Genomic DNA, 56,275 nt, shown 5'->3' on the forward strand with positions numbered 1-56,275 from the left:
TACGAGAAGTTCGACGGCGTGGACCCGAAGACGAAGAAGAACTACCGCGAGGACATCATCCTTGGCCGGGATTTGGTGGCCGAGCCGTCCTCCGACGTCCTCAACAACATCAGCTTCTACGCAGGCTTCTCGTTCCTCTTCTGATTTCGCCATGAAGGCACGACTCGCCATGAAACGACTGCTCCACATCCTCGTCGTCCTGGCGCCGTTCGCGGTGGCCGCCCAGCAGGACTCGGGTGGCTACAACCGCGCGCTGGCCGCCTTCAATGCCGGTGACTTCGACACCGCCGCGCCGCTCTTCTTCCAGGCCTCGGAGTCCGGTGGTGACGCGGACACGAAGGGCAAGGCGGAGTTCTTCCTCGCGCAGTCGCTGGCGAAGAAGGGCCTGCCCGTCTCGGCCTTCATCTCCTACGCGGCCATCGTCAACGCCGGGCCCTCGCACCCCTCGTACCTCAAGGCGGTGGAGGGGCTGGTGGACATGCAGCAGCAGTTGGACGAGCAGAACCTCATCCCCAGCATCCTCAACCAGGCGTACTCGGAGGAGGTGCGGGACAAGTGGGTGACGCTGCCGAAGGAAGTGCTCGCCCGCATCAACTACCTGGTGGGCACGGTGAGCCAGCGCCGCATGCGCTTCGAGGAGGCGCGCTCGCTGCTGGAGGCGGTGCCGAAGGACAGCCGCGTCTACGCGAAGGCTCGCTACCTGCTGGGCGTGGTGCTCGCGGACCCGCGCTTCCCGGGCCGTCCCGGTGAGGGCGAGGCGCTGGACAAGGAGGCGCTGGCCGCCTTCAACGCCTCGCTGTCGTCGAAGGAACCGCAGGTGGAGCTGAAGGCGACGCAGCACCTGGCCCTCATCGGCCTGGGCCGGCTGCACTACCGCCGTGGCGAGTACGCCGACGCCACCGTCGCCTACGAGAAGGTGCCGCGCTACACGCGCTATTGGGACCAGTCCCTCTTCGAGAACGGCTTCGCGCGCTTCCAGAACGAGGACTTCGGTGGTGCGCTCGGCAGCCTCCAGGCGCTGCATGCGCCGCAGTTCGCCGGGGCCTTCCAGCCGGAGTCGTGGATCCTCAAGTCGACCGTCTATTACTACTCGTGCCTCTACGACGAGGTGAAGACGACGCTGGCGGCCTTTGACGAGCTTTATGGCCCCATGGCCAAACAGCTGGAGCCCTTCACCGCCGAGGACGGCGACCTGGTGCAGGCCTACAACCTGGTGGCCGCGGAGAACCGCCGGCTGCCGCGTCCGGTGTACCTGTGGCTGCGCAACAACGAGCGCATCCGCGAGGTGATGCGCGTGCTGGCGAAGCTGGATGAGGAGAAGCGGGACTTGAGCGGTGGCCCGTGGCGCGGCACGCCCCTGGCGACGCAGACGGTGGCCTCACTGGAGGACGTGCGCGGCACGCTGCTCCAGGTGGGCGGCACGCTGGCGCGCAGCCGCATTCGCGAGGCGGCGGACAACCTGCGGACCTTCTCCGACCAGGCCGAAATCATCCGCGTGCAGACGGCGCTGGACGAGAAGGACTTGCTGCAGGCGGGCGTGGACCAGAAGGCGCTGCTCACGCGCCAGTCGCTGTACCGCCCGAAGATGCCGGGCGCGGCGTGGAACTACTGGAAGTTCCAGGGCGAGTTCTGGATCGACGAGATTGGCTACTACCAGTACACGCTGAAGCGTGGCTGCCCGGCGAAGACAGCCGAGCAACAACAGCCGTGACGCCATGGGCCACGGTTGCCCAGACATCGTCCACGAGGGGACCTCCTTGGCGCACATCAGGTGCCGGGGTGGTCCCCTTCGGCGTTGTTGGTGCGCTGCATGCCATCGCAAGAGGCGTTCCACGCCACTTCTCATTCGTGGAGTGCGCGTCTACTTTCGTTCGTCCCTCGTGCCCGGGCGAACGGCTGCTCGGTGGTCGGGGCGGCTTCACAGTCGGGAGCTCGCATGAAGGTGGTGCTTCGTTTCGGTGCGCTGGCGGTGGGCGTGGCGCTCGCTACTGGCGGCGGGGTGGGAGAGGCGGCGGAAGCGCCAGCGCGCAAGGCGATGAAGAAGCCCGCGGCGTCGTCGGCGTCGAAGACGTCCGGTGCGGCGGGCGCGGCGAAGAAGGGCGCCCAGGCGAAGAAGGCGGAGGAGAAGGCGGCGCCACCGCCGGGTGTCGCGCCGGAGGACGTGCGGCGCGGTCCGGCGCGCGTGAAGCCCGCCACCGCCAAGTTCGCCGACATTCCTCGCATCGCGGACTCGCGCAAGAACGCGCTGGCGGACAAGAAGCGCGACGAGGCGATTGAAGCCTTCAAGCGCCTCATCCCCAAGCTCCAGGACGGCAATCAGCAGAAGGCGGAGATGCTCTACCGCCTGTCGGAGCTGTACTGGGAGAAGTCCAAGTACCTCTACCAGTTGGAGATGGACCGCTTCCTCGCGGAGGAGAAGAAGTTCGACGCGGCCCAGGCGCGGGGCGAGAAGCTGGAGGCCCCCAAGCAGGACCATCGCGAGAGCGAGCGCTACCGCACGGAGACGATGGGCATCTACGAGGACATCCTCCGGGGATACCCGCAGTACCCGCAGCGCGACGAGGTCCTCTTCTCCATGGGCTACAACCTCTACGAGCTGGGCCGGCGTGACGACGCCGTGGCCCGCTACGAGGAGCTCATCAAGGACTTCCCTCGCTCGCAGTTCGTGCCGGACGCGTACATCCAGCTCGGCAATCACTACTTCGAGTCGAACAAGCTCATCCCCGCCAAGGCCAACTACGAGAAGGCCCGCGACTCCGGGGTGCCGAAGATCTACGGCTACGCCGTCTACAAGCTGTCCTGGTGCGACTACAACACCGGCGACTACGACGCGGGCCTGAAGAAGCTGCACGAAGTCGTGGACTACGCCGCGAAGCAGCCGGAGCTGGGGGACCTGCGCACCGAGGCGCTCAATGACCTGACGGTCTTCTACGTCCAGTTGGATCAGCCCAAGCAGGCCATCTCGTACTTCCGCGAGAAGGCGCCGGCGAAGCGCCAGGGCCGGCTCATCGCCAAGACGGCCGCGGGCCTGGTGGACGCGGGTCACTTCGACAGCGCCATCCTGCTCTACCGCACGCTCATCGACGACGAACCCATGGGCGTCAGCGCGCCCGAGTACCAGCAGGCCGTCGTCCGCGCCTTCGAGGGTCTGCGCCAGCGGCAGCAGGTCCGCAAGGAGATGAAGCGGATGGTGGACCTCTACAGCCCGGGGGGCGAGTGGTGGAAGTCCAACGAGGGCAAGGCCCCCGTGCTGCGCAACGCCTTCAACGTCACGGAAGAGGCGATGCGGGTGATGGTGACGGAGTACCACCAGGAGGCGCAGAAGACGCGCCAGGTGGAGACGTACCGGCTCGCGCGCGACATCTACAAGCAGTACGTGGAGGCGTTCGCCTCCAGCTCCAACCCGGAGTACGTGGCGGACTCCGCCTTCAACCTCCGCTTCTTCTACGCGGAAATCCTCTGGGCGCTCGAGGAGTGGCAGGCCGCCGCGGCCGAGTACGACGCGGTGGTGGCGTTCAAGATTCCGGACCGCGACTCCGCGCGAGAGGTCTCCAGCGAGAGCTACCGCAAGAGCGCCGCGTTCAACGCCATCCTCGCCTACGACAAGCTGGTCAAAATCGAGCGCGGTCAGCTCGCGAAGAGCGACCTCAAGGACGGCCAGAAGGTCGACGAGAAGAAGGACAAGGGCGACGTCGCGCGGCAGAAGATCGTCAAGCGCGACGCGAAGGAGAAGGAAGAGGAGTCCCTGACGAAGTTCGAGGAGCGGCTGGTCTCCGCGTGCGACACGTACGTGAAGCTCTACCCGGACACGCAGGACGAAATCGACCTGCGCTACCAGGCGGCCGTCATCCTCTATGACCGCAGCCACTTCGTGGACGCGGCGCGGCGCTTCGGCGAAATCATCGAGAAGTTCCCCGAGGAGCGTCGCTCGCGTGACGCCGCGGACCTCACCATGTACGTGCTGGAGAGCCGCCAGGAGTGGCTGGAGCTCGCCACGCTGTCGCGCAAGTTCCTCGACAACAAGAAGCTGGCCAAGCCCGGCTCCGACTTCGCGCTTCGCGTGGGCCGCGTGGTGGAGGGCAGCCACTACAAGTGGGTGGACGAGGTCGTCTACAAGCAGGAGAAGAACCCGAAGAAGGCCGCCGAGGAGTTCCTCAAGTTCGTGAAGGAGTTCCCCAGGTCGGAGAACGCCGACCGCGCGCTCGTCTACGCCATGTCCATTGCCCAGGAGGCCGGCGAGCTGGACCGGGGCATCGAGGCGGGTGAGCGCGTCCTGGCCGAGTACCCGCGCAGCCCCTTCGAGCTGAAGGCGCGCTACACGCTGGCGGGCCTCTACGAGAAGGTCGCCGACTACCGCAAGGCGGCGACGCTGGCCGAGTCCTTCGTGGCCCAGTACGACGCCGCGCTCAAGGCCGGCGAGGCCGACGGGAAGAAGGCGAAGGACGCTCGCGCGAAGACGACGGCGAAGAAGAGCGACACGCCGGGGGGCGAGGAGGATGCGGACTCGCGCCGCTCGCAGAAGGCCGCCGAGCGCAAGGCGCTGGTGGCCGAGGCGGGGGCCTGGGTGGCGGATGCCCAGTTCAACGCGGGCGTATGGTGGGAGGGCGCCGGCGAGGCCCAGAAGGCCGTGGCCGCCTACAACGCCTACGTGACGCGCTTCCGTGAGCGCAAGGACGTGCCGCAGGTGGCCTACTCGGCCGCGCTCGTCTGGGAGAAGGAGCGCAAGTGGAGCGAGGCGGCCCGTGCGTTCGCCTCCTTCGCGGACGGCTACGGACGGGACTCGCGTGCGACGCCCGCGCAGCTCTACCTGGCGCGCTACCACGAACTGCTCGCCTGGCAGCAGCTCAAGAACGCGCGCGAGCAGGAGCGCGTGCAGGCGGAGTTGGTGCGCGCGTACGGTCGGCTGCCCGAGGCGGTGCGCAAGGAGGACGCGCCGCTCAACGCGTACGCCCACGCGCGCTTCCTGGCGCTGGAGCCCACGTGGAAGCGCTACTCGGACATCCGCTTCACGCGGGTGAGCACCATCCGCAGGGACCTGGCCGCCAAGCAGCGCGAAATCCAGCGCATCGAAAAGGAGTACCTCGCGGTGCTCTCCACGGGCTCGGGCGAGTGGGGCATCGCCTCGCTGACGCGCATCGGCCTGGCCTACGCGGACTTCGCTCGCAACATCATGGACTCGCCGGACCCGACGGGGCTCGATGAGGACCAGCTCGGCATGTACCGCGCGGAGCTGGAGAACCTCGCGCTGCCCCTGGAGGACAAGGCCAACGAGGCGCTGGAGAAGGCGCTGGAGAAGTCCTACGAGCTGGGGCTCTACGGCCCCTGGACGCTGGCCGCGCAGGACCAGGTGAACCGCTTCCACCCGGGCGCCTATGCGCAGGTGAGGCAGGTGGGCTACCGCAGCAGCGACACGCTCGCGACGGCCGACCTCGCGAAGGAGCCCGGAGGAGCCGCGGGTGCCACCGCCACGCCGGCGCCGCCCCCGGACTCGAACGCCCCCACGGCTCCCGCCGAGCCGAAGGACGGCGCTCCGAAGCCGCCAGCCTCCGAGGACAGAACGCAGGCACCCACGGCCGCGGTGCAGGAGGTGCGGCCATGACTCGCGACACGTCGAAGACTTCCACGGGAATGATGCCGATGAAATGGTTCCGCTCGCTCGTCGTCGGCTCGCTGGCCTTCACTGCCGGGTGCGCTTCGGGTCCTCAGCAGAAGCCCTCCGCGCTGCCGACGAAGCAGGCGCCCTCCGCGCCGGCCTCCTCGACGACGCCCTCCCAGCTCGCGCGGCCGGAGGCGAAGGAGGCCAGCGCCTCCGACCACTTCACCCAGGCCCTCCAGGCCTATGAGGCCGGAGACCTGGACGCTGCCCGTCAGGGCTTCGAGAAGGTGCTGGCGAAGTCGCCGCAGAGCCTCAACTCGCAGTTCAACCTGGGCGTCATCGCCGAGCGCCAGGGCCGCGTGGACGACGCGCGCAACGCCTACGAGAAGGTGCTCCTGCTGGAGCCGGCGCACACGCCCTCGGTGGTCAACCTGGCCAGCGTCTACCGCAAGCAGGAGCGGGGGGATGATGCGATTGCCCTCTTCGAGAAGGCGCTGAAGGCACCCGGTCACGCGCACGACGCGGCGCTGCTCAACGGCCTCTCCGCGACCTACCGACAGCTGGGCAAGCTGGACCAGTCCGAGCTCACCGCGCGCCGCGTGCTGGAGCGCAACAAGGACCACCCGGACGCGTACAAGAACCTGGCGTACGTGGCCTACGCTCGCGAGAAGTACCGGCTCGCGGAGCTGCTCGTGGGCACCGCGCGCAAGCACGCGGAGAAGGACCCGTCCCTCTACAACCTGCTGGGCATGGTCTACCTGAAGCTCGACGAGCGGCCGCGCGCGCTCGCGCAGTTCCAGAAGGCCGTGTCGCTCGACGAGAGGTACGCCCCGGGCCACCTCAACCTCGGTGCCCTGGCGCTCAGCTACCGCGACTACGCGGGCGCCGAGCGGGCCTTCACCCGCGCGCTCGAACTGGAGCCGGACTCCACGGAGGCGCGCCTGTCGCTGGCCTGGGCGCTGGATGGACAGAAGGGGCGCGACTCGAAGAAGGGCATCGCGGCGGGCGAGGCGTTCGAGAAGGTGCTCGCCAATCGCGCGGACCTGCCCGAGGCCGTGTGCGGCGCGGGCTGGGCCTTCGCCTCGGACCGCACGGGCTGGGAGCGCGCCGTGGCCTTCCTGGACCGCTGCAAGTCACTGGAGTCCACCACTGAACAAGAGCGGCAGATGATCACCGCCAAGGTCCAGGGCCTCCAGAACATGCTCAAGGCCCCACCGCCGGAGGCCGCCACCGCCGGCGCGGAAGGCGAGAAGAAGGACGAAGCCACCGGTGGCGCGGGCTCCATGCTGAACCAGCTCCCGCAGGACGCGAACGCGCCCACGGAGGCCACGCCTCCCCCCGCGGAAGGCGCCGGGGCAGTCGAAGGGGCGACGACGCCCGAGGCAACCGAGAGCGCTCCAGCGGAGGCCGCGCAGCCGAGCGGTGAGGGCACGGGCACGTCTGCTCCCGCACCAGTGCCGGCGCCCCAGGGTGCGAGCGCTCCGCCCACGAAGTAGGACGGCAGGGATGACAGGGTCTGGGGGAAGTTTTTTCCATCCTCCAGGCCCCCACGTGGAAGGCGGCGAGCGAGTTCCATAGGATTCAGGGACTTGGATTTGGATCGCCCCGTGCAAGGACTCGCGGGTACCTCTTCGAGAACCCGCTGTCACACCCGAGGAAGCAACAGGAGGGCTGGGTATGAGGCGTCTGGCATCGACGGTGACGGTGGTGGGGCTGCTGTTCAGTGCGCCAGTGGCGATGGCGCAGGAGCAGGGTCAATCGAAGGACACGGTGAAGATCGTCCAGGAGGAGGACCGCACGGTCTTCCGGAAGAAGACGGTGATCGATTTCACCGATGTCGCGGTGGAGGGCGAGCTGACGAAGCCGGAAGGCTCGTACGTGCTCCACCGCAAGAAGACGGACTTCCAGAGTCTCATCAAGGTCCGGGAGAACTTCGACCCGGAGCTTCAGAAGTCCGTCGACAACCTCTAGCGGCGGCGGTCAGGCGTTTTCGGGAGCGGAAGGGAAGAAGGAAGAATCCTCATGGCGGCGGCGAAGAACAACGGCTTGACCCTTCGAATCACGGGGCCTGATGGCTCCACGGTGGAAACCGTGTCGGAGGCGGAGAGCGTTATCGTGGGGTCGGGCGCCCAAGCGGCGGTGAAGATTCAGGATCCGCGGGTCTCCAATCTCCATGTGATGCTCAAGGTAGACAAGGACGGCTCGGTCACGGCCATCGACCTCGGGAGCGAGGGCGGCACGGAGGTGAGTGGCCAGAAGCTGGTCATCCCCACGGCGCTCAAACCCGGGGACGTGCTTCGCGTGGGCGGCACGCGGGTGGAGGTCCTCTTCGGAGGCGACCCACCCGAGCGCCAGGCTCCCGCGGGAGCCAAGGTGTCCGGACCGCGCTTCCAGGGCTCGGTGACGCAGCGGGCGCCGACACCGGTGCCCATGGCGATACCGCAGGTGGTGACACCGCCCTCGGCGGGAGCAGGCCAGACGCGCGGAGGGTTCGTCTTCACGAGCCCTCGCTCGGAGCCTGCCCAGTCCGTGGGTGGACTGCGCACCGAGCGGGTGGCACCTCCCGCGGTGAATCGCGTGGGGCCTCCACCTCCGCCTCCAGCGGCCCGGGTGGAACGGCCTGCTCCGGTGCCACCCGTCGCCGCGGCGCCCAGGCGCGCGGTGCTTCCCCACCTGCAGGAGCAGCTCCCGCTCGAGGCGATGCCCACGGCCCGGGAAAAGGTACTCCAGGTGTCGATGCTGTGGGGCGACACGCTGTTGCAGGTACAACACTTCAAAGACGGCGTCCCCGTCACCATCGGCGAAGGGAAGAAGAACTTCTTCAACGTCTATGTGCCCTCGGTGGGCAAGCGGTACGAGCTGGCGGTGAGCCGGGGGGACGTGCTGGAAGTGCACGTGCCGGCGGGCTCGGGTGCCATCGTCACCGAGCGTGGGAACGTGAAGTCGAAGGACGCGCTGCGCGCGGCGGGGCAGCTCACCGGGACGGCGGAGGACAAGGAGCAGGTCTTCAAGCTGGGCCTGCATGACCGGGTGGAGGTGTCGCTCGGCACGGTGGCCTTCGTGGCGCGGTACGTGAAACCGTCGCCGGTCATCGCGGCCAACGCGTTGGTGGAGGCGGACTACACGTTCTTCAAGATCGCCACCATCTGCCTGATGGCGGGCGTGGCGGTGGTGCTGGCGATGGCGCTGACACCGCGCGCGGAGCGGGCGCCGCACGACGACATCTTCGAGTCCCAGCAGCGCGTGGCGAAGTTCCTCGTCACGCCGGAGAAGAAGCTCGAGCAGAAGAAGCTCCAGCTCACCGGCGTGGAGGAGGGCGTGAAGGCGAAGGACGAGGAGGGCAAGTTCGGCAAGGAGGACGCGAAGCAGGCGGAAGCGGCTCCGTCCAAGCCCGGCACGCCCGTCGTCGACAAGACGAAGAAGGAGAAGGACCGCCAGGTGGTGGGCAAGGTCGGCCTGCTGGGCGCGTTCAAGGGCATGAAGGGCGGCGCCTCGGACGTGTTCGGCCCGGGTGGCTTCGGCACCGGCCTGAACAACGCGCTGGGTGGTCTCAAGGGCGGCGCGGCCATGGGTGACGCGCAGGGCGTGGGGGGCCTGGGCTCTCGTGGCGGAGGCACCGGTGGTGGCGGCACGGCCATGGGCATCGGTGGCCTGGGCACGAAGGGGGACGGACGTGGCGCGGGTGGCTCGGGCGGCATCGACCTGGGCGGCCGTGGCAAGTCCATCACCAAGGTCATCCCCGGCAAGACGACCGTGGTCGGCGGCCTGGACAAGGACGTCATCGCCAAGGTCATCCGGCGGCACCAGAACGAGATCAAGTACTGCTACGAGTCGGAGCTGAACAAGGAGCCGAGTCTGGCGGGCAAGGTCGCGGTGGCGTTCACCATCGACCCGACGGGCGCGGTCTCCGACGCCACCGTCTCCGAGTCGACGCTGGGCAACTCCCGCGCGGAGCAGTGCATGATTTCCCGCATCCGTCGCTGGAAGTTCCCGGAGCCCAAGGGCGGCGGCGTGGTGGCGGTGACGTATCCGTGGATGTTCTCGCCCGCCGGTTCCGAGGGCGAGGGCTGATAGCGGACGCGGGCGCTGTCGGGACGCGCTGAGCGTCCCTCAAGTGGCGTGGACGGAACGGTCCACGCCACTTTCATTTCAGCCCCTCATTGCCGAAGTGAGGGGGGCGTCACTAACGTCCGGCGCCGCTTCCGGTTGGACCGGGAGGGCACCGCGTGGGGAGGACCCGTGAAGAAGTCCCAGCTGGTTGCCGCGCTTGCGCTGCTGTCGACTCCGGCCCTCGCGGCCACGCCCCCGGAAGGGGTGGACTTTCAGCCGCGCCGCGGCTTCTACACCGACACCAACATCGGCGTGTTCTTCACCGTGGGCGGTGAGAACGCGTACTCGAACGCGCAGACCTACCTGCAGCTCGGGGTGGGCTATGACCTGACGGAGCGCATCTCGCTGGGCGCGCACTTCGGCATGGGCTCGTCCGCGCAGAACTGCTTCGCGGGCTATCTGCCGGGCACGGAGACGTGCGCGCTCTCCGACAACTTCACCATGCAGTTCCTGGACGTCACAGCCGCGTACCACGTGCGGCTGATGGACCGGCTGTACCTGACGCCCAAGCTCGTCGCTGGCTACACGCGGATGGACCCCGCGCCGGTGGACCCGGACGAGGGAAACCCAGGCCGGGCCATCAGCTCGCCCAACGCGGGCGTGGGCGTGGGGCTGGAGTACGCCACGGGCATGGACCACTTCTCCGTGGGCGCGGACCTGCTGGCCCGCTACGTCATCGGCCCCAACATCACCTCCTTCGCCTTCTTCCCGAAGGTGAAGTACACGTTCTGAGCCCCACCGCGCTCAGGCGCCCGCGAGCCTGCCTCCGTCGACAGCGAGCGTCGTTCCCGTGACGAACGACGCCGCGTCCGAGCACAGCCAGGTCACGGCCCGAGCGACCTCTTCCGGCGTTCCGATGCGTCCCATGGGCACCGCGCGGACGATGGGTGCCCGGCGCTCCTCGGGGAGCTGCTGGATGCGGCCGGTGAGGATGGGCCCCGGGGCGACGACGTTGAGCCGGATGCCCTGGTCCGCGTAGTCGAGCGCGGCGGAGCGCGTGAGCCCGATGATGGCGTGTTTGGTCGCGCTGTAGCCGCCCATGCCCCGGACGCCCTGGAGCCCCGCGGTGGATGCCATGTTGACGATGGCGCCTCCGCCGGACGCGAGCATCGCGGTGAGTTGATGCTTCATGGCGAGGAAGAAGCCTCGCACGTTGATGCGCCAGGCGCGGTCCAGGTCCTCGACGGAGAGCTTCGCCAGGGGCGCGGGCATGTGCCCATCCGCGGCGTTGTTGAAGGCCGCGTCCAGCCGACCGAACCGCGCGACGGTGGTGCGGACCAGGGCCTCGATGGACGCCTCGTCGCCCAGGTCCGTGGGGACAGGGAGGGCGGTGCCTCCCTGCGCCTGGATGTCATTGGCGAGCGCTCGCAGGGCGTCCTCGGAACGCGCCGCCAGCACCACGGTGGCGCCCGCGTCCGCGAAACTCCGGGCCGTCACCGCGCCGATGCCCCGGCTGGCGCCGAGGACGATGGCGACCTTGCCACTCAACGGGCCGTGGCTCGTCATGACGCCGCCTCCCACTTCGAGATGGCGCCGCCCACCAGGACCCAGCCCAGCGCGAGCACGACATGGCGGCTCCAGGAGAGCTGGAGCCAGCGTTGTCCGCGCGCCGCCAGCTCCCCGTCGTAGGGCCCCTGCGCCCCCGCGGCGGCCAGGGCGTTGATCTCCGGGGCGAAGATCGCCCCCGACAGGACCCAGACCAGGACGTAGGCACCCAGGGCACCCGCGAGCAGCTTGCGGCGAACCGGTGAGCGCCAGTTGAGCACGAGCGATGCGACGAGCGTCCCGAGCAACGCCGCCTGGAGAGGCAGCCAGAAGGCCATCGCGCTCCCGGCCCGCTCACCAATCAGCAGCAGGGACGTGGGGGGCGCCTGGAACCAGGCCGGCATCACGAACAGGGCTTCGTTGATGCCCGCGCCGAGCACCAGCCCGAACAACAAGCTGCAGTACAGCAGGATGTAGAGCGACCGCTTCTTCCCCATGGTGACCTCCGTCGAGCCCGGCGTCGGCGAAGACCGAATCCCCGGCCCGTCGTCACCGGGATGATTGGGAGAAGGTTGAAGTCATTCAACTATTGAATCTGTTAAATTATGTGAAGGAGGCCTCGCAATCGAGGTGGGTGCGAGGCACATTCGGTCCATGGCTGGGGACGGCTCGAAACGGAAGGACGCGCTGGCGGAAGAGGTCTGGCGACACTGCTTCGGCTTCTTCATGCGCACGCGCGCCCAGAGAGACCGGGTGTTGGAGCGGCTGGGCCTCACGCCCAACGATGCTCGCGCGCTTTCCAGCCTCGAGGTGGGAGCGGGGAAGGTGATGCGCGCGTTGGCGGAGGAGTGGGGGTGTGATGCTTCCAATGCGACCTGGATGGTCGACCGACTGGAGGCGCGAGGGCTGGCCGCGAGGACAGCGGACCCGAAGGACCGGCGGGTGAAGCGCGTGGCGCTGACCCCGCGTGGCGCGAAGGCCCGGCGTCAGCTCCAGGAGGGGATGTACGAGCCACCGCCCGAGCTGCTCCAGCTCGACGTGGCGGAGTTGGAGCAACTGCGCGCCATCTTCGAGCGACTGGCACCCCCGAAAGGAACCGGCGACCGCTGACCCGAACCACGGAGGCCCCGCCCGGGTGCGCTCCACCACGGGAGCCTCGGTGCGCGTGTCACCGGAGTGTGAGGGGTTGGATGTGGACCCGACCGGGACGGCCAGCCACCCCTTGAGTCCGGACGCACGAAGGGCCCGCCCCCGAAATCGGGAACGGGCCCTGGGTGCTACACCGGCCTGGAGCCGGCGTCGGGACTACTCGGCGTCGGCCGCGCGCTCTTCACGCTTGCGGTCGCGCTCGGCGCGGTAGCGCTCGCCCACGGCCAGCGACTTCTTGCGCATGCGCACGGACTTGGGCGTCACTTCCACGAGCTCGTCGTCGGCGATCCACTCCAGGGCCTTCTCCAGCCCCATCTCGCGGGGTGGGACGAGGATGACGTTCTCGTCGCGGCCAGCGGCGCGGATGTTGGTGAGCTTCTTCTCGCGGCAGCAGTTGACGTTCAGCTCGGACGGGTGAGCGTGCTCGCCGATGATCATCCCCTCGTACACGGTGATGCCGGCGGGGACGAACAGGTAGCCGCGCTCCTGGATGCTGAACAGCGCGTAGGGCACGGTGTCGCCCAGGCGGTCCGACACGATGGCGCCGTTCTGCCGCTTCGGGATGTAGCCGAACCACGGCTCGAAGCCGTCGAACTGGCTGCTCATGATGCCCTCACCGCGCGTAATCGTGAGGAACTCCGAGCGGAACCCGATGAGGCCGCGAGCGGGGATGCGGAACTGGAGGCGGGTGCGGCCCGAGCCCAGCGGCGCCATGTCCGACATGCGGCCCTTGCGAGGCCCCATGCGCTCCGTCACCACGCCGACGCTGGTCTCCGGCACGTCGCAGAACACCAGCTCCATCGGCTCGTGCAGCACGCCGTCGATGTGCTTGGTGATCGGCTCCGGGTTGGAGGCCGTCAGCTCGTAGCCCTCGCGGCGCATGTTCTCGATGATGACGGCCAGCGCGAGTTCGCCACGGCCGACGACGCGGAACGCGTCAGGCGTCTCCGTGTCCTCCACGCGCACGGCCACGTTGCGGTAGGCCTCGCGGTACAGGCGCTCACGCAGGTTGCGGGAGGTGACGAACTTGCCTTCCTTGCCCGCCAGCGGCCCGTCGTTGACCTTGAAGATCATCATCATCGTGGGCTCATCCACGGTGATGCGCGGCAGCGCCACGGGCTTCTCCGGGTCGCCGAACGTGTCGCCGATGGACACGTCCTCGATGCCGGCGATGGAGACGATTTCACCGGGGCCCGCGTCCTGGATTTCGACGCGCTTCAGGCCGGAGAAGCCGAACAGCTTGACGATCTTCCCCTGCTCGACCTTGCCACCCTCGCGCACGACGGAGACGGGCATGTTCGGCGTGAAGCGACCGGCCTGCACGCGACCCACCGCGAGGCGGCCGACGTAGTCGTCGTAGTCCAGGTTCGCCACCAGCAGCTGCGGCGTCTTCTCTTCCGACGCGGACGGGGGCGGGATGTGCTTGATGATGGCGTCGTACAAGGGCTCCAGCGTCTTGCCGGGCACCTCGAGCGACGTGGACGCCTGACCCTGACGGGCCACGGTGTACAGGACGGGCATCTCCAGCTGCTTATCGTCCGCGCCCAGGTCGATGTAGAGCGAGTAGACCAGATCCAACACTTCGGGAGCGCGAGCGTCCTGACGGTCGATCTTGTTGATGACCAGCACCGTCTTCAGGCCCATGGCGAGCGCCTTGGTGAGCACGAAGCGCGTCTGGGGCAGGGGACCTTCGGCCGCGTCCACCAGCAGGATGACGCCATCGACGAGGCGCAGACCGCGCTCCACCTCACCACCGAAGTCGGCGTGGCCCGGGGTGTCGATGATGTTGATCTGCATGCCCTTGTAGCTGACCGCGGTGTTCTTCGCGAGGATGGTGATGCCCTTCTCGCGCTCGAGGTCGTTGGAGTCCATCACCCGTTCGGCGACGTGCTCGTTGCTACGGAAAGTGCCCGCCTGCCGCAGCAGGTGATCGACGAGCGTGGTCTTGCCATGGTCGACGTGGGCGACGATGGCGACGTTACGGATGTTTTCGCGAGGAATCATACGAACCAAACTGAGGTGAATGGCGGGGGGGAAGCCGCGTTGTGGACAGGTCTCCCGATCCCCACCGGAACCCGGAAGGCGGGGGCTTATATGCCGTGAGTGCGGCTCCTGCAATGAGCGCGGATGCTCCCCGGACGTTCAGCCAGGGGGTACACCCCGCCCGACAGGGTAAAGGCCGGGTATCCGGGGCATCTCGTCACCCGGGCGTCACCCTCAGGAACCCACTGGGGAGGAATTCCAGGCCTTGCCGCCCAGGGAGCCGGGGGTGGAAGGCATGCCCAGCCGCTCGCGGAGGAAGCGTTCGATGCGGACCTCGACCAGCCCCGGGGCCTCCAGGGGGGCGGTGTGGGTGCCGTCGGGGATGAGGACCAGCTCGGCGTCGGGAATCCGGGCGGCCATCTTCCGGGACAACCAGCCGGGGGTGAACTTGTCGCGCTCGCCGGCGACGACGAGGGATGGGACGTCCACGTGCAGCAGGTGGTCCCAGGCGGAGTGCTCGGACAGCGAGTCGAGCGTCCGCACGAAGACGACGGGGTCCATGCGGGCCAGGTGCTCGAAGTACGGCGCCAGGTCGTTCCGGGCGATGCGCTCGCGATTCATCTCCAGGGAGATGGCGAGCTGCACCGCCAGCTCCGTGCGCAGCGCCGCGTGGATGAGTCGTGCGGACTGCTCGGGGAAGCGCTCCACCACCCGGCGAAGGGTGGGGAACATCTTCTTGAGGACGGTGGAGTCGTGGAAGGTGTCCAGTGGGTTGCCGTAGCTGCCACACAACAGCACCAGGCCCTGCACGCGGCTGGCGTAGCGGCGGTGGAACTCCAGCGCCACCTGCACGCCCATGGAGTGGCCGAAGAGGACGGCGCGCTCCATCCCCGCCGCGTCCATCACCCGCTGCAAATCATCGCAGGTGTACAGCATCCCGATGCGCTCGCGGTCCTCGGGGATGCCGGAGCGGCCGTGGCCTCGGTAGTGCCAGCGCAGCACTCGGTGGCGCCGTGAGAGGTAGGGCGCCAGGTACTTCCAGGCGAAGCCGTCACAGCCCAGCCCGTCGCACAGCACCACGCCCGGCTCACCGTCGCCGGTGACCTGGTAGTACAGCTCCGCGCCGTCCGGGACGTGCAGGAAGTCCTGATGGAAGTAGACGGCCTGCGCGCTCATGCCTCCGCCTCCGCCTCGTCGTCCTCGGGCAGGCCCCTGTCCAAGCCGTAGCGGGCGATCTTCAAGATGAGGTTGGAGCGGCTGATGCCCAGCTCCCGCGCCAGGCGGCTCTTGTTGTTGCGCGTGCGCAACAGGCCCTGGTGAATCATCTCCCGCTCCAGCGCCTCCACCGCCTCGTGCAGCCGGCCGTGGGCGCGCGGGGGGATGAACGGCCCTCCGCCGGGGACGACGGCGTCGCGGATGCGGCTGGACAAGAGCTCCGCGGGCAGCATCTCCAGGTCTCCGCCGAGCACGAGCAGCCGCTCGATTTCGTTCTCCAGCTCGCGGATGTTCCCCGGCCACGCGTAGGCGCCGAGGATGGCCAGGGCCTCGGTGGACAGCCCTCGGGTGCGCTGGCCCTCGCGGTGGTGCTTGCGCAGGAAGTGGTCGATGAGGACGGGCAGGTCATCGCGGCGCTCGCGCAGCGGCGGGAGCTGCAGGCGGATGACGTTGATGCGGTAGAAGAGGTCCTCGCGGAACTCGCCCCGCTTCACCAGCTCGCCCAGGTCCTTGTGCGTGGCGGCGACGACGCGGACGTTGACCTCCTTGTGGTGCGTGCCACCCACGGGCAGGAAGGTGCCTTCCTGGAGCACGCGCAAGAGCTTCACCTGGAGGGCGGGGGACATGTCGCCCACCTCGTCCAGGAAGAAGGTGCCGCCGTCGGCCACCTCGAACAGGCCCTTCTTGTCGCGCAGCGCGCCGGTGAAGGCGCCGCGCGTGTGGCCGAAGAGGGCGCTCTCCAGCAGGTTGTCGTTGAAGGCCGAGCAGTTCTGCACCACGAACGGCTGGTCCTTGCGCGGACCGTTGTGATGGATGGCCCGCGCCACCAGCTCCTTGCCCGTGCCCGACTCGCCGTTGATGAGGACGGTGGAGTCGGAGTTGGCCACCTTCTCCATCAGCCGGAAGATCTCCATCATCGGCCCGGAGCGGCCGATGATCTTCTCGAAGCGGTAGCGCTCCAGCGCCTCGGGGGACGGGGGCGGGGCCTGCTCCTCGCGCCGCGCCAGCTCCGACTCGTGGGTGGCGATCTCCTGCGCCGCGAACTCCAGCAGGTCCGACAGCTTCGCCAGCTCCGAGCCGTCCAGGACGGGCACGCGCTCGTCGGCGCGGTCCAGGTCGGAGAACGGCGGCGCGAACTGGAGCAGCCGCGAGCGCAGCACCTCCACGTCGCGCGCGTTGAGCATCTGCCGGGCGAAGCCCTCCACGAAGAGACAGCCCGCGTACTCGTTGTCCACGTAGAGCGGCGCGCCCACGATGCTGAAGTTGAGGTGGCAGTCGTGGAAGAGCGAGCGGCGCACCTTCTTGTTGCCCCGGAACTTCTCGTGCAGCACCCGGACCGACTGGCTGCAGCGCCGCAGGCCTTCCTTCGAGAAGAGGGAGATTCGGCAGAACGGATTGGGGGGCGGGGCAATGTCCCCACGCTGCCACTCGTGCACCACGCCATGCCGATCCGCGAAGGAGAGCTCCATCTGCCACCACTTGCGGATGACATCTCTCAGCATGATGATGGTGTGCAGGCTCTGGTGCTTCTCGAAGTCCATCCCTACCTCCGTCCGGCCCGCGCACCGGGGAGGGAACCGGGCCGTCGGAATCGCGTTTCTCACTTCTCATACCTCAGGACCGGGCTGTATCCGCACTTCTCTCTCCCGTGACTACCTCCACTCACACTCGCGGCGGGGCAGGGCATGGGCATGACCACGACCACGGGCATGACCACGGTCATCATCACCATGGGCACGGGCATGGGCATGGCCCCCGGAAGGGTGGGGTGGCGGAGGAGCGACGCAAGGACCGCACGAGGCTCATCTTCGCGCTCGTCCTGACGGCGACCATCGCCCTGGCGGAGGCGGTGGGGGGCTGGTTGACGCAGTCGCTGGCCCTGATGTCGGACGCGGGCCACATGCTGACGGACGTGTCCGCGCTGGGGCTGAGCCTCGTCGCCCTGTGGTTCGCGGGCAAGCCGGCGGACGTGAAGAAGACGTACGGCTACTACCGGATGGAGATTTTGAGCGCGCTGCTCAACGGCGTGCTGCTCCTGGGCATCACCGGCTTCATCCTCTTCGAGGCCTGGGAGCGTTTCCAGACGCCCACGCCGGTGAAGCTGGGGCCCATGGCGGTGGTGGCCACGGTGGGCCTCTTCGCGAACCTGGGCGCGCTGGGCTTCCTGCACCGCACGCACTCGATGAATGTCCGGGGGGCGTTCCTGCACGTGCTCGGGGACACGCTGTCCTCGGTGGGCGTGCTGATTGGCGCGGGCATCATGGCGCTGACCGGCTGGTTCGTGGTGGACGCCATCATCTCCGCGGTCATCTCGGTGGTCATCGTGGTGGGCGCGGTGCGACTGGTGCGCGACGCGGTGGACGTGCTGATGGAGGCGGTGCCCTCGCACGTGGACATGCCGCAGGTGAAGGAGCTGCTCCTGCGCGTGCCCGGCGTGACGGCGGTGCATGACCTGCACGTGTGGACCATCTCCAGCGGCGTGTACGCGCTGTCCGCGCACCTGGTGGTGCTGGACCCCATGGTCTGCAACAACGACGAGATTCTCTCGGCGGTGAAGCACGACCTGTTCGACAGGTTCGGCATCGACCACACCACCATCCAGATAGAGAGCGAGACCTACGCCCACCTGGGCGAGGTGCACTGAGAGCGGGCGCTCGCCGACCTGCCCTCGTGGGTGGGGGCCGCGTAGCGCAACGGACGCTCCCTCAAGCTTCATCTTGCGCTGGGCCCCGAGGGCGGACGATTCTCCGCGCCCCATGAGCGTGCTGGACAAGGTGCTGTCATTGCGACCCGGCAACACGGTGGCCCGCGTGGGCCCGGGCTCTCGCATTCCGCTGCTCAACCCGCGTGAGCCGCTGCGCGCGCTGGAGCGCGTCCCCGTGGCGCTGCCCTGCCTGCCGGTGCAGGCGAAGGGAGCGCTGCCCGGACTGCTGCGCGCGGCGCGCTCCGAGGACGCGGTGCTCGGCCTGGCATGTCCCCACCCCACGGCGGACCGGGGCGCGGCGGAGCGCTTCGTCGCCGCGGTGCACGAGGCCGCGATGGAGGCCGAGCACTCGCGGCCCCTGTTCCTCCAGGCGGGCCCCGTGCGGGTGACGGCGGTGGACGAGGACTCGCTCGGTCCGCTGCGCGAGGGCATCTTCCGGGTGGTGGACGCGGGCTTCTCGCTGGTGTCCCTGGACCTGTCGCGGCTGGACTCCTACGCCGCCGTGGAGGCCGTCAACGCGCTGGTGGGCCCCGTGACGGAGCGCGAGCTGTCCCTGGAGTTGAGCGCCCCGGCCCCGGCGAATGGCGGCCTGCTGGACGCGTACCGCACGCTCTTGGAGGGGCTCAAGCAGTGGAAGGTGCCGGTGCGCTTCGTGCGCGTCTCGGAGCGGGATTTGGGCGGCGGCGAGCCGGACGTGGGCATGCTGCGCTCCGTGGTGGACCTGGCCGCGGAGTACGGCGCGGTGGTCTGCGTGGGAGACGTGCGCGAGGGCTTCCCCCGGACGCTGCCGACGTATGTCGCGGCCGGTGCTCGCAAGGTGGACTGCGTGGGCCCCTTCGAGCGGCTCGCGCTGGGCTCCTGGTCCGCGGACATCCGCGCGAGCGTGGAGGAGAAGTCGGCGGCCTCGGGTGTGGCGGCTGGAGAGCTGCTGAGCGTGCTGGAGGACAGCCTGCCGCCCCTGGAGCCGAAGGCGAGGGAGCGACTGGAGGCGCTGTCGTTCGCGGAGGCGTCGGAGGTCTTCGCCGCGCTGGGCGCGGTGGGCACGGGTGGCTCCGTCATGCGCTTCCTCGCGGAGAACCGGGGCGAGTAGCCGCCGCGCGGTGTAGAAGGGCCGCCATGCGAATCGTCTCAGGCTCCGCGAAGGGCCGGGCCATTGCCGGCCCCAAGTCCACATCGCTTCACATCCGCCCCACGGCGGACCGTGTCCGGGAGACCATCTTCAACGTGCTGGGCCAGTTCCTGGACGGGCAGAAAGTCCTGGACCTGTACGCGGGTACCGGCGCGCTGGGCCTGGAGGCCCTGTCCCGGGGCGCGGGGAACGTGGTGCTGGTGGACCAGGACCGGGAGGCCCAGGCCCTCTGTCGGCAGAACACGGACGGGCTGGGCTTCACGAGCCAGGTGGAGCTGCTCGCCCAGCCGGTGGTCCGGGCGCTCGCGTTCCTGCAGCGGCGCAACGAGCGCTTCGAGCTCATCTTCGCGGACCCGCCCTATGCCGCGCGCGTCGTCGAGACGGTGCTGGACGGGGTGACGGGGGCCGCGCTGCTTTCGCCGGGCGGAATGCTCGTGGTGGAGCACGACAAGCGGGAGAATGCCCCGGACGCCCATGCGGGGTTGACCCTGGAGGACCAGCGTCGGTTCGGGGACACCCTGGTGAGCTTCTACCGGGCGCCCTGACCATTGCTTGACCGGCATCCGGGGCCGTTCGAGACTCCCTGTCACATGCCGGTCGCCATCTACCCAGGTTCGTTCGATCCGCTCACCAACGGGCACCTGAGCCTCATTCAGCGCAGCCTGAAGATGTTCGACAAGGTCATTGTCGCCATCGCGGTGAATCCGAAGAAGACCCCGCTCTTCACCGAGGACGAGCGACGCGACTTGATTCGCGACGCCGTGAAGGACCCGAGGGTGGAGGTCGACGCCTTCCACGGTCTCCTGGTGGACTACGTCAAGCGCCGGGGGGTGAGCGTCATCGTCCGGGGGCTCCGGGCGGTGTCGGACTTCGAATACGAGTTCCAGCTCGCCAACATGAACCGCAAGCTGGCGCCCACGGTGGAGACTGTCTTCATGATGACCGGGGAGGACTACTTCTACATCTCCTCCCAGCTCGTGCGGGAAGTCGCCTCTTTCAACGGTGACGTCACGGGGCTGGTTCCGCCCAACGTGCACGAGGCCCTGAAGGCGAAGTTCGCGCGGAAGACGTAGCCCCCTTCGCGGCACTTGTCGGGCCGGCGCCGCCGCGCTACGCATTCGCGCATGAAACTCGCCCGTCGGCTCCAGGCCATCAAGCCGTCTCCAACGCTCGCTCTCAACTCCCGCGCCAAGGCGCTCGCGGCCCAAGGCGTGGACGTGGTGGCCCTGGCGGCCGGCGAGCCGGACTTCGACACCCCGGACTACATCAAGCAGGCGGCCATCGACGCGCTGAAGGCCGGCTTCACGAAGTACACGGCCACGGCGGGAATCCCCGAGCTGCGCGAGGCCATCTGCCGCAAGCTGGAGCGCGACAACGGGCTGCGCTTCACGCCGGAGCAGGTGCTCGTCACGTCCGGTGGCAAGCAGGCGCTCTACAACTTCTGCCAGGCGGTGCTGGACGAGGGCGACGAGGTCCTCATCTTCTCGCCGTACTGGGTCAGCTATCCGGACATGGTGCGGCTGGCGGGTGCCACGCCCGTCATCGTCGCCACGCGCGAGGAGGACGGCTTCGCGCCGGACCCGGACGCCATCCGCCGCGCGCTCACGCCGCGCACGCGCGCCGTCATCATCAACAGCCCGGGCAACCCCACGGGCGCGGTGTACTCGCGCGCCGCGCTGGAGGGCATCGCCGACGCCGTGCGCGGCCATGACTGCCTCATCGTCACGGACGACATCTACGAGAAGCTCCTCTACACAGGCGAGCGGCTGGGCATCAGTGATGTGGCGCCGGACCTGGTGCCCCGGCTGGTGGTCGTCAACGGGATGAGCAAGGCGTACTCCATGACGGGCTGGCGAATGGGCTATGCGGCGGGGCCCCGGCCGGTGCTGTCCGCGATGCAGCTGGTGCAGGACCAGTCCACCTCCAACGCGTCGTCCATTGGCCAGAAGGCCGCGCTGGCGGCGCTGCAGGGGCCGCCGGACACCATCGCGATGATGGTGACGGAGTACCGCGCGCGCAGGGACTTCTTCGTGGGCGGCCTCAACGCGCTGGACGGGGTGCGGTGCCGGATGCCGGAGGGCGCCTTCTACGCGCTCGCGGACGTCCGGGGCCTCTACGGGCGGCCCTACAAGGGCAAGGCCGTGACGGGCTCCCTGCAGTTGTCGGAGATCCTCCTCGACGACTTCCGCGTGGCCGCCGTGCCCGGAGACCCGTTCGGCGCGGAGGGGTACATCCGCATGAGCTTCGCCACCTCGCGCGAGGTGCTCGGCAAGGGGCTTACGCGGCTGGGCGAGCTGGTCCAGGCGCTGCGCTGAAACCCCGGCTTCGAGCCCCGGCGTCCCCCAGAGGGTGTCGCCGGGGTGAGGCTCAATCCGTGTAGGCGAAGGCGCGGTGCTCGTCGCCGTACGGCTTGTAGACGAAGACGCCGGCGCGGCCGGAGAGGTTGCCCACGGCGACCCAGATGTCCTTCATGTTGCGCAGGTCCAGCCCGAGCCGGGCGGGGGCCTTGCCGTACTTCTTCTCCATCGCCTCCAGCGTCATCACCTCCACGTCGAAGAGGGTGACCAGGTCCGTGCGCTTGAGGCGCAGCTGCTTCACCCACGCGGCCACCAGCTCCTCGGGTGTGCCGAAGCGCTTCTCCTCGAGCTGGAACGGGTAGAACAGCTCGTTGGCGGTGCTGCGCACGTCGCCCGTCAGCAGGCACTGGAAGAGGAAGCGCGCGCTCGTCTGGATGTCGCGCATCTTCACTTCTGTCGCCGACACCGGTCCCTCATCCGGAACGGGCGGGGGCAGCGCGAGGTCGGCCTTGGGCTGGGCTTGTGGTGGCAGGGCGGCCGTCGTGGGCGGCGCCATGGGCTGGGCGGGTGGCGGCGTGGCCGCTGTCGCGGGCTTGGGCGCGGGAGGAGGCGCGGGGGCCTTCTCCGCGGTGGGCCTGGGCGCGGGAGGCGTCGTCTCCGCGGCGGGCTTGGGGGTAGGAGCCTTCTCCACGGCGGGCTTGGGCGCGGGGGGAGGCGTCGTCTCGGTGGCGGGCTGGGCCGGGGTGGGCGCGGCCTCGACGGGCTTGGGGGTCGGGGCGGGAGGGGGCTCGGCCTTCACGGGGGCCGAGGAGGCGGGCGCCTGGGGGGCGGGCTCCTCGGCGGGCGGCGCGGCGGCGGGCTCGGGAGTCTCCGGCGCCTGGGCGAGCGCGAGCGCGGGCGCGGAGAGGGAGAGGATGAGGGCCAGGGACCAGCGACGCATGCGACCTCCGAGGACGGGCGGAGCGTAGCAGAGCCTGGGCACCGGGCGTCTGGGAGTCGGCTGAGGAAACCGGGCGTCCGGGCGGACGGACGTCACGTGCCACATAACATCCGTGCATGCGGAGTCAGACGTTGGTATTGGGGCGCCCCGATGCCTAAGCGTACCGATATCCGCAAGGTTCTGGTGATTGGCTCGGGCCCGATTGTCATCGGCCAGGCCGTCGAGTTCGACTACTCCGGTACTCAAGCCATCAAGGCTCTCCGGGATGAAGGCGTGGAGGTGGTGCTGCTCAACAGCAACCCCGCCACGGTGATGACCGACCCAGAATTCGCCTTTCGCACCTACATCGAGCCCATCACCGTGGAAGTGGCGGAGCGCATCCTCGCCGCCGAGCGGCCGGACTCGCTGCTGCCGACGATGGGAGGTCAGACGGCGCTCAACCTGGCCAAGGCCCTGGCCGAGCAGGGCATCCTGGAGAAGTACGGGGTGCGCCTGATTGGCGCCTCGCTGGAGGCCATCAACAAGGCGGAGGACCGGAAGCTCTTCAAGGCGGCCATGCAGAAGATTGGCGTGGCGCTGCCGAAGAGCGGCTACGCGACGACGCTGACGGAGGCGATGGCGCTGGTGGAGGAGATTGGCTTCCCGGCCATCATCCGTCCCTCGTTCACGCTCGGCGGCACCGGCGGTGGCATCGCCTACAACCGCGAGGAGTTCGAGAGCATCTGCCGCTCGGGCCTGAAGGCGAGCCCCAACTCCACCATCCTCGTGGAGGAGAGCGTGCTCGGCTGGAAGGAGTACGAGCTGGAGGTGGTCCGCGACACGGCGGACAACGTCATCATCGTCTGCTCGATTGAGAACCTGGACCCGATGGGAGTGCACACGGGTGACTCCATCACCGTGGCGCCCGCGCAGACGCTGACGGACCGCGAGTACCAGCGGATGCGGCAGGCGTCGCTGGCCATCATCCGGGAGATTGGCGTCGAGACGGGTGGCTCGAACATCCAGTTCGGCATCCATCCGAAAGATGGCCGCATGGTGGTCATCGAGATGAACCCGCGCGTGTCGCGCTCCAGCGCGCTGGCGTCGAAGGCGACGGGGTATCCCATCGCGAAGATCGCCGCGAAGCTGGCGCTGGGCTACACGCTGGACGAGCTGCGCAACGACATCACCCGTGACACGCCGGCCTCGTTCGAGCCGACGCTGGACTACGTGGTGGTGAAGATTCCGCGCTTCAACTTCGAGAAGTTCCCGCACGCGGACCGGACGCTGACCACGAGCATGCGCTCGGTGGGCGAGGTGATGGCCATTGGCCGGACCTTCCCCGAGGCGTACATGAAGGCGCTGCGCTCCATGGAGTTGGGGCGCGTGGGGCTGGAGCCGCCCGAGCTGCCCGTGGAGAAGGAGGAGCGCGAGAAGGTGCTGCGCGAGGCGCTGCGGATTCCGCGCCCGGAGCGGCCCTGGTTCGTGGCCCAGGCGTTCCGTGAGGGCCTGACGGTGGAGGACGTGAACGCGCTGTCCAACATCGACCCGTGGTTCCTGCGCTACATCGAGATGCTGGTTCGCGAGGGCCAGTCCATCCAGGAGTACGGCCGGTTGGATCAGCTCCCGGACGAGGTGCTCCGGCAGGCGAAGGCGCACGGCTTCTCCGACAAGTACCTGGGCAAGCTGCTCGGCTACCCGGAGGAGGAGGTGCGGGCGCACCGGCACGCGCGCAACATCCGTCCCGTGTTCAAGCGGGTGGACACGTGCGCCGCGGAGTTCGAGGCCTTCACGCCGTACCTGTACTCGACCTACGAGGAAGAGGACGAGGCGCCGCCGACAGACCGCCAGAAGGTGCTCATCCTGGGAAGCGGGCCCATCCGCATCGGTCAGGGCATCGAGTTCGACTACGCGTGCGTGCACGCGGCCTTCGCGCTGCGCGAGGCCGGGTACGAGACGGTGATGGTCAACTGCAACCCGGAGACGGTGTCCACGGACTACGACACGTCGGACCGGCTCTACTTCGAGCCGCTGACGATTGAAGACGTGCTGGAGGTGTCGCAGCGCGAGAAGCCGGTGGGCGCCATCGTCCAGTTCGGTGGTCAGACGCCGCTGCGCATCTCCGTGCCGCTGGAGAAGGCGGGCCTGCCGATTCTCGGCACGTCGCCGGACGCCATCGACCGGGCGGAGGACCGCGAGCGCTTCAGCACGCTCATCGAGAAGCTGGGGCTGACGCAGCCGGAGAACGGGGTGGCGCGCAGCCACGCGGAGGCGTTCAAGGTGGCCGAGCGCATCGGCTACCCGGTGATGGTGCGTCCCTCGTACGTGCTGGGTGGGCGCGCGATGGAGACGGTGTACGACGCGTCCAGCCTGGAGCGGTACATGCGCGAGGCGGTGAGTGCGTCGCCTGAGCATCCGGTGCTGATTGATCGCTTCCTGAAGGACGCGATTGAGGTGGACCTGGACCTGGTCGCGGACCGGACGGGTGCGGTGATGATTGGCGGGGTGCTGGAGCACATCCAGGAGGCGGGTGTGCACTCGGGTGACGCGGCGGCGACGCTGCCGCCGCACTCGCTGCCGCCGGACCTGGTGGAGCGGATGAAGGACCAGGCCATCGCGCTCGCGCGGGAGTTGGGCGTGGTGGGCCTGATGAACGTGCAGTTCGCCATCCAGGGGAAGACCATCTACATCCTGGAAGTGAACCCGCGTGCGAGCCGCACGGTGCCGTTCATCTCGAAGGCCACGGGTGTGGCGATGGCGAAGATCGCCGCGCTGTGCATGGTGGGCAAGACGCTGAAGGAGCTCAACGCGACGCAGGAGCCGGAGATGCGGCACGTGGCGGTGAAGGAGAGCGTGTTCCCCTTCGCGCGCTTCGCGGGCGTGGACGTGATTCTCGGGCCGGAGATGAAGTCCACGGGCGAGGTGATGGGGCTGGCGCAGGACTACGCGACGGCCTTTGCCAAGAGCCAGTTGGCGGCGGGGGTGAAGCTGCCCAAGAGCGGCAAGGTGTTCATCTCGGTCAAGGATGACGACAAGCCGGCGGTGGTGGACTTGGCGCGGCGGCTGCGGTCCATGGGCTTCTCGCTCATCGTGACGGCGGGGACGCACAAGTACCTGGCGACGAAGGGAATCGACGCGCAGGTGGTGCAGAAGGTGAAGGAGGGCCGGCCGAACATCGTCGACAAGATTGTCGACGGGGAGATTGTGTTGGTCATCAACACGACCTTCGGCAAGCAGGAGATCTCCGACAGCTTCTCCATCCGCCGTGAGGCATTGATGCACTCGGTGCCGTATTACACGACGGTGCAGGCGGCGCGCATGGCGGTGGGCGCGCTGGAGGCGCTCAAGCGCACGGACCTGGATGTGAAGCCGCTGCAGGAGTACCTGGGCATCACCAGCACGGTGCCGGGCAAGACTCGGCGGTAGGACGCGCTTCGGGATGTTCCGAACGGCCCCGTTCCCCGTGGGAGCGGGGCCGTTTGCGTTGATGCCTCCGCGCATCGGCTCTCCCATGCGGGTTTTAAAGGCAAGCGACAGGGGGACTGAGCGGAACCACTTCCCGTGGCTCCCGGGCGCGGCTACCCTTTGACGCGTTGCTCCGTCCCCCCGTCTGACGCCTCGTCCGAGGAGCCCGCCGCATGTCGTCGTCCTTGCCCCCCGCCTTCAATCCCGCGACCGTGGACGTGGAGGGTTTCCACCGAGAGCTGAAGGCGTTGCGGCAGGAACTCGACGCGAACCTGGGGGAAGCGGACGCGAAGCACCTTCGTAAAATCGAGCGCTGGGGCCGTGTGGGCACGCTGCTCGGCATCGCCACCTGCTGGCTCGCCCCCAATCCCTTCAGCGCCGCCGCGCTCAGCCTGGGCCGCTCCACGCGCTGGCTCCTCATGCACCACGTGGGACACCGAGGCTATGACCGCGTCCCGGGGCTGCCCGCGTCACGCACTGGCAAGGGCTTCGCCAAGGGCGGCCGGCGCTACCTCGACTGGCTCGACTGGATGCTGCCCGAGGCCTGGGTCTTCGAGCACAACGTCCTGCACCACTCGCACACCGGTGAGGACGCGGACCCGGACCTCCTGGAGCGCAACGCCGAAGGCACGCTGCGCAACCCGTCCCGGCCGCTAGCGCTGCGCTACATCCAGCTCACGCTGCTGGCGCTCACCTGGCGCGCCTCGTACTACGCCCCCGAGACGCTGAGCGCCCTGCGCCGCAAGGGCCGCCGTGACGGTGGGGCCCTCACGGGCGCCGAGTGGAAGGAACTCCTGCTCCAGTGCTACCTGCCGTATGCCGCCGTCCAGTTCGTGCTCTTCCCCGCGCTGTTCCTCGTCATCGGCCCGTGGGCCGCGTTCAGCGCGTTCTGCAACTCGTTGCTGGCGGACGTGCTTACCAGCGTCCACACCTTCCTGGTGGTCGGTCCCAACCACACCGGCGAGGACCTGTACCGCTTCGACGACAAGCCCGCGAACAAGGGCGAGCGCTACGTGCAGCAGGTCATCGGCAGCGCGAACTACCGGACGGGCGGAGACCTGAACGACTTCGCGCACCTGTGGCTCAACTACCAGATTGAACACCACATCTGGCCCGACCTGCCGATGCTCAAGTACCGCGAGGCGCAACCGAAGGTCCGAGCCCTCTGCGAGAAGTACGGCATCCCCTACGTGCAGGAGAGTGTCTGGACGCGCGTGCGGAAGATGATCGACGTGGTGGTGGGCAAGGCCTCCATGCGGAAGCTCGCGCCTCGTGAGCGCTCGGAAGCGCCTATTGACGCCGAGGAAGTGCTCCAGGCCCATGTGGCCTGAGTGCCGTGCCCGCCGCGTTTCAGCCCGGTGATGCGCGGCGCTGCCTGGGGAGCGCGCGCCGGACCAGGGTCTTCTCCGGGACGCTCTCTTTGTCCTCTCGGCTGAGGACCTCGACGTCGACGACTCGTGCGCCATCCGCGGAGGCAGGGGGGCCGAGTGTCACCACCAACACTCGGTACGCCTCCTCCAGCCGCTTGTGCAGCTTGATGAAGTTCACCTGCGCGGTGCCGGGCATGTCCTCGGTGTACGTGAAGTACCAGCGCAGCTCGTCCAGGTTGCTGTAGTACCGGTCGATGACGGCCTGTTCCTGCTCCGGAAGGTGGATGAGCTGTTCGAACGCGCCGTCGGCGTAGCGCGAGGCGATGGTGTCGAGCAGCGGCTCTCGACTGCGCAGGCGCGAGAAGAGGGCGAACATCTCGTCACGCCGAGCTTCCAGCCGGCGCATGATGCCGGCGGCGTCCATTGCAAGCAGGTTGCGGACGCGATCGGCTATCTCATCAGCCTTCTTGCGGCGAGCCATGGCCGCACAGCCTAGTCCCCCCGCCCGAGTCGAGCCAATGGGGGGCCGCTGGGTCAGTAGACCCGCAGGAGCCTGGGCTGACAGACGAAGCGCGGGTTGCGGAAGTCGATGACCTCGATTTCGCCCGTGGTCTCCTCGAAGCGGCCCGCCAGGAGGCCCGCGGCCACGGCTGAGGCGACGTAGAGGCTGTCCTGTCCCTTGAGCTCCTTGAGCTTGCGGAAGTAGACGACGCGCCCCTCGACGGACCAGAGCGTGTGGATGCCAGTGGCTTTCACGCCTCGCGCCCCATCGGGAGGAGCACCGAGCTTCGCGAGCGAGGAGGGCACGCCATTCAGCACGAAGGCGTCGTAGGCCGGATTGCCGCTCAGCGTCACGAGCTTCGCGTCACGCAAGGTGCCATCCGAGTCCTGATGCAACTCAAGGGTGACGATGAGCTTCGCCCCTCCACCGCCCGCGAGTTTCTGCATCTCGTCGCCCGCCTGGACGCGACCGCGCAGGCCCTCCATCGAATAGTCGCCGGAGGAGTCGCCCAAGCGATTCTGGAGGGCCTGGAGTTGCTCTGACCCGGTAGGGGCGTTGGGGGTGGGGCCGCCCGGGTTGCCCGTGGCTCCGTAGTTCTTCGATTGCGAGGCCCAGGAGGTCTTGGCCTGATGGAGCAGGCTCGTGCCCGGGAACACCGGAGCGTCCTCGAGGCCCTTCTCGAGCGCCTTGCGCAGTCGACTGAAGTACGGGTCGATCAACCCGTTCGCCACGCGCAGGGTGGCCTGTTGGTCGTCGATGACGCCTTGTACTCGGCCACTGACACGTCCGCGTTCCTCGGCGGCGAGGGCTTCGCGCGACGGGCCTGCGTCTCCGGGGCGCAGGGTGCGCCCACTCTGAATGGGGATGCCCGAGGGCCTGGAATCTCCTCCGGGCATGAGCGTGGAGGGCAGGGGAAAGAGCTGGTCCGCAGGACGACGTGGACCGCGAGGAGCGGTCTCTCCGGCGAGCAAACCCATGGGAGTGTCCGCGTGCCGAAATTCGGGCTCTTCGCGCGCGGCGACAGGAGGCGGGGTGTTGTGTGGAGACGCACTGGCCTCCGTGGGGCCCATCGCGAGAGGACGTGTCTCGGGTCGCGCATCGAGGGAGCCCTCGGATGGTGCTGTCGTCGGGGAGTCACGTGCAGCGGTCGGGTGGGACAGCGCGTCTGGAGATACGGCCTCGGGGGCCTGTTCTTGCCCCTCGGTCACGGCATCGGGCGGTGTTCCGGGCCGCGAGGCGACGCTGTTGGAGGCCGCTTCTGGGGGCTGGGCTGAGGCTTCAGCGTTCTCGCGAGCAGGAGGAGGGGGCTCGGCGGGCGGAGGCTTGATGGGGGGAAGGGAGGGCCGCTGTGGCGTCGTCGATGGGGGTTGGTTCGCGGGTGCGGGAGGCTTGGCTCGCGGTGCGGTGATGACCTCCACGAACAGGGGAGGCGGGCGCGAGGGAGCCGGTGTGGGACGCACAGGCGGCGTCTCGTCCCAAAGCAGGGCGAGCAGGGCCGCGTGGATGACGAGTGAGACCAGGGCGGCCCACCCGAAGCGCCGAAACCGCTGCATCGCGACTCCCACATTCCCTGGCAAGGTCCACGGGTTGCCGCCGTGGGGTCTTCCAGAGCCGGCCCTCTGTCCTCGAAAGTCTACCCGGCTTCAATTCCCGGGTCGCGAGCCCTACGGAAGAGAGGCTTCGGGATTGCGTGACCACGCCTCCCGCGGATGGGAGTCGTGTGATGCAGAACGCTTCCTGGCGTGACGCGTGGCTGTTCGGGCGTGCGGGAATCGTGGCGGGTTGATGGCCGACAGGTCGCGCTTTCGATTGAGGTCGTCGTGAGGGGCCCTGCTACGCTTGCGTCATGGTGCTCAAGATCGTCCAGGCAGGAGAACCCGTGCTTCGGCAGAAGGCGCGAGACCTGACGCCGGAGGAGATTGGCAGTCCCGAGATTCAGCGGCTCATCGTGTTGATGCGCGACACGATGCGAGATGCGCCAGGAGTAGGACTCGCTGCGCCGCAGGTCGGTGTGGGCCTGAGGCTGGTGGTTGTCGAGGACCGGGCCGAGTATCAGGCCGGCGTGTCGCCCTCGGACCTGGCGGACCGGGAGCGGACGCCGGTGCCATTCCACGTGCTCATCAATCCAAGGTTGACGGTGGAAGATGCGACGCCCGCCGAGTTTCATGAGGGCTGCCTGAGTGTCGCGGGCTTCGCGGCGCTCGTGGCTCGGGCGCGAGGCGTGCGGGTGGATGCGCTGGACGAGCAGGGCAGGCCGGTGACGATTCGGGCGACGGGGTGGTACGCGCGCATCCTCCAGCACGAGCTGGACCATCTGGATGGCACGCTCTACGTGGACCGGATGGAGACGCGCAGCTTCGCGACGGCGGAGAATCACCGGCGCTACTGGGCGGGGCGCACCACCGCCGAGGTGCGGGCTGCACTCGGGCTGGCACCGGGGCGCGAGAAGTCGTCGACCTGAACGTCTTTCATTGGGGTGGGTGAGGCCCTCGGCCTGGGTGTGGGGTTGTCGCTGGCAGCAGGTTGCTCGTTGGCTCGGAGGAACACGGATGCCTGTCGCGCGCGAAGACGTCACCACGCCTGTCATTATCGGTCGCTCGAGTTCTCACTTCACACGCATCGCGCGGATGTTCGCCGCGGAGCTGCGTGTCGACTACTCCTTCCGTGTCCTGCGAGACCTCCTGTCCTCGAATCCGGAGGACTACGGGGGTAACCCCGCACTGCGGATTCCGGTCATGCAGACGTCCCGAGGTGTCTGGTTCGGGGCGCTCAACGTCTGCCGGGAGCTTCGTCGGATGTCGAGCCTCACGCCTCGCGTGGTTTGGCCCGAGGACCTGGAGGCTCCGGTGCTCGCAAATGCGCAGGAGCTTGTCCTTCAGGCCATGTCGACGGAAGTGACGTTGATCATGTCCAAGCTGGGGGGCACGGGTGAGAGTGCCCATCAGTCGAAGATGCGAACGGGGCTGGTCAGCATGATGTCGTGGCTGGAGGAGAACACGACGCCGGTTCTTGCCGCGCTTCCACCGGATCGGGACCTGAGCTTTCTGGAGGTCACGCTCTTCTGCCTCGTGAAGCACCTGGAGTTTCGGGAGGTCTTGCCGACGGCCTCCTACGAAGAACTCAACGCGTTCTGTCAGCGGTTCGAGACGCGAGCCTCCAGCCAGGAGACGACCTTTCGTTTCGACACGTGAGTTCGGCGTGCCTCAATCGAGGAAACGACGCTCCCATCGAAGCAACTCGTCCGCGGGGAGTCCGAGGCTGTAGGGATGTTTCTCGTGAAAGAGCCAGGGCTCCAGGACGCGTGCCAGCTCGCGGTATGCGGGCAGGGTGTTGTCGTGCAGGGTGTCACCGGCCTCGGGCCAGGAGCCCAGGGTGATGATGGCGCTGTCTCCGGGAAGGGCGTCGATGGTGGTGCCTGGCGCGCGGAGTTGCTCACGGAGTGCCGACACGCCACCAAGGCCCGCGAGTGCCGGCTGGCCGAGGAAGGTGAGCCAGGAAGGTCCCCGTACGCGGGTGCCGAGCTCCCAGGAGACGTGTTCCAGTTCGAGGAGGTCCAGGCCTGGGTAGCGAAAGCACACCTTGCGGACCTCGGCCATCATCCCGGCGACATCAAGTTCGCCATTGAAGGCGAGGCCCACATGTCCCGAGCAGAACGGCAGGAGGCTTGCGATCTTGAGTGCCAGCTCACGCACCTTGGCGGGTCCGTTCTGTTCCAGGTACTCGGTCGGTAGCCAGAAGCGCACCGCGCAGACAGGGTGGCGTTTTTCAGGGCCTAGCGCGGCGTCAGGCGGCTTACCGAAGTACTCGAACCGGTATTGATAGCGTGCGTCTTCCTCATCGTGCAGCAGGAGCAGCGGCGCTTTCCGTTCGAGAAGCTTCGCGCGGACGAATGACCACTCCTGTTCTGTCAGGTCAATCCACTCGCCATCCTCGCTGGCATATCTCCCGATGGCGTTGGGGCCGATTGCTTGCAGATACGCCTCCATTGCCGCGACGATCGCTTGAGCGATTTCCTGATGGGGGCGGTCCATGAAGAAGACGAAGCTCAACCCTTCGCGCACCAGAAGGAGTTCGCCATACATGAGACGAATCCGTGGGTAGTGATCACTCATGGCAGAACTCCCCAGCGCGGAAGGACTCGTGACGCAGGAGCACCAAAGGCTTCCCTATAGATCATCTTCTGGGTCATGCCTCCGTATACGTGGCCCGCAGGGTACTCGTGCCATGGTGTCATGTTCGTTCCGGTGCAGGGAAACTTGAAGTCGTAGATGGCATGGGCGCTGAGTGGATCTCCGTTGTGGATGACGAGATCGGGAACCAGTGTTCCCTTCAGCTCACTGCCGCAGCCCGACTTGAGGAGGCCGCGAGCTTCTTCCTCGCTGACCATCGCGAGGGTCCTGCGTGATTTGTCGTAACGGTAGCGCTGCTCGCGGCTGAAGCCTCCTGGGATGATTTTCTCCAGAGCCGTTTCACTACAATCGAGTGCCACGCGATGCATGAGACACCCGAGCTGCATGGCCAGGGTCATGCGGCGGTTGGATGCTTCATCGATGTGCGACTCATTGCACTCGCTGCGCGTGGGGGCCCGTCCGCCCCGGTGTTCGAGAAGCACGGAGGAGCGAGCCTGGTCCGCGCACTCCTTGAGGCGCTCCTCGATGAGCGCCTGGGTGGCGGAGTCGAGCACTCGAATCGCGGCGGCGGCGGTCCGGGTGGCGGAGACCATGGCCTGAATCGGCCGGACAGGAGGGACGACAGCTTCCTCTCCAGCGATGCGCGCGCACAGCTCCGGCCGCTGTCGACAACTGTTGGATGCCGAGTCGAACTCGTAGCGCCCTGTCGACGTGCGCTCGGGCGTGCCCGCGCAGGCCGCGAGCAGCAGCGCCCAGGCCCACATCCTTCGCCGTCGTCGGGATCGCTCCATCCGCGGTCCTCCTTCTTCACCCATCATGACGCGGATGACACCCACGCCCCAACGTGGGTTGCGACCAGGGGGCAGTCACGCCATAAACATGGCGATGCTCACCGAGGTCCAGGCAGGCCCCTATACCGTCCGAGGCATCTCTGTCGGCGGCGTCTACACCTCCCTCCAGGTCCCCGAGCTGGACGTGGTGCTCGACGCGGGCATCCCCATCCGCTCCTTCGCGGGCACCGACCGCATCTTCCTCAGTCATGCCCACCCGGACCACGCCAGCGGGCTCGGCTCTCTGCTGGGCATCCGTCGGCTCCTAGGGAAGGGCGAACCTCAAGTCTTTCTCCCCGCCGAAATCGAGGCCCCCGTCCGTGAGGCCCTCGGCGTGCTCACCCGCCTCCATCACACATCCATGGACGTGCGGACCGTCCCCATGCTCCCCGGTGACGTCCAGCCGCTCGGGCAGGGGCTTCACGTCCGCGCCTTCCGCACGCACCACCCCGTCCCTTCGCTCGGCTACCAGTTCATCCGCCGCGTCTCCAAGCTGCGCCCCGAGTTCCTCGGCCTGCCTCCGCAGGAAATCGCCCAGCGTCGCAGGGCCGGCGAGAACCTCCTCACCGAGGTGGACCACCTGGAGCTGGCCTATGCCACCGACACGCTCGCCCGCGTGCTGGAGACCGAGCCTTCCCTGTTCGACTCGCGCGTCCTCATCCTCGAAGCCACCTTCGTCGACCCGAAGCGCCCCGTGCAGGATGCGAGAGACCGCGCCCACCTCCACCTCGACGAACTCATCGCCCAGGCCGACCGCTTCCACAACGAATCCATCGTCCTCATGCACTTCAGCCAGTCACTCGGCCCTCAGGAAGTGCACGCACTGATTCGCGAGCGCCTCCCGCCCACGCTCGCCGAGCGCGTGCGCGTCTTCGCACCCGAGTCCGGTCGTTGGTTCGGCTGAGCCTCGCGTTACAAACTCAGTCGGGCCTCAGTGTTTCCAGCTCCGCGAGCACCGCGCGCAGCTCCGGCGCCTCCAGCGCCTTCTCCACCGACGCGAAGAACTCCGACAGGTCTCCTGCTCCCTGGTACTCGTAGACGCACGCCTGGAGGCCCATCTCCAGCCGGTCCACCTGCCGCACCAGCCGTCCCTCGAACGAGCTGCCCTGTTCGTACTCGTCCCACAGCGCCAGGTACTCCGCGCCCCGCGGTAGCTTGCCCACGAGCTGCTCCATCGCCCGGCGCTCCATCGCGTGCTTGTCCTCGCGTCCCACTCCGTCATGGGGCGTGAGGTCGCCGACATACGCCTCGCCGAGGTCATGCAACAGGGCAATGCGCATCGCCCGCCCCGCGTCCGCTTCCGGGAAGTGACTGTCCACGATGAACAGCGAGAGCAGCGCGACGAACAGCGAGTGCTCGGCCACGCTCTCGCATCGCTCCGGCGCAATCCCCACTCGCAACCATCCCTGACGGAAGAGCTGCTTCAGGTGATTCAGCTCGAAGTACGTCTCGATGATCGGGAGCGTCTTGCGCCCTCCGAGCAGGGCGATGGGTGGCGAGCTCTTCGTCTTCATGCGTCCCTCCACGCTACACCCACGAGCCCGCGCACTCCCGTACTCCAGGTGAGGCTGAGTGGCCTCTCATGGCCCTCCCGGTGCGCATTTCAGGGGCCTGCGTGATTTCACCCCACGACCTCGGCTAGACGGGGGACGAGGGTCGGGTCCGCGACGTTGGACACGGTCCGGAGGAGAGGGAAGCACCCATGGAGTCTTCTTCTCGTCAGTGCCGAGGCGCGTCGCAGTGGCTGCTCATGGCCGCGCTGTTCGTGAGTGTCACCGCCTGCAAGCAGGAGCCGCCCGCTCCGCCGTCAGCACCGCCCCCGCCTGTCGCCGCCGTGGAGCCGGAGGACCCTCCGTTCCCCGAGCAGGCCCTGCCGCTCCCCGCCGAGGTGGCTCAGGTCGCCGCCGAGCCCGCGAAGCCGCCCGAGCCTCCCTTCACCGGAGACCTCCCCGCGCTGCGCAAGCGCGGTGTGCTGCGTGTCCTCGTGGAAGGCACCGATGAGGACTTCCTGCCACGTCAGGGCACGCCCCGCTCGCAGGACCGCGCGCTGCTGGAGCGCTTCGCCGAGAAGCACGGCATGCCCGTCGAGTTCCTCGCAATGGAGCGCTTCGATCAGCTCATCCCCTCGCTGCGAGAGGGGCGCGGAGATGTCATCGCCGCGGACCTGACCGTCACCCCCGAGCGCTCCAAGGACCTCGCGTTCACCCGTCCCCTGGCCCTGGTGAACGAAGTCGTCGTTGGCAAGCGGGGTGCCGCCGGACTGCCTCGCAAGCCAGAGGAACTCGCGGGCCGCGCCGTTCACGTTCGCGCCAGCTCCACCTTCGCCGCGTCGCTCGCCGCTCTCGCGAAGGAGAAGGCCTCGTGGCTCACCATCGAGCCCGTGCCCGAGAGCACCGACTCCGAGGAACTGGCCTGGAAGGTCTCGCGGGGAGAAGTCCCGCTCACCGTCGTGGACAGCCACCTGCTCGCCGCCATCGAGACGTACAACCCGGACGTGGAGGGCCTCTTTCCCATCGCGGAGAAGCGCGCTCTCGCCTGGGCCGTGCGGCCGGAGAACCCCGCGCTGCGCGGTGCCCTGGATGCCTTCCTCGTGGAGCGCGCGCTCACCGACCACAGGGAGCAGCGCTTCACGGGGGACCTTGACGCCATCCGCAAGCGCGGCGTGCTGCGGGTCCTCACTCGCAACAGCCCCGTCACGTACTTCCTCCACCGAGGCGACCAGGCGGGCTTCGACTACGAGATGGCGAAGCTCGCCGCCGCCGCGCTCAAGGTGCGGTTGGAGGTCGTGGTGCCTCCTTCGTATGAAGAACTCCTCACCTGGTTGAAGGAGGGCCGAGGAGACGTGGTCGCCGCCGCGCTCACCGTGACGCCGGAGCGTCAGCGCGAGGTGGCCTTCAGCCGCCCCTATCTCTTCGTGGACGAAGTCATCGTGCAGCGCGCGGGGGCGCCGAAGCTCGAATCCCTGGCGGCCCTGAAGGGCCAGGCTGTCCACGTCCGGCGCTCATCCAGTCACTTCGCCACGCTCAAGGACGCGGCGACCCAGCACGGCTTCACGGTCGTCGAGGCACCCGAGGACCAGGACGCGGAGACCCTCATCGACCAGGTGGCTCGCGGAGAGATTCCCTTCACCGTGACGGACAGCCACATCCTCGCCGCCGAGCGCGTGTACCGCGATGACGTGGAGGCGGGGGTGACGCTACCGGGGCAGGGGTCTCGCGCCAGCACGGAGGGGCACCACGGCATCGCCTTCGCCGTGCGTCCGCAGAACGTGAAGCTGCGCGCCTTCCTGGATGGCTTCGTGCAGAAGACCTACCGGGGCACCGAGTACAACCTGGCCCGGCGCCGCTACTTCGAGGGCCACCGGAGCGAGGCGCCCGCGACGACGGAAGAGGCGGTCCTCACCGGTGCCATCTCTCCCTATGACGTGCTGGTGCAATCCTACTCGCAGCGCTACGGCCTGGACTGGCGATTGATGGTGGCGCAGATGTTCCAGGAGAGCCGCTTCGACCCTCGGGCGCGAAGCTGGGTGGGCGCGCAGGGTCTCTTCCAGGTGATGCCCGGCACGGGCAAGGAGCTGGGCTTCCGGAAGCTCGAGGACCCAGAGCAGGGCATCCACGCGGGCGTGAAGTACATGCACCAGCTCATCGGCCGCATCGCTCCGGAGATTCCCTTCAAGCAGCGGCTGCGCTTCGCGCTGGCCTCCTACAACGCGGGACTGGGCCACGTGCTGGACGCGCGGCGGCTGGCGCAGGAGCAGGGCTGGGACCCCAACCGCTGGTTCGGCAACGTGGAGAAGGCCATGCTCCTGCTGGAGAAGCCCCAGCACTACCGCCGCGCGCGACACGGCTACTGCCGGGGCTCCGAGCCGGTGAAGTACGTCTCCGAAATCCAGACGCGCTACGGCAACTACATCGCCGTCGTGCAGCACTGACTCCCCAAGCGCGGCTCGGGGTTTCAGTCGTGACTCAGAGACTCACGCCCACGTACGCGGCGGCCCAGGGGCCGCTGAGCGAGACGGAGAATGTGTCGGGCTCCGAGTCCGCCACCATTCCGAAGTTCCGAGCCTGCTTCACGTACTGCGTGTAGCCCACGTTGACGCGGGTGTGGACCCAGCGGTTGAGCTGGTACTGGAGCGCAGCCGAGCCGCCTCCACCGAAGGTCCATTTCCGGACGCGACGCTGGAAGGCGCCCGAGTCGGGTTCCGGGGCCGCCGTCCCATCAGGCTCCGTTGCGAACATGCGCCCGGAGGCGAGGCTCACCTCGGACGCCGCGCCGAAGAGACTGAGGCCCAGGAGCAGCTTGCCCGTCAGCGCGAAGCGCTTCTCGAACCCCGGCCGCACCGAGAGGACCTGCAGGTCACCCCCCGTCAGGTACCACTCCACGCCGTTGGTCCACCACCAGTCGCTCCGGTCCGAGCTCCGCACCATGTTGAAGTGCAGCCCGCCCGCCAGGCGCATCGCGCTGGCGCGAGCCCCCAGCGTGCTCGTCCTGTCTCTCCAATCGAGCATGTAGGCCGTCGGGTGCTGCACCCGCGCCCACGAGCCCCCGAACTCCACCGAGAGCTGCGGGGGCCGTTGCGCCATGTCCGACGCGGTGCCCGGCGGTGACGAGGAGGCCCCGGCCGTGAAGGCCGGGCCCAGGGCGAACAGCAGGCCGAACAGGGTGCGCATGACAAACCTCCTCTACAGCCCCGCGACCTTCGAGGCGCTGGACACCGTATAGACCAGGGTCAATTCCTGCTGGGAACGCGGCGCGGCCGTCACCTCGAACCGGGCGATGCCGTCCGCGCTGACCCGCGTGGGCGCTGGCTTCGTGCCGTCCTTCAGGAGGTTCACCTCCACGGTCTCCACCTCGGACACGGGAATCCGTTCCTCCAGCGCCACCGACGCGGGCTGCGCGCTCATGTTGGAGAGGAACATCTTCACGTGGTGCGTCTTCACCTTGCGCCCCGTCAGGCGGCTCGTCTCTTCCTGCAGGTCCGTCTGCCGGGCCACCCGGAGCGCATCCTCGCTGCCGAAGCCCAGTCGCACGCGCTCGCCCTTGCCCGTGAAGCGCAGCTGCGAGCGGCCCACGTAGCCACTGACCCGCACCAGGTCCACGGGACCCGCGAGCAACACCGCCGGCCCCACGTTGTCGAAGCGGGCCACGCGGTGCGCCAGCGGTGACAACTCCGGGCAGACCAGCAGCTCGGAGGCCGCGGGCGCGGTGAAGTGGAACATGGGGACGCGGTGAGGCTCACCGTCCGAGGGCACCGTGGTGCGGTGGGTCGCCGCGAGCGTCAGGGCCTCGCCGCCGTCGTCCATGCCCGGAAGGCCCTCGTCGCGCTTTCCTCCGCCACCTTCGCCGGTGGTCTGGATGACCTCCTCGCGCATGGAGACCTCCACCACCTGCTTCTCTCGCTCCGTCTTGTCGCGCAGGAAGAGCCAGTCCGTCTCCAGCCGGGGAGGGGTGGCGCCCAGTGTCGGCCGCGCCGTGGAGAACGCCAGCTCCACGTCCTTCCACTCCTCCTCCGTGCGTTGCCACACCACCGCCTCGCACTCCAGCCGCACCGTCTGGCCCGTGCCGCTGGCGGCTTGCTCCAGCGTCGCGCGATAGGCCGGACGCCACGCCGCGCACGGCACCAGGTATGTGATGGACAGGAGCGCGGTGCCTCCCGCGGGGTGGCCCACTTCCAGCTCGGCGTGGACGTCCAGCTTCGCCTCCGCCTGCTGCGTCCCCGCAAGCGCTCGCTTCGCTTCCTCGAGCTGCCGCTGCAGCCGTTGCTCCTCGCGCAGAGCACCGCGAAGTGCCTCGTCCGCGACCTCGAGCGCCTGGCGCACGGTGTCCAGTTGCTGCTTCCATTCCTCCGCCTGCGCCTTGCCACCACCGGCCTGCTCGGAGATGGCGCGGTACACGTCCGCGTGCGCCGTGGTCAGCAGGCCCTGGCGCGTGCTCAGTCGCTCCCGGTCCGCGCGGGCCTGACGCTCCTGTCGCTCCAATTCCGCCACGCGCCGGCCCAGCTCGGTGGCGTGCTCGCGTCGGGCTTCGGGAAGCTGGGGCTTCTTCGCGCGCCGCACGCGCGCCTGGGACACGGTGCCTCCGGCAAGCTTCGCCTGGAGCGAGCGGTCCACCGCCAGCGGAGACAACCCCGCAATGACCAGGCGCTGGGCACCTGGCACCAGGGGAACTTCACCTCGGCGCTCGACGAGCGCGCGATCTTCCAGGACGGTGACCTTGACCACCGGCAGGGTGAGGGGCGTGCTCATCATGTCCTCCGGTTTCCGCCGCCGAGCATCTTGCTGGCGGGAATCTTCACGGTCCACGTCGCCTTGAGTGTCTGGGCCTCACCCGGCTGGAGCACCACGCGCCACGCGCGCTCGCCCTCCACCGGGACTTCTCCTGGCAACGGCGTGCGCTTCTGCCAGACCGGCGCGACCTCCGTCTCCTCCACCTTGATGTCCTTCTCGAACCCCGTGGGGACGGCGGGCACTCGCTCGCACACCTCGACGAGAATCCGGTTGGACATCCGATTGGCCAGCTCCACCGAGACGTGGTGGGTCAGCATCGTCGCGCCACCGAAGATGCCGCCGGTGGCCTCGTCGAAGCGCGTGTTGCGCGCGACCTTGATGGACTCCTCCACGCCCAGCCCCAGTCGCTGCGTGGAGCCTGGGGGCATGGTGGGCAAGGGCGACGTCATCAGGAACTCATCGCCCAGCGTGACGTCCACCGGGCCCGCGAGCAGCGGATAGGGCGTCCGATTCTCCACCCGCACCGTGCGGAACGCGCGGGACTCCACCGAGGGCACGCAGACGTACTCGGCGGACAGGCCCACCGGCACGGACAGCACCGGCAGCGTGTGCCACGCGGCGTCCGAAGGCACATCCGCGCGCGTTTCCAGGTCGAAGCGCGCATCGAAGTGCATCGCGGACTCGCGGGGCGGCACCGTCCACGTGGGCGTCGGGACGCGCCAGAGGCTGTTGACCTCCTGCTCGCTCACCGCGACGAACGAGAGGATGTTGACCTGAATCTGCACGGCCGACAGCGCGAGGATCTCCCGGGTGACGTGCGACGGGCGGGGACGCAGCCGGCCACGTCCGTCCATGTCGTCCGCGGGTGTCAACGACAGGCGGTCATAGTCCAGCAACGAGTCCGAGGGTTCCAGTCGGGGCACCGCGCTCGGGCGGTCCTGCGCCCCGCCTCCTCCCAGGCCCCCATCGGTCATGTCGGCGTACACGCGCGAGGAGCCTCCTTCCTCCTCCGCGTCCTGCGGCATGTCGAGCTGCTCGTCATCCATCTCCGCGGGGGCCACCGAGCCGCGAGAGCGCCTGAGCGACTCAAACTCCCCGGCCTGGGTCGAACCTCCCCGAGAGCCTGGCGCCATGTTTCGCGGAGCCGCCGCGGGCGCGGGCGGTGGAGGTGGCGCGGAGGCCGAGGCGCTGCCCACGGAGCGTTTCTTCGGAGCCATGGGCTTCGGGAGTGCGCGCCCGCCCTTAGGGGCGGCTTCCTTGCTCCGCTCTCGTTCTCCCGGCTCCTCCAACTCCACGCCAGACGAATCGTAGAGGCCACCGGAGACGGGCTCGTCCCTCGGCGCGGACTGGGGGCTGGTGGCGGCCTGCCGGAGGGTGTCGTAGCTCGCGAAGAGCTCGTCCAGGCCGGGAGGCGGCTCGCGCCAGCCAGAGCGAGGCGGCGGGGGTTGGCGGCGGCCGATGCGCAGCGCCTTCAGCTCGGGGACCTCGGCCTTGCGGTCCAGCGCGGCCGTGGACACGGCGAGCTTCACGCCCGTCCAGTCCTCGCCCGTGCGTTGAATGATGGAGGCGCGCATCCGCAGCGTGCCTTCCTCCAGCGTCCGAGGCAGGCGCAGGTCATAGGTCGGCACCCAGCGCGCGCCCGGGACGGCGTACTCCAGCGAGATGAGCGCGGGAGTCTCCCGGGGCCAGGGGTTGCCGGACAAGGTGAGGACGGCGGCGCGGTACACGCGGGCCCGCTCGCCCCGCACGGATGAAGAGGCCTCGTGCAGTCGCTGGCGCCGCAGCCGGACATCGGCCTCCGCGTCACGGTGCGCCTGCTCCAGCTCCAGTCTCCGCGCGTTCAGGGACGTCAGCTCCGTGTCCACGAAGGACGTGAGCGCCAGCAGCGCCGCCAGCGGGGCCTCGTGAGGGACATAGGCGTCCTTCTTCGGCGGCGCGAAGGTGGGCTTGAGCTTGCCGATGGACTGGAGCTCGCGTTGAACGCCCTCCAGCCGCGCCGCTACATCCGAGACTCGCGCGAGCGCCTCCTCGAGGGCGCGGTGCTCACCGGGGACGTCGACCTCGGGCGGGAGCTGGACGTCGAAAGTCGGCCGGATGGCACGGATGGAGAGCCCGGGAGGGCCCTGTCGTACAGCGGCCCGGAGGGTTCCGGGGCGCAGTGACATCGGAAGTCCGTTGAGCTGGATTTCGGTGGGGACGCGGTCCTCCACGAGCTGCAAGGTGGCGATGCGAGTACACAGCGCCCCTTCTGCGTGAACGGTGACTGCATCCAGGATGGATGGCACGACGAGCATGCGCCCCCTCGGCTCGGGATGAAGTCGCAAGGCTAGTCGAGATGGGCGCCAGAATCATGCCCCACACGGTGTCGTTCCGGCGGGAGGGGCGGTGTTGACGCTCCACTCCTACCGCAGCACCCGTCCTCCGGGCAGACGCAAGGCCACCCGGAAGCGCCGCGTCGTGATGTCCCGCCGGACCACGAGCCAGAAGCCCAGGCGTCGCACCCGCTCGCCCGCCGAGGTCAGCCGCCAGCGCGCATCGAAGTCCATCAGGACCCCGGACATCGAGGGAGGCAGTCGTCCCTCCTCCTGGAGCGATGCCGCGAAGCGCCGACCCTCCGCGAGCGAGTCGGGCTCCACGGACATGGGATGTGCGCGTGCCCACGGCTCGAAGCGGGCCCTGAAGTCCGTGCCCAGCGCCGCCGCGAGCGAAGGCCATGCACGCTCCACACCGCGACGGCGCTTGTGAAGCAGGGATTCGGACGCCGCGAGCACGCGGGCCGTGTCGAAGCCGGAGGGCAGGGGCGCGCCCACGCCCAGGGCCTTGACGAGCTCCGCCTGGGCCCGGGCCAGCCGCTCGCGCGCGCTCATCCGTGGGACTCCGCATGCCATCGCGAGACTCCGCGCCGGAGCGCGGCTTCCATCGAGGAGAGTTCGGAGGCGAGCTCCGCTGGAGCGGGAAACCGGTCATCGCGCTCGAGCATCACCGGCACCGGCCCGAGTCGTGCCGACAACTGCTCCAGCAAGGCCAGAGGGCCACTCGGCACCGGGTGCGCATGCGTGTCGTGGTACAGGCCGTCCCGCTGGACGCCGCCCGCCACGTGGACATAGGCCAGTCGCTCGCGCGGCATACAGGCCAGCACCGCGTCGGCATCGGTGCCGTGGTTGAGCACGTGGGCGTGGAGATTGGCCACGTCCAGCAGCAGCGAGGCGCTGGTGCGCGCGAGCACACCGGCGAGCAGCTCCGCCTCCGAGAACGCGGCGTCGGGCCACTCGAACAGCGAGGCCACGTTCTCCAGCGCCAGCGGCACCGGCAGCGCCGCCTGGGCGCGCAGCACGTTCTCCGCGAGCACGTCCAGCGCCTCCTCGGAGCGGGGCAGGGGCAGCAGGTGTCCTGACTCGAGCCCTCCGGCGCGCACGAACGCGAGGTGCTCGCTGACACACACGGCGCCCACGCGTTCCGCCTGTCGCGCGAGCCAGGCGAGACGGCGGGAGTCGAGAGGCTCCGCGGAGCCCAGTCCCAGCGAGACGGCGTGCAACACCACCGGCACTCCTCGCTCGCGCAGGCGCACCAGGGGCTCGGGCACGGCGCCCGAGTCGGGCAGGTGTTCGGCGAGGACCTCCACGAAGCCCGGGGCCGGCAGCCGGTCGATGAACAGCGCGAGCTCCCTGCGCCAGCCGATGCCGACACCCTGGAGCGACAGGCTCGTCAATCGCCACCTCCGCAGCCGCCGCAGCCACCCCCGCCGCCATCGCCTCCGCCGCAGCCATCGCCTCCGCTGGACGAATCGCCGAACCCGAAGGAGTTGCTCCCGGGATCCACTTCCCGGCGCATCAACTCGAAGTCACTCGTGGACATGGCGCCCAGGCCGAAGAGGGCCACGGCCATGCCGACGTCGTGCCCGTTCAGCATCTCGGGGGCCTCGGCGCTGCGCGCGGCGGTCCTCAGGGGCTGTTCCCGCCACCGCAGCTTCTGAAACACCGAGTCTCCCTGGCGGCTCGTCCAGACCCGCCGCGCGAGGAGCCCGATGCCGGCCGTGGCCACGCAGCAGAACACCACGAGGATGGCCACGGGCTTGTCGCGCTCCAGGCCCACGGAGATCTTCGTCAGTCCCAGCAGGAGCACTGCGAGGCAGGGGAGCGGCGGCAACCAGCGGGCGCGCCATCCCCAGGCGTCATCGACGAGCCATCCGCGCTCGATGAGTGCGGGCTTGAGCTGTTGGATGGCGGGCTCCGCGCGCTTCAGCAGCTCGGACGACTTGACCTCGCCATCGGTGACGGCGCGGCAGACGACGCGCTCGATGAAGGCGGCGTCCGGGCGGCGAGAACCGGTGGACTCGAGTCGCGCCCCATGCATGCGAATCGAGCCGTCGTGGAGGAGCCTGGCCAGGGCCGCGTGGACCACGGCCTTCGGCCCGGAGAGCATGGCGATTTCATAGGGGTCCGGGTTCAGGGGCAGGGCACCGGGGTCACCTCCGGGCTGGCGCAGCAGGTAGCGCAGCAGGAGTCCCACCAGGAACGCGAACGCGAAGAGTGCGGCGAACAGCTCGAGGAACTGCGGGCCCGACATCTCCAATGGATTCATCGTGGCGGCCTCCATGCTGGTTCACCCCCTCATGAAACGCACCGCGAAGCCGCTGACAGCGAGGGCCCGTGACGTCTTCGTGACGTCCCGGTGTCACCGGAGCGTCCGACGTCCGCGCCCTGGAGAGGAGCAGTCTACCGTGAAGCCGCCACGCCGCGCTGTGTCGCGCCGAGCGGGGCGCGCGTGAGCCTCAGCTCGGGTCCTTGCGCGCCACCGGTTCCGGGGACGCGGGAGGGCGCGTGGGATTGCCCAGGCAGTCGAAGCCGACCACGGGAGGGAAGGTGCTGCTGGGGCGGTACTCCCAATGCCACGGCTCCGAGGGCACCGTGCGGCGGAAGCCAAAGCGGCACGCGTTGGCCTCCAGCCAGAGGTAGCGCTTCGAGGTGCGCTGACCGATGACGAGGTCCACCGCGAGCCCTCGCTGGTGGTTGGAGCGTCCGGGCCGCGCCGCCTTGTTGCCACGGCCCCGGCGGTACTCCTCGTAGAGCCACCGTTGCTCGCGCAGGGAGCGGTAGCCGCTGGTGACTCGCAACACCAGGCCGTCCTTCGTCGCTTCGGTGGCCATGCGTTCGAGGGCCGTCGCCGTGTCGCGATGCAGCCGGTGGCCGCCTTCGACCCGCACGAGCTTCGCGGCCTTCACCTTCTGCCGCCGGGGACGGGACTCACCGGCGAAGGCGACGGTCGTGAACAGGCACGTGAGGATGACACTCCAGCGGAAGAGCGCGAGCGACATGGCGGAATCCGGTCTGGGGAAAGGACCTGACTCTCGCGCGTTTATTCCCGCAGGCAAGCAGGCGGGAAACCGAGCCCTCGTCGGAGTTTCCGCCGATCAGAACAAGGAGAGCTGCGTGGACGACGGCTTCTCCACGGGGCGTGGGAGCGTCTTGAAGCCATGGGCGCGAGCCCACTCCTCGCTCGGGCCGCTCCAGTGGTGCGCGTCCATCTTCGCGTGGCCCTTCTCGTCGAAGGCGACGCCCTCGGCTTCCAGCAACTCGCGCTGTCTGTGTCCGTCCAGGCTGATGCCACCCGTGCGGTTGATGATGCGCTGCCAGGGGACGGTGGCCGAGCGAGCACCCAGCGCGCCCAGCGCATGGCCCACGACACGGGCATCGCAGCCTTCCTCGCCGAGGAGGGTCGCGATGTCTCCGTACGTGGCCACCTTGCCCCACGGTACCTGTTCGACGAGCGTGTAGATGCGCTCGTAGTAGTCGCGCTCGTCGCGCGGCGGACTCTGCGTCATGACGTTCGGGCTCCTGGGGGAAAGCTACCCATCCAGCGCGTCTCGACGCGAGCGCTAACCGCTGCGAGAGCCCAGGCCCGTGGCCTCGCCTGCTCGCAGCCGTTCGTGCAGCGTCCTGGCCTCCAGGTACCAGAACTGGACGTTGCCGAAGCTGAGGATGTCGCCGTCGCGCAGCGTGGCCACGCGGGTTCCCAGCGTGCCGGCGTTGAGGAAGGTGCCGTTGGTGGAGCCCAGGTCCTTCACCGTGCAGCGGTTCTCGGCCTCGTTCCAGCGCAGCTCCGCGTGCTGCTTGGAGACGGACGCGTCGTCAATGACGAAGTCGCAGTCCATGCGCCGGCCGATGGTCAGGTGGTCCGTCGAGTGGAGCGGGGGGAGCGTCACGACGCGCAGGTGTTCGAATTCGAACAGCAGGGTCATCATTCCGAGGCTGATGTCCTCGGGGTCCGCCATGCGGGTGGGCGCGAGCACCGCCGCCGAGGCTTCCGAGGGAGGGCGCTGGATGAGGGCGAAGGGCCCGAGCTGCCGCTCGAAATCCTTGGCGGGCAGTGACGCGGCGAGCGCGCGGAGTTCCTGGACGGACAGCACGCGGGGCAGCCTAGCGGGTCACCCCGCGTGCGCCCAGCGGCCCGGAGGGTGTCATGTACGGCTTTCGTTGACCTGCATGTCACGGGTTCCCTACATTGAGCACTTCATGGTGGGGGCCGGGCTCCGGGAGGAGCGCCGGCCCTCAATCTTTAGTGAACCAGGGAGTGGTGGAAGGAGCTGTGTCGATGGCGAGCGGGAGCGACAACATCCCGATGACCCCCTCAGGACTGCGCAAGCTCAAGACGGAGCTCAAGCATTTGCAGTCTGTCGAGCGGGGTAAAATTTCACGGGAGATCGAGGTCGCCCGGGCCCATGGGGACCTGCGCGAGAACGCCGAGTACCACGCGGCGAAGGAGAAGCAGTCGCACATCGAGGGTCGCATCCTGGACCTCAACGACTGGATTGCGCGCGCCGAGGTCATCGACACCAGCAAGCTGGGTGGCGACAAGGTCGTCTTCGGGGCGACCGTGGACCTGCTGGACACGGAGACGGACAAGCCCGTCACCTACCGTCTCGTGGGTGAGCTGGAGGCCGACCTGAAGAAGCGGTGGCTCGCCGTCACGTCGCCGGTGGCCCGGGCCCTCATCGGCAAGCGCAAGGGCGATATCGCCACGGTGCAGAGTCCGGGTGGGACGCGTGAGTTGGAGGTCCAGGAGATTCGCTTCGAAGACCCCGAGGACGAGGCCCCGCCCAGCGAGGGCTGAACGTCAGCGGTATCCTTCTCGAGAGAAAGCCGACGGGGGAGCGGGCCTGAGCTCGCTTCCCCGGTCGCGTTTTCTGGGAGACGTCACCCCCGTTCCGTAGGATGGATGGACGTGACTCACGCGTGAACCATCCGCTCGCCAGTCTTGTGGGACCCCTTCGGTACGCGTGCCAGCGTGACTTCGCCATGCTCGCGACCTTGAAGGACCTGACGTCCGTCATGGAGCGCGCGCTGGCGGGAGCCAGCGGTGTGGACTCCGAGGCGCTCGGGCACCTGCGCGCGGCGTTGCCCTATGTGGACCATCCCACGCCGGAGCGCCGCAAGGCCGCGCTGCGTCGCGTGGTCATGGCGCTGAAGCTCAGCGGCGTCGCATTGCCCGTCGAACTGGACGGAATCGCCCAGGCCGCTCCGAGGTCCGAGGGACCTGGTGAGCCCGGGCGAACCGGAGACGCCTCACGGACGCGCGGGCAGGAGGCCTTGCTGGAGCCTGCCGCCCGTGGCCGAACGCGCGTGGGGGCGGAGAGTGGCCCTGTCGCGCCGCCTCCGGGCTATGTGCAGACTCCTCCGTGGAAGTCGAACGACCCACTGCCTCCCACGCCTCGCGCGAAGGCTCCCGAGCCCCGCTCGACGACCGGTGTCGCGTCGCCGACGGCGAACCCTCGGTCCTATGGCGCGGAGGCGGGCCTCGCACGACCCGGCAACGTGCAACCTGCTCGGGGAGAGATGCGCCCGGGGGGACGTGGCGCCCGACAGGCCTCGCTCGACACGGGCGCGGAGTCCGGGGCCCCTCCGGCCAAGGCGAAGAAGGAGCAGCGCAAGAAGAAGCGCGCCGTGGCGGCGGAGGCGTCCCGCTCCGAGGCGAAGCTCCTGTCCATCGCGCCGCGCTCCGGTCCGCTGTCCTCGCCGCTGAAGACGCTCGGCAAGCGCCTGGGGCCTCGGCTCATCTCCGCGCTGGACAAGAAGGGCCTTCGCCGGATGGGCGACATCCTCTTCCTGTTGCCGCGCTGCTACGAGGACCGCAGACGTCTGCGCACCATCGCCGAACTGGAGCCCGGGGAGCGCGGTGTCACCGTGGGCATGGTGAAGGTCGCGGACTACGTCCCGGGCAAGCAGGGACGGCGGATGTTCCGCGCCGTGGTGGGAGACCGCTCGGGCAGCATCGCCGCCACGTACTTCCACGCGGGCCCCTGGCTCAAGAGCCGCTTCACGGTGGGCAAGCGCATCGTCCTCTCCGGTGAAGTGCGCGCGACGATGAATGGTCGCGAGATGGCGCACCCGGAAATCGAGCCCGCGGAGGACATGGAGTCCGCCACCTCGGTCCACTTCAACCGCATCGTCCCCGTGTACCCCGGCTTCGAGCGAGGCGAGCAGCGCTCCTTCCGCGAACTGGCGGCGCGCGTCGGCGAGCAGTACGCGCACGAGCTGGAGGACCCGCTGCCCGCGGACCTGCGTCGCCGGCTGGAGTTGATGGGGTTGCCGGAGGCGCTGCGCTTCATCCACTTCCCACCGGACGCGGCGGATCTGGAGTCGCTCGACGCGCATCAGAGCCCGGCCCATCGCAGGCTCGCGTTCGACGAGCTGTTCTTCCTCCAGTTGGGCATGGCCCTCAAGCGTCAGGGCATCAAGGCGGAGGAAGGCATCTGCTTCGATGTGTCCGCGCCTCGCCTGGAGAAGGCCCGCGCCGCGCTGCCGTTCCAGCTCACCGGCGCCCAGGCACGAGTGGTGGAAGAGCTGAGTCGGGACATGGCCCGCGCCGAGCCGATGAACCGGCTGGTGCAGGGTGACGTGGGCAGTGGCAAGACGGCGGTGGCGATGGTCGCCGCGATTGTCGCGCTGCTGGACGGCTATCAAGTCGCGGTGATGGCCCCGACGGAAATCCTGGCCGAACAGCACGAGCGCACCTTCCGCAAGGTACTGGCGCCGCTGGGCTTCCAGGTGGGGTTGCTCAGCGCGGCGGGGACGGCGAAGTCGAAGCGACAGGTGCGCGAGGCCGTGGCCCGAGGCGACATCCACCTGGCCGTGGGCACGCACGCCCTCATTCAGCAGGACATCGCCTTCGCTCGGCTGGGGCTCGCGGTCATCGACGAGCAGCACCGCTTCGGCGTGCTTCAGCGTCACTCGCTGATGAGCAAGGGCCCCAAGCCGGACGTGCTGGTGATGACGGCCACCCCCATTCCCCGCACGCTGGCCATGACGCTGTATGGGGACCTGGACCTCTCCATCATCGACCAGCTCCCACCGGGACGAACGCCCATCAACACGCGCGTCTTCAACGACAAACAGCGCGCGCGCGTCTACGAAGCCATCGCCACCGAGCTGACCAAGGGGCACCAGGCCTACGTCGTGTATCCGCTGGTGGAGGAGTCGGAGAAGCTGGACCTGGAGGACGCGACGCGCGGCGTGGAGAAGCTGCGGTTGGCCTTCCCCCAGGCGAGCGTCGGCTTGCTGCACGGGCGGATGAAGGCCGAGGAGAAGGACGCGGTGATGGAGGACTTCCGCGAGAAGCGGCTGCAGGTCCTCGTGTGCACCACGGTGGTGGAGGTCGGCGTGGATGTGCCCAACGCCTCGGTGATGGTGGTGGAGGCGGCGGAGCGCTTCGGCCTGTCGCAGCTCCACCAGCTCCGGGGGCGCGTGGGCCGTGGCGCGGCGGCCAGCTTCTGCTACCTGGTGGCCAACAGCGCGCGCTCGATGGAGTCCGTCGAGCGACTGGCGGTGATGGAGCAGAGCAGCGACGGCTTCGTCATCGCGGAGAAGGACCTGGAGATTCGCGGGCCCGGCGAATTCATGGGCACGCGGCAGAGCGGCCTGCCGGAATTGGCGGTGGCCAACCTGGCGCGGGACGGAGACCTGCTGTCGATGGCGCAGGTCGAGGCCCGTCGCATCCTCGCCAGAGACCCGGAGATGGAGTCTCCCGAGCACCAGAGTCTCGTGAAGGCGCTCGATGAACGCTGGGAAGGACGACTCGCGCTGGCTCGGGTGGGGTAGGGCGTTCGCCTCGCGCTGCCCGTCCCCCCACCCACTGGCCGAGCTGCTGCGGGAAGCACAGGCCCGGGGCTCGAACACCGTGGGGGCGCAACGCACCGACCCTGGTAGGGCGCCGGAGTCCCTGCTCGCCCATCCCGACATGGTTAGACTCCAGGCATGGGTGACCGGGGACGCGCCGAGTACCTGTCGAGTCAGGGCATCCGTGATGGACGGGTGCTGGAAGCCATCTCGCGACTGACGCGCGCGGACTTCGTGTCGGAGGCAGAGCGTCTCGAGGCCGGCGCCGACGTGCCGCTCCCCATCGGCCATGGCCAGACCATCAGCCAGCCCTATGTCGTGGCGCTGATGACCGAAGCGCTGGCCTTGAAGGGGCATGAGCGCGTCCTGGAGATAGGCACCGGCTCCGGCTACCAGACGGCGGTCCTGTCGCTGCTCTGCCGCGAGGTGTACACGGTGGAGATCGTCCCAGAACTCGCCCGCTCGGCGCGATGGCGGCTGCTGCGACTGGGCTTCGAGAACGTCTACTTCCGCCAAGGCGATGGCACCGATGGCTGGCCGGAGCAGGCGCCCTTTGATGCCATCCTCGTCACCGCCGCGCCGGCCGAGGTTCCCAGCACGCTGCTTGGCCAGCTCCATCGCGGTGGCTGGATGGTCATCCCCGTGGGGCCCACGGGGGGCACCCAGGAGCTGCTGCGCATCCATCGAGCACGAGAGCCGGGGGCCTTGCCCCAGGTGGAGTCTCTGCTTCCCGTCCGCTTCGTCCCGATGACGGGGGGACCGCCTCGTCCGGTTCTCCCCTGAAAGCTCGCGGGGGGCGGCCTTGGCCTGGCGCGGAGGAAGGGATGGTCCGCCCGGATGCTTGAATGCCGTCAGGGCCCTCGAAGGCGCGTTGCCCCCGAGCAGGGCCGCCCGCTAACGTCGCGCAATGATCATCTGCCCGGTCTGCGACCACGTTCAGCCCGAAGGGACCGAATGTGACGTCTGCGGAAAGCGGTTTCCCACCGCCGTGAATGTGGCGACTCCCCCCGTGGCACAGCTGCCGGAGCTGGAGCTGACGCCGCATGCGGGGGGCCGTGACGCGGTGGACGCGCCCGTGCTGCCGGAGCTGGACGGAACGCGCTTGCGCAGCGGGCCGGATCTGCCGGCCCAGGTGGTGCAGGACCTGGAGCTGACGCGCGCGGCACCGACGGGTGAGATGCCCGTGGCGGCGCTCGAGGAGTTGGACACGGGGCGCGCGCAGGATGACGGCGTGAGGACCCCGGCCCCGCTGGGCGCCGTCACCTGCCGCTACTGCCGCAACGTGCAGGCGGTGGGACTGCTCTGCGACAACTGTGGCATGCGATTGCCGCGCGCTCGGATCGCGGCGACCGCCGTGGCGGCGAAGGGGGAGGAGGACGGGTGGATGGCCTGCCCCTCGTGCCATACCCGAGGGCGGCCCGGACGCGCCTGCTCCGAGTGCGGCACCCGGCTCCAGGAGGGGGCGTGAGCGCCTCGGAGCCCGGCTTCCGGGCGGAGTACGCATGCAGCGAGGGCTGTGACTTCAGCGCCTCGCTCCTGGACGTCGTCTACCGGTGCCCTCGCTGCGAGGGGCTCCTGGAGGTGCGTCACGACGTGGCGGCCCTGCGAGCCGTGCCCGCGGCGGAGTGGAAGCGGCGCTTCGAGTCGCGCTTCGGCTCGGCGCGGCTGCCGGATGGCTCGGGCGTGTGGGGCAAGCGCGAGTGGGCCTACCCTCAGCTTCCCGTGGAGGACATCGTCTCCCTGGGCGAGGGCCGCGTGCCCTTGAAGCCCCTGCCGCGCATGGCGTCGGAGCTGGGGCTGGCCGCGTTGGACTTGAAGGAATGCGGCGTGTCGCCCACGGGCAGCTTCAAGGACTGGGGCATGACGGTCCTCGTCTCCGCCGTGAAGCACATGCGGGCCCAGGGCGTGCCGCTGCGGGCCGTGGCGTGCGCGTCCACGGGTGACACCTCCGCGGCGCTGTCCGCCTACTGCGCCGCGGCGGGCATTCCGGCGGTGGTGTTCCTGCCCCGGGACAAGGTCTCCCTCGCGCAGCTCGTGCAGCCCATCGCCAATGGCGCGCGCGTGCTGTCGCTCGACACGGACTTCGATGGCTGCATGCGACTGGTGCAGGCGGTGACGGCGGACACGGGCCTGTACCTGGCCAACTCGATGAACTCGCTGCGCATCGAGGGGCAGAAGATGGTCGCCGTGGAGCTGTGCCAGGACCTGGGCTGGGAGCCTCCGGACTGGGTGGTGATTCCGGGCGGCAACCTCGGCAACGCCAGCGCGCTGGGCAAGGGCTTCGAGCTGATGTTGGAGCTGGGGCTCATCACCCGCCGGCCGCGCATCGCCGTCGCACAGGCGGAGCGCGCCAATCCGCTGACCCAATCCTTCCGGGGCGGGTTCAAGGAGCTGGTGCCCATGCAGGCGCGGAGCACGCTGGCGTCCGCCATCCAGATTGGCAACCCGGTGTCCTTCCGACGCGCGGTGCGAATCCTCAAGGCCTTCGACGGCGTGGTGGAGGAAGCCACCGAGTCGGAGCTGTCCAACGCCGCCGCGCGCGCGGACAAGGAGGGCACCTTCACCTGTCCCCAGACGGGCGTGGCGCTCGCGGCGCTGGAGAAGCTGGTGGCCCAGGGAGTCATCGCGAAGGGCTCTCGCGTGGCGGTGGTGTCCACCGCGCACGGGCTGAAGTTCGCGGACTTCAAGGTGGGCTACCACCGGGGCACGCTGGCGGACGTCACCAGCCGCTATGCGAACCCTCCCGTGCAACTACCCGCGAACCTGGACGCCGTGCGCGAGGCCCTGTCGGACCTGGGCTGACGCCGCGCGGTGCGGCAGGGCGGGGCTCCCGTAGGAGGGGAGCCCCCGGGTTTTCCGAGCGCGGGTGCTTCAGTCCGCGAGCAGCGGGACGCGCTTGTCGATGGTGAGGCCGAAGCCGGCGAGCCCGCGGTAGGTGATGTCCGTGTTGGTCATCACCTGGAGCGAGCGCACGCCCAGGTCATTGAGGATCTGGCAGCCCATGCCCAGGTCTCTCGTCTCGTGCGGGCCCGTGCGGATGTCGGCGCTGCCGTCCGTGTTGCGCTTGTGGCTGATGCCGAAGTCGCCCCCGTGCATCCCGGGCAGGTAGACCAGGACGCCGGTGCCCTCGCGGGCGATGCGCGCGAGCGACTGGTCCAACAGCACGTTGCAGTTGCAGGTGGGGGAGCCGAACACGTCGCCCAGGGTGCAGGCGGCGTGCAGGCGCACCAGGGCGCTCGGGCGGGAGGCGGGGTCACCCTTCACCAGCACCAGCGACTTGGCGCCGTCCGGCAGCCACGTGTAGGTGAGCGCGGTGAAGTCGCCGTAGCGCGTGGTGACGGTGTGCTGGCCGGGCTCGCGGCGCACCAGCCGGTCCTTGCGGCGGCGGTACTCGATGAGGTCGGCGATGGTGATGACGGCCAGCTTGTGCTCCAGGGCGAAGGCCTTGAGGTCCGGCATCCGCATCATGGTGCCGTCGTCCTTCACCAGCTCGCACAGGATGCCGGAGGAGCCCAGGCCCGCCAGCCGCGAGAGGTCCACGGTGGCCTCGGTGTGGCCGGCGCGGCGCAACACGCCACCATCGCGGTAACGCAGCGGGAAGATGTGGCCGGGGCGCAGGAAGTCGTTCGCCTGGCTCTCCGGATCCGCCAGGGCCAGGATGGTCTTCGCCCGGTCCGCCGCCGACACGCCCGTCGTCGTGCCATGCCGGTAGTCCACGGAGACGGTGAAGGCGGTGCGGTGGGACTCGTTGTTGTCCGCCACCATCTGCGGCAACCGCAGGGCGTCCAGCCGGTCCGCCAGCATGGGCATGCAGACGATGCCGCTGGTGTGCCGCACCATGAAGGCCAGGTGCTCCGGCGTCACCTTCTCCGCCGCCATGATGAGGTCGCCCTCGTTCTCCCGGTCCTCGTCGTCCGCGACGATGACGAACTTGCCGTCGCGGATGTCGCGGATGGCGTCCTCGATGGAGGAGATCTGGAGGTCGTCAGGGCGCATGGAGGATTCGGTCCGCTCGCGAGTCTGCATGTGTTGGCGCATGTAGCGTCTGCGTCCGGGGCTGGCAAGCCAACCTGCTTGACGCCGTGCGCTCGGGTGATGGGGTGGATGAGCCATTCGCGAGGGCTCCCTCGCTCGCCCGTTGCGGTGTCGCTGGAATTAGTTGGGACCCAGAAGGTTGGAGTCGCCAGGGGCGAGTGACTCGACGCGTGGGACAGGCTGCTGTAGGGTGCCCGGCTCCGTGATGAGCGCCGATACCCAGGATTTGAGGACGCAGCTCGACCAGCTCCAGGAGAGCCTGTCCGTCCGCCAGAGCACCACCCACTTCGCCCACACGGGGGTCGCCACCCTGGCGGCCCTCATGTTCGCGGGGGCCGCTGGCAAGCTGTTCTATGACTCCCTTCGCACCCCGCTGATGGCCTGGGGCGTGACGCTGCTGGCGCTGGGCCTGCTGGCGTACGCGTTGCGCCGCTACGTGGTGGGGCGACGCGTGCTGGCCGACGAGTTGACGCGCTTCCAGACGCTGCTGGAGCTGCGCAGCCAGCTGCGGCTCGACGACCCCGCGGCGCTGCTGCCCCGGTGAGCGCGGCCCGCAAGTCCGCCCGACGGGGGCGGTTCATCGTCCTGGAGGGGCTCGACGGAGCCGGCACCACCACGCAGGCGGAGCGGCTGGCCTCCGCCCTCCGCGCCGAAGGGCACGCGGTGCTCACCACGCGTGAGCCCTCGGATGGCCCCGTGGGCACGTTGATTCGCCAGGCCCTCACCGGACGGCTGGGCCTGCCGAATGGCGCGGGCCCGCTGGCGCCGGAGACGCTGGCGCTGCTCTTCGCGGCGGACCGGACGGACCACCTCGCGGCGCGGGTGCTGCCCGCCCTCGAGGAGGGGAAGCTCGTCCTGTGCGACCGGTACGTCCTGTCCTCGCTGGCCTACCAGGGGGCGTCGCTGCCCATGGCCTGGGTGGAGGCGGTGAACGGGTACGCGGTGTCCCCGGACCTGACGCTGTTCGTCGGCGTGGCGCCGGAGGTGGCGGCGAAGCGCCGGGCGGCGCGTGGCGGGGCCGCGGAGCTGTTCGAAGCGGACGAGGCCCAGCGGCGAATCGCCAAGCAGTACCTGGCCGCCATCCGCCGCCGCGCGAAGAAGGAGCGCATCGTCCACATCGACGGTGAGCAGGGGATTGAAGCGGTGACGGCGGCGTCGCTGGCGGAGATTCGCAAGCTGCTGGGCCGCAAGCGCTGAAGGAGCGGGTCAGCGCGCGACGTCGAAGCTCAGCGCGACCTCCGCCCCATCTCCCGAGCAGCGGCCCGCCGTCTTCCCGACGCTGCGCAGCACCAGGCGCCCGCGGACCCGGGTGTCGCTGTTCTCCTCGAGGACGAGCTGCCCGGCCACCTCTTGCGTCAGGGCTTCCTTGGGGACGGTGCCGTAGCAACCCGTCGCCACGAAGACGGCCTGGAGCTTCGGGGAGTGCCCCTTGCGTGGGGTGAAGGTGATGTCCCGGAACGAGTCCGTGGGGGCGGCGATGGCGTCACCCGCCACCGCGAGCGTCATGGGGCCCGCGCCGAGGACCTCCTTGTCGAAGCGCACGGAGACACATGCGGAGGTCTCGTCGTCGGCCACGACGCTCGACGGGTCGTTCAGCCCGCACAGGCGAAGCGTCCGAGGTGCTCCGCTCTCGAACTCGGCGGAGCGGTGCTGGTCGAACGCCATCCAGCCCTCGTCGTACGTCACGCGAAACGTTTCGCCCGAGTCCTCGTAGTGCTCGATGGACGAGTCGAGGGGCGAGTCGCTCACCGCGTCGTCACCGCAGGCGGCGAGGGACAGCAGCGACGCGAGGAACAGGGCGGACGGACGTCGGGCGGACCGGGGGGGCATGGAGCGCATGCCTCCAGGAAATGCAATCCGGATGCCCTTGTCCCCCGGGGAGAGAGGCCCTCCGGAGGGGGTCTGCCGCGCCTCGGAATTCTGACGCGACGACGGATCCTCGTGACTCGCGCGGCGGACTCCCCGGCCGTTGCGCTACAGTCCGCCCTTCCTATGGAGCGCACTGGCGCGGCGGCAATCATCATCGGCAACGAGGTCCTGACGGCGAAGGTCCAGGACCAGAACGGCCCGCACCTCATCAAGAGGCTGCGCGAGGTGGGCATCGTCCTGCGCTCGGTGGAAACCATCCTGGACGACGTGGACGCCATCGTCGATGCGATGAACCGGGCGCGTCAGCGGGCCCGCTACGTGTTCACCAGCGGCGGCATTGGCCCCACACACGACGACGTCACGGTGCGGGCGGTGGCGCTGGCCCTGGGCAAGCCCGTGGTGCGGCTTCCGGAGATGGTGTCCCTCATCGAGGCGCGAGCGCCCGATGGCAAGGTGACGCCGGAGGGGATGCGGCTGGCGGACGCCCCGGAGGGAGCGGTGCTGCTGCCGCAGGCGGGCACCTGGTACCCCGTGCTGACGGTGGGGGACGTGTTCCTCCTGCCCGGCGTTCCCCAGCTCTTCCGGATGCAATTGGAGACGGTGCTGGCGCGGCTGAGCGGCACCCCCGTGGTGCTCAGTTGCCTGTACCTGCGACTGGGCGAGAGCGACATCGCCGCCGTCCTGGATAACGTGGCGCTGAACATGCCGCACGTGGCCATCGGCTCGTATCCGGAGTTCGACCCGGGGAAGGACTACCGGGTGAAGATCACCGTGGAGGCCGCGGAGGGTGGTCCCGTGGAGGAAGCCGTCGCGCGAATCATCGGCGGGCTCCCCGAGGGCGCGGTGCTGCGGCGGGAGTAGCAGCCCTCCCGCCGTGCGCCTCGACTACAGCGACAGTCCCAGCCGCTGACGCAGCCGGAAGAAGTCGTCGGTGAAGGACCAGGCGAGCAGGGTGCGCAGCCGCTCACCCTCGCGCACGGCCTGAATCATGGGCTCCGGAGTGTCCAGCCGGGCGCCCGCGAAGTTCGGGTCCTCGCGCAGCACCATGCCCAGGCCCACGGACACGTCGCCGGCGATGAGCAGACCGGCGCGGTCCGCCGAGTAGTCCAGCGCGTCCAGCCACGGCGCCAGTTCCAGCTTCTGCACGT

50 protein-coding genes (2 of these 50 only partly in view) are annotated in these 56,275 nt (G+C 68.9%); 27 read left to right on the plus strand and 23 right to left on the minus strand.

Annotated elements, in window-relative coordinates:
* The 7 genes from HUA76_RS22545 to cglE all read left to right on the plus strand — a co-directional run.
* Positions 1-144, plus strand: the final stretch of a protein-coding gene (locus HUA76_RS22545; protein ID WP_174459188.1) for an outer membrane beta-barrel domain-containing protein. The gene continues 1,110 nt to the left of window position 1, outside the view; the window shows 144 of its 1,254 coding nt (coding positions 1,111-1,254); its start codon lies off the left edge, out of view; its stop codon occupies positions 142-144.
* Between the two features lie 25 nt (positions 145-169).
* Complete coding sequence (locus HUA76_RS22550) at positions 170-1,711, plus strand: tetratricopeptide repeat protein (protein ID WP_174459187.1); 1,542 nt, start codon at positions 170-172, stop codon at positions 1,709-1,711.
* A 225-nt stretch (positions 1,712-1,936) separates the two neighbouring features.
* A complete protein-coding gene (locus HUA76_RS22555) occupies positions 1,937-5,599 on the plus strand; it encodes a tetratricopeptide repeat protein (RefSeq protein WP_174462033.1) in 3,663 nt (1,220 codons plus the stop codon).
* Complete coding sequence (locus tag HUA76_RS22560; protein WP_174462034.1) at positions 5,596-7,092, plus strand: lipopolysaccharide assembly protein LapB; 1,497 nt, start codon at positions 5,596-5,598, stop codon at positions 7,090-7,092. The genes HUA76_RS22555 and HUA76_RS22560 overlap by 4 nt, the downstream gene beginning before the upstream one ends.
* Positions 7,093-7,273: 181 nt before the next feature.
* Positions 7,274-7,567 carry a hypothetical protein gene (locus HUA76_RS22565; RefSeq protein WP_141646035.1) on the plus strand — a complete coding sequence of 98 codons (294 nt, stop codon included), beginning with the start codon at positions 7,274-7,276 and terminating at the stop codon, positions 7,565-7,567.
* A 51-nt stretch (positions 7,568-7,618) separates the two neighbouring features.
* The gene (locus HUA76_RS22570) at positions 7,619-9,667 is read left to right on the plus strand and encodes a TonB family protein (protein WP_174459184.1); all 2,049 of its coding nucleotides are present in this window, start codon (positions 7,619-7,621) and stop codon (positions 9,665-9,667) included.
* 168 nt (positions 9,668-9,835) lie between these two features.
* Positions 9,836-10,438: an adventurous gliding motility protein CglE gene (cglE, locus tag HUA76_RS22575; RefSeq protein ID WP_174462035.1), complete on the plus strand. Its 603-nt coding sequence runs from the start codon at positions 9,836-9,838 to the stop codon at positions 10,436-10,438.
* A gap of 12 nt (positions 10,439-10,450) precedes the next feature.
* Here the strand turns inward: cglE and HUA76_RS22580 are convergent, their stop codons facing one another.
* Both HUA76_RS22580 and HUA76_RS22585 read right to left on the minus strand, forming a co-directional pair.
* The gene (locus HUA76_RS22580) at positions 10,451-11,212 is read right to left on the minus strand and encodes an SDR family NAD(P)-dependent oxidoreductase (protein WP_174462036.1); all 762 of its coding nucleotides are present in this window, start codon (positions 11,210-11,212) and stop codon (positions 10,451-10,453) included.
* On the minus strand, positions 11,209-11,688 hold the full coding sequence (locus tag HUA76_RS22585; protein WP_174462037.1) for a DUF1772 domain-containing protein: 480 nt from the start codon (positions 11,686-11,688) through the stop codon (positions 11,209-11,211). Before HUA76_RS22585 ends, HUA76_RS22580 begins: the two co-directional genes overlap by 4 nt.
* 157 nt (positions 11,689-11,845) lie before the next feature.
* On the opposite strand from HUA76_RS22585, the gene HUA76_RS22590 reads away from it, so the two are divergent.
* On the plus strand, positions 11,846-12,301 hold the full coding sequence (locus HUA76_RS22590; RefSeq protein ID WP_174462038.1) for a MarR family winged helix-turn-helix transcriptional regulator: 456 nt from the start codon (positions 11,846-11,848) through the stop codon (positions 12,299-12,301).
* 195 nt (positions 12,302-12,496) lie between these two features.
* Here the strand turns inward: HUA76_RS22590 and typA are convergent, their stop codons facing one another.
* From typA to HUA76_RS22605, 3 genes are all read right to left on the minus strand, one after another.
* Positions 12,497-14,344: a translational GTPase TypA gene (gene typA / locus HUA76_RS22595; protein WP_141646029.1), complete on the minus strand. Its 1,848-nt coding sequence runs from the start codon at positions 14,342-14,344 to the stop codon at positions 12,497-12,499.
* A 213-nt stretch (positions 14,345-14,557) separates the two neighbouring features.
* On the minus strand, positions 14,558-15,499 hold the full coding sequence (locus tag HUA76_RS22600) for an alpha/beta fold hydrolase (RefSeq protein WP_174459179.1): 942 nt from the start codon (positions 15,497-15,499) through the stop codon (positions 14,558-14,560).
* The gene (locus HUA76_RS22605) at positions 15,496-17,079 is read right to left on the minus strand and encodes a sigma 54-interacting transcriptional regulator (RefSeq protein ID WP_141646027.1); all 1,584 of its coding nucleotides are present in this window, start codon (positions 17,077-17,079) and stop codon (positions 15,496-15,498) included. The genes HUA76_RS22600 and HUA76_RS22605 overlap by 4 nt, the downstream gene beginning before the upstream one ends.
* A gap of 107 nt (positions 17,080-17,186) precedes the next feature.
* On the opposite strand from HUA76_RS22605, the gene HUA76_RS22610 reads away from it, so the two are divergent.
* The 5 genes from HUA76_RS22610 to HUA76_RS22630 all read left to right on the plus strand — a co-directional run bounded on the left by HUA76_RS22610 (position 17,187) and on the right by HUA76_RS22630 (position 21,686).
* Positions 17,187-18,182, plus strand: coding sequence for a cation diffusion facilitator family transporter (locus HUA76_RS22610; protein WP_174459178.1), 996 nt, complete (start codon positions 17,187-17,189; stop codon positions 18,180-18,182).
* Between the two features lie 112 nt (positions 18,183-18,294).
* Entirely contained in the window at positions 18,295-19,332 is a 1,038-nt protein-coding gene (locus tag HUA76_RS22615; RefSeq protein ID WP_174462039.1) for a hypothetical protein, read from the plus strand.
* A 26-nt stretch (positions 19,333-19,358) separates the two neighbouring features.
* Positions 19,359-19,916 carry a 16S rRNA (guanine(966)-N(2))-methyltransferase RsmD gene (gene rsmD / locus HUA76_RS22620; RefSeq protein ID WP_141646024.1) on the plus strand — a complete coding sequence of 186 codons (558 nt, stop codon included), beginning with the start codon at positions 19,359-19,361 and terminating at the stop codon, positions 19,914-19,916.
* A 45-nt stretch (positions 19,917-19,961) separates the two neighbouring features.
* A complete protein-coding gene (gene coaD, locus HUA76_RS22625; protein ID WP_141646023.1) occupies positions 19,962-20,444 on the plus strand; it encodes a pantetheine-phosphate adenylyltransferase in 483 nt (160 codons plus the stop codon).
* A gap of 51 nt (positions 20,445-20,495) precedes the next feature.
* The gene (locus tag HUA76_RS22630; protein ID WP_174459176.1) at positions 20,496-21,686 is read left to right on the plus strand and encodes a pyridoxal phosphate-dependent aminotransferase; all 1,191 of its coding nucleotides are present in this window, start codon (positions 20,496-20,498) and stop codon (positions 21,684-21,686) included.
* 52 nt (positions 21,687-21,738) lie between these two features.
* On the opposite strand, the gene HUA76_RS22635 is transcribed toward HUA76_RS22630, so the two are convergent.
* Entirely contained in the window at positions 21,739-22,608 is an 870-nt protein-coding gene (locus HUA76_RS22635; RefSeq protein WP_174462040.1) for a hypothetical protein, read from the minus strand.
* A 150-nt stretch (positions 22,609-22,758) separates the two neighbouring features.
* On the opposite strand from HUA76_RS22635, the gene carB reads away from it, so the two are divergent.
* Positions 22,759-26,013 carry a carbamoyl-phosphate synthase large subunit gene (gene carB, locus HUA76_RS22640; protein ID WP_141641247.1) on the plus strand — a complete coding sequence of 1,085 codons (3,255 nt, stop codon included), beginning with the start codon at positions 22,759-22,761 and terminating at the stop codon, positions 26,011-26,013.
* A gap of 212 nt (positions 26,014-26,225) precedes the next feature.
* The gene (locus HUA76_RS22645) at positions 26,226-27,383 is read left to right on the plus strand and encodes a fatty acid desaturase (protein WP_174462041.1); all 1,158 of its coding nucleotides are present in this window, start codon (positions 26,226-26,228) and stop codon (positions 27,381-27,383) included.
* Between the two features lie 19 nt (positions 27,384-27,402).
* Here the strand turns inward: HUA76_RS22645 and HUA76_RS22650 are convergent, their stop codons facing one another.
* The gene (locus tag HUA76_RS22650; RefSeq protein ID WP_174459170.1) at positions 27,403-27,903 is read right to left on the minus strand and encodes a hypothetical protein; all 501 of its coding nucleotides are present in this window, start codon (positions 27,901-27,903) and stop codon (positions 27,403-27,405) included.
* Between the two features lie 53 nt (positions 27,904-27,956).
* Complete coding sequence (locus HUA76_RS22655; protein ID WP_254614407.1) at positions 27,957-28,820, minus strand: TonB C-terminal domain-containing protein; 864 nt, start codon at positions 28,818-28,820, stop codon at positions 27,957-27,959.
* A gap of 950 nt (positions 28,821-29,770) precedes the next feature.
* On the opposite strand from HUA76_RS22655, the gene def reads away from it, so the two are divergent.
* Both def and HUA76_RS22665 read left to right on the plus strand, forming a co-directional pair.
* Complete coding sequence (gene def, locus HUA76_RS22660) at positions 29,771-30,385, plus strand: peptide deformylase (protein WP_174462042.1); 615 nt, start codon at positions 29,771-29,773, stop codon at positions 30,383-30,385.
* Between the two features lie 88 nt (positions 30,386-30,473).
* The gene (locus HUA76_RS22665; protein WP_141641251.1) at positions 30,474-31,115 is read left to right on the plus strand and encodes a glutathione S-transferase N-terminal domain-containing protein; all 642 of its coding nucleotides are present in this window, start codon (positions 30,474-30,476) and stop codon (positions 31,113-31,115) included.
* 12 nt (positions 31,116-31,127) lie between these two features.
* On the opposite strand, the gene HUA76_RS22670 is transcribed toward HUA76_RS22665, so the two are convergent.
* Both HUA76_RS22670 and HUA76_RS22675 read right to left on the minus strand, forming a co-directional pair.
* Entirely contained in the window at positions 31,128-32,036 is a 909-nt protein-coding gene (locus HUA76_RS22670) for a DUF3396 domain-containing protein (RefSeq protein WP_174462043.1), read from the minus strand.
* A complete protein-coding gene (locus HUA76_RS22675) occupies positions 32,033-32,845 on the minus strand; it encodes a hypothetical protein (RefSeq protein WP_174462044.1) in 813 nt (270 codons plus the stop codon). The genes HUA76_RS22670 and HUA76_RS22675 overlap by 4 nt, the downstream gene beginning before the upstream one ends.
* A gap of 94 nt (positions 32,846-32,939) precedes the next feature.
* Between HUA76_RS22675 and HUA76_RS22680 the strand changes: the two genes are divergently transcribed.
* Entirely contained in the window at positions 32,940-33,788 is an 849-nt protein-coding gene (locus HUA76_RS22680; protein WP_174462231.1) for an MBL fold metallo-hydrolase, read from the plus strand.
* Between the two features lie 16 nt (positions 33,789-33,804).
* Here HUA76_RS22680 and HUA76_RS22685 read toward each other — a convergent pair whose 3' ends face one another.
* Positions 33,805-34,398 (minus strand): HD family hydrolase, encoded by a 594-nt coding sequence (locus HUA76_RS22685; protein WP_174459372.1) that lies wholly within the window; start codon positions 34,396-34,398, stop codon positions 33,805-33,807.
* Between the two features lie 188 nt (positions 34,399-34,586).
* Between HUA76_RS22685 and HUA76_RS22690 the strand changes: the two genes are divergently transcribed.
* A complete protein-coding gene (locus tag HUA76_RS22690; protein ID WP_174462045.1) occupies positions 34,587-36,815 on the plus strand; it encodes a transporter substrate-binding domain-containing protein in 2,229 nt (742 codons plus the stop codon).
* A gap of 34 nt (positions 36,816-36,849) precedes the next feature.
* Here the strand turns inward: HUA76_RS22690 and HUA76_RS22695 are convergent, their stop codons facing one another.
* The 9 genes from HUA76_RS22695 to HUA76_RS22735 form a co-directional block, all read right to left on the minus strand.
* Positions 36,850-37,554 (minus strand): hypothetical protein, encoded by a 705-nt coding sequence (locus HUA76_RS22695; protein ID WP_174462046.1) that lies wholly within the window; start codon positions 37,552-37,554, stop codon positions 36,850-36,852.
* 12 nt (positions 37,555-37,566) lie between these two features.
* Positions 37,567-39,129, minus strand: coding sequence for a mucoidy inhibitor MuiA family protein (locus tag HUA76_RS22700; protein ID WP_174462047.1), 1,563 nt, complete (start codon positions 39,127-39,129; stop codon positions 37,567-37,569).
* Positions 39,129-41,405 carry a DUF4139 domain-containing protein gene (locus HUA76_RS22705; protein WP_174462048.1) on the minus strand — a complete coding sequence of 759 codons (2,277 nt, stop codon included), beginning with the start codon at positions 41,403-41,405 and terminating at the stop codon, positions 39,129-39,131. Before HUA76_RS22705 ends, HUA76_RS22700 begins: the two co-directional genes overlap by 1 nt.
* Positions 41,406-41,513: 108 nt before the next feature.
* Positions 41,514-41,978 (minus strand): hypothetical protein, encoded by a 465-nt coding sequence (locus HUA76_RS22710; protein WP_174462049.1) that lies wholly within the window; start codon positions 41,976-41,978, stop codon positions 41,514-41,516.
* Complete coding sequence (locus HUA76_RS22715) at positions 41,975-42,820, minus strand: DUF692 family multinuclear iron-containing protein (protein ID WP_174462050.1); 846 nt, start codon at positions 42,818-42,820, stop codon at positions 41,975-41,977. The genes HUA76_RS22710 and HUA76_RS22715 overlap by 4 nt, the downstream gene beginning before the upstream one ends.
* Positions 42,817-43,692, minus strand: a complete 876-nt coding sequence (locus HUA76_RS22720; RefSeq protein ID WP_174462051.1) for a TIGR04222 domain-containing membrane protein — start codon at positions 43,690-43,692, stop codon at positions 42,817-42,819. The genes HUA76_RS22715 and HUA76_RS22720 overlap by 4 nt, the downstream gene beginning before the upstream one ends.
* A gap of 190 nt (positions 43,693-43,882) precedes the next feature.
* Positions 43,883-44,425, minus strand: coding sequence for a D-alanyl-D-alanine carboxypeptidase family protein (locus HUA76_RS22725; RefSeq protein ID WP_141641260.1), 543 nt, complete (start codon positions 44,423-44,425; stop codon positions 43,883-43,885).
* 96 nt (positions 44,426-44,521) lie between these two features.
* Positions 44,522-44,932 carry an MGMT family protein gene (locus tag HUA76_RS22730; protein WP_174459379.1) on the minus strand — a complete coding sequence of 137 codons (411 nt, stop codon included), beginning with the start codon at positions 44,930-44,932 and terminating at the stop codon, positions 44,522-44,524.
* Between the two features lie 54 nt (positions 44,933-44,986).
* Positions 44,987-45,517 carry an FHA domain-containing protein gene (locus HUA76_RS22735; protein ID WP_174459380.1) on the minus strand — a complete coding sequence of 177 codons (531 nt, stop codon included), beginning with the start codon at positions 45,515-45,517 and terminating at the stop codon, positions 44,987-44,989.
* 185 nt (positions 45,518-45,702) lie between these two features.
* On the opposite strand from HUA76_RS22735, the gene greA reads away from it, so the two are divergent.
* The 5 genes from greA (at position 45,703) to thrC (ending at position 52,025) form a co-directional block, all read left to right on the plus strand.
* Positions 45,703-46,221, plus strand: coding sequence for a transcription elongation factor GreA (gene greA, locus HUA76_RS22740; RefSeq protein ID WP_141641263.1), 519 nt, complete (start codon positions 45,703-45,705; stop codon positions 46,219-46,221).
* Positions 46,222-46,406: 185 nt separating this feature from the next.
* Positions 46,407-49,205, plus strand: a complete 2,799-nt coding sequence (recG, locus tag HUA76_RS22745; protein WP_254614408.1) for an ATP-dependent DNA helicase RecG — start codon at positions 46,407-46,409, stop codon at positions 49,203-49,205.
* A 156-nt stretch (positions 49,206-49,361) separates the two neighbouring features.
* Entirely contained in the window at positions 49,362-50,006 is a 645-nt protein-coding gene (locus HUA76_RS22750) for a protein-L-isoaspartate(D-aspartate) O-methyltransferase (protein ID WP_174462053.1), read from the plus strand.
* A 124-nt stretch (positions 50,007-50,130) separates the two neighbouring features.
* Positions 50,131-50,691, plus strand: coding sequence for a hypothetical protein (locus tag HUA76_RS22755; protein WP_174459383.1), 561 nt, complete (start codon positions 50,131-50,133; stop codon positions 50,689-50,691).
* Positions 50,688-52,025, plus strand: a complete 1,338-nt coding sequence (thrC, locus tag HUA76_RS22760) for a threonine synthase (RefSeq protein WP_174462054.1) — start codon at positions 50,688-50,690, stop codon at positions 52,023-52,025. The genes HUA76_RS22755 and thrC overlap by 4 nt, the downstream gene beginning before the upstream one ends.
* 69 nt (positions 52,026-52,094) lie before the next feature.
* Here thrC and ribB read toward each other — a convergent pair whose 3' ends face one another.
* Entirely contained in the window at positions 52,095-53,249 is a 1,155-nt protein-coding gene (ribB, locus tag HUA76_RS22765) for a 3,4-dihydroxy-2-butanone-4-phosphate synthase (RefSeq protein WP_141641268.1), read from the minus strand.
* Between the two features lie 214 nt (positions 53,250-53,463).
* Here ribB and HUA76_RS22770 point away from each other — a divergent pair, with 214 nt between their 5' ends.
* Positions 53,464-53,802, plus strand: coding sequence for a hypothetical protein (locus HUA76_RS22770; protein WP_217440105.1), 339 nt, complete (start codon positions 53,464-53,466; stop codon positions 53,800-53,802).
* Entirely contained in the window at positions 53,799-54,455 is a 657-nt protein-coding gene (tmk, locus tag HUA76_RS22775; protein ID WP_141641270.1) for a dTMP kinase, read from the plus strand. The genes HUA76_RS22770 and tmk overlap by 4 nt, the downstream gene beginning before the upstream one ends.
* Before the next feature lie 9 nt (positions 54,456-54,464).
* On the opposite strand, the gene HUA76_RS22780 is transcribed toward tmk, so the two are convergent.
* Positions 54,465-55,088 (minus strand): hypothetical protein, encoded by a 624-nt coding sequence (locus HUA76_RS22780; protein WP_174462055.1) that lies wholly within the window; start codon positions 55,086-55,088, stop codon positions 54,465-54,467.
* Positions 55,089-55,250: 162 nt separating this feature from the next.
* Here HUA76_RS22780 and HUA76_RS22785 point away from each other — a divergent pair, with 162 nt between their 5' ends.
* Positions 55,251-55,988, plus strand: a complete 738-nt coding sequence (locus tag HUA76_RS22785) for a molybdopterin-binding protein (protein WP_174462056.1) — start codon at positions 55,251-55,253, stop codon at positions 55,986-55,988.
* Between the two features lie 24 nt (positions 55,989-56,012).
* On the opposite strand, the gene HUA76_RS22790 is transcribed toward HUA76_RS22785, so the two are convergent.
* Positions 56,013-56,275: the 3' end of a tetratricopeptide repeat protein gene (locus HUA76_RS22790; RefSeq protein ID WP_174462057.1), read on the minus strand. The gene runs 4,816 nt beyond the window's last position; only the last 263 of its 5,079 coding nucleotides appear in the window; the start codon falls outside the window, past its right edge; its stop codon occupies positions 56,013-56,015.

This window comes from Myxococcus sp. CA056, from assembly GCF_013336715.1.
Taxonomy (GTDB): domain Bacteria; phylum Myxococcota; class Myxococcia; order Myxococcales; family Myxococcaceae; genus Myxococcus; species Myxococcus llanfairpwllgwyngyllgogerychwyrndrobwllllantysiliogogogochensis.

Bases quoted from the DNA above. Each gene is read 5' to 3' on its own strand.
- HUA76_RS22550 (WP_174459187.1), top strand. From the start codon at position 170: ATGAAACGACTGCTCCACATCCTCGTCGTCCTGGCGCCGTTCGCGGTG.
- HUA76_RS22555 (WP_174462033.1), top strand. From the start codon at position 1,937: ATGAAGGTGGTGCTTCGTTTCGGTGCGCTGGCGGTGGGCGTGGCGCTC.
- HUA76_RS22560 (WP_174462034.1), top strand. From the start codon at position 5,596: ATGACTCGCGACACGTCGAAGACTTCCACGGGAATGATGCCGATGAAA.
- HUA76_RS22565 (WP_141646035.1), top strand. From the start codon at position 7,274: ATGAGGCGTCTGGCATCGACGGTGACGGTGGTGGGGCTGCTGTTCAGT.
- HUA76_RS22570 (WP_174459184.1), top strand. From the start codon at position 7,619: ATGGCGGCGGCGAAGAACAACGGCTTGACCCTTCGAATCACGGGGCCT.
- HUA76_RS22580 (WP_174462036.1), bottom strand. From the start codon at position 11,212: ATGACGAGCCACGGCCCGTTGAGTGGCAAGGTCGCCATCGTCCTCGGC.
- HUA76_RS22585 (WP_174462037.1), bottom strand. From the start codon at position 11,688: ATGGGGAAGAAGCGGTCGCTCTACATCCTGCTGTACTGCAGCTTGTTG.
- HUA76_RS22590 (WP_174462038.1), top strand. From the start codon at position 11,846: ATGGCTGGGGACGGCTCGAAACGGAAGGACGCGCTGGCGGAAGAGGTC.
- typA (WP_141646029.1), bottom strand. From the start codon at position 14,344: ATGATTCCTCGCGAAAACATCCGTAACGTCGCCATCGTCGCCCACGTC.
- HUA76_RS22600 (WP_174459179.1), bottom strand. From the start codon at position 15,499: ATGAGCGCGCAGGCCGTCTACTTCCATCAGGACTTCCTGCACGTCCCG.
- HUA76_RS22605 (WP_141646027.1), bottom strand. From the start codon at position 17,079: ATGGACTTCGAGAAGCACCAGAGCCTGCACACCATCATCATGCTGAGA.
- HUA76_RS22615 (WP_174462039.1), top strand. From the start codon at position 18,295: ATGAGCGTGCTGGACAAGGTGCTGTCATTGCGACCCGGCAACACGGTG.
- rsmD (WP_141646024.1), top strand. From the start codon at position 19,359: ATGCGAATCGTCTCAGGCTCCGCGAAGGGCCGGGCCATTGCCGGCCCC.
- coaD (WP_141646023.1), top strand. From the start codon at position 19,962: ATGCCGGTCGCCATCTACCCAGGTTCGTTCGATCCGCTCACCAACGGG.
- HUA76_RS22630 (WP_174459176.1), top strand. From the start codon at position 20,496: ATGAAACTCGCCCGTCGGCTCCAGGCCATCAAGCCGTCTCCAACGCTC.
- HUA76_RS22635 (WP_174462040.1), bottom strand. From the start codon at position 22,608: ATGCGTCGCTGGTCCCTGGCCCTCATCCTCTCCCTCTCCGCGCCCGCG.
- carB (WP_141641247.1), top strand. From the start codon at position 22,759: ATGCCTAAGCGTACCGATATCCGCAAGGTTCTGGTGATTGGCTCGGGC.
- HUA76_RS22645 (WP_174462041.1), top strand. From the start codon at position 26,226: ATGTCGTCGTCCTTGCCCCCCGCCTTCAATCCCGCGACCGTGGACGTG.
- HUA76_RS22650 (WP_174459170.1), bottom strand. From the start codon at position 27,903: ATGGCTCGCCGCAAGAAGGCTGATGAGATAGCCGATCGCGTCCGCAAC.
- HUA76_RS22655 (WP_254614407.1), bottom strand. From the start codon at position 28,820: ATGCCCGGAGGAGATTCCAGGCCCTCGGGCATCCCCATTCAGAGTGGG.
- def (WP_174462042.1), top strand. From the start codon at position 29,771: ATGGTGCTCAAGATCGTCCAGGCAGGAGAACCCGTGCTTCGGCAGAAG.
- HUA76_RS22665 (WP_141641251.1), top strand. From the start codon at position 30,474: ATGCCTGTCGCGCGCGAAGACGTCACCACGCCTGTCATTATCGGTCGC.
- HUA76_RS22670 (WP_174462043.1), bottom strand. From the start codon at position 32,036: ATGAGTGATCACTACCCACGGATTCGTCTCATGTATGGCGAACTCCTT.
- HUA76_RS22675 (WP_174462044.1), bottom strand. From the start codon at position 32,845: ATGGAGCGATCCCGACGACGGCGAAGGATGTGGGCCTGGGCGCTGCTG.
- HUA76_RS22680 (WP_174462231.1), top strand. From the start codon at position 32,940: ATGCTCACCGAGGTCCAGGCAGGCCCCTATACCGTCCGAGGCATCTCT.
- HUA76_RS22685 (WP_174459372.1), bottom strand. From the start codon at position 34,398: ATGAAGACGAAGAGCTCGCCACCCATCGCCCTGCTCGGAGGGCGCAAG.
- HUA76_RS22690 (WP_174462045.1), top strand. From the start codon at position 34,587: ATGGAGTCTTCTTCTCGTCAGTGCCGAGGCGCGTCGCAGTGGCTGCTC.
- HUA76_RS22695 (WP_174462046.1), bottom strand. From the start codon at position 37,554: ATGCGCACCCTGTTCGGCCTGCTGTTCGCCCTGGGCCCGGCCTTCACG.
- HUA76_RS22700 (WP_174462047.1), bottom strand. From the start codon at position 39,129: ATGAGCACGCCCCTCACCCTGCCGGTGGTCAAGGTCACCGTCCTGGAA.
- HUA76_RS22705 (WP_174462048.1), bottom strand. From the start codon at position 41,405: ATGCTCGTCGTGCCATCCATCCTGGATGCAGTCACCGTTCACGCAGAA.
- HUA76_RS22710 (WP_174462049.1), bottom strand. From the start codon at position 41,978: ATGAGCGCGCGCGAGCGGCTGGCCCGGGCCCAGGCGGAGCTCGTCAAG.
- HUA76_RS22720 (WP_174462051.1), bottom strand. From the start codon at position 43,692: ATGAATCCATTGGAGATGTCGGGCCCGCAGTTCCTCGAGCTGTTCGCC.
- HUA76_RS22725 (WP_141641260.1), bottom strand. From the start codon at position 44,425: ATGTCGCTCGCGCTCTTCCGCTGGAGTGTCATCCTCACGTGCCTGTTC.
- HUA76_RS22730 (WP_174459379.1), bottom strand. From the start codon at position 44,932: ATGACGCAGAGTCCGCCGCGCGACGAGCGCGACTACTACGAGCGCATC.
- greA (WP_141641263.1), top strand. From the start codon at position 45,703: ATGGCGAGCGGGAGCGACAACATCCCGATGACCCCCTCAGGACTGCGC.
- recG (WP_254614408.1), top strand. From the start codon at position 46,407: ATGCTCGCGACCTTGAAGGACCTGACGTCCGTCATGGAGCGCGCGCTG.
- HUA76_RS22750 (WP_174462053.1), top strand. From the start codon at position 49,362: ATGGGTGACCGGGGACGCGCCGAGTACCTGTCGAGTCAGGGCATCCGT.
- HUA76_RS22755 (WP_174459383.1), top strand. From the start codon at position 50,131: ATGATCATCTGCCCGGTCTGCGACCACGTTCAGCCCGAAGGGACCGAA.
- ribB (WP_141641268.1), bottom strand. From the start codon at position 53,249: ATGCAGACTCGCGAGCGGACCGAATCCTCCATGCGCCCTGACGACCTC.
- HUA76_RS22770 (WP_217440105.1), top strand. From the start codon at position 53,464: ATGAGCGCCGATACCCAGGATTTGAGGACGCAGCTCGACCAGCTCCAG.
- HUA76_RS22780 (WP_174462055.1), bottom strand. From the start codon at position 55,088: ATGCCCCCCCGGTCCGCCCGACGTCCGTCCGCCCTGTTCCTCGCGTCG.
- HUA76_RS22785 (WP_174462056.1), top strand. From the start codon at position 55,251: ATGGAGCGCACTGGCGCGGCGGCAATCATCATCGGCAACGAGGTCCTG.